General features: G+C 59.4%; 50 protein-coding genes (2 of these 50 running past the window's edge). 27 read left to right on the top strand and 23 right to left on the bottom strand.

From position 1 onward, the window contains the following. Nucleotides 1-829: the 5' portion of an aspartate ammonia-lyase gene (locus BTN45_RS18360; protein WP_246751706.1), read on the bottom strand. 599 nt of this gene lie to the left of the window's left edge; the window shows 829 of its 1,428 coding nt (coding positions 1-829); the start codon lies at nucleotides 827-829; its stop codon lies off the left edge, out of view. Between the two features lie 269 nt (nucleotides 830-1,098). Here BTN45_RS18360 and BTN45_RS18355 point away from each other — a divergent pair, with 269 nt between their 5' ends. The 9 genes from BTN45_RS18355 to BTN45_RS18315 all read left to right on the top strand — a co-directional run bounded on the left by BTN45_RS18355 (nucleotide 1,099) and on the right by BTN45_RS18315 (nucleotide 12,029). Then, nucleotides 1,099-2,550 (top strand): amino acid permease, encoded by a 1,452-nt coding sequence (locus BTN45_RS18355; RefSeq protein ID WP_004445858.1) that lies wholly within the window; start codon nucleotides 1,099-1,101, stop codon nucleotides 2,548-2,550. Next, on the top strand, nucleotides 2,547-3,494 hold the full coding sequence (locus BTN45_RS18350; protein WP_207590435.1) for an asparaginase: 948 nt from the start codon (nucleotides 2,547-2,549) through the stop codon (nucleotides 3,492-3,494). Before BTN45_RS18355 ends, BTN45_RS18350 begins: the two co-directional genes overlap by 4 nt. A gap of 319 nt (nucleotides 3,495-3,813) precedes the next feature. Continuing rightward, a complete protein-coding gene (gene kdpF, locus BTN45_RS18345; RefSeq protein ID WP_003506089.1) occupies nucleotides 3,814-3,903 on the top strand; it encodes a K(+)-transporting ATPase subunit F in 90 nt (29 codons plus the stop codon). A gap of 33 nt (nucleotides 3,904-3,936) precedes the next feature. Further along, nucleotides 3,937-5,640, top strand: a complete 1,704-nt coding sequence (gene kdpA / locus BTN45_RS18340; protein ID WP_207590434.1) for a potassium-transporting ATPase subunit KdpA — start codon at nucleotides 3,937-3,939, stop codon at nucleotides 5,638-5,640. Between the two features lie 9 nt (nucleotides 5,641-5,649). Continuing rightward, complete coding sequence (locus tag BTN45_RS18335; protein WP_004445852.1) at nucleotides 5,650-5,814, top strand: hypothetical protein; 165 nt, start codon at nucleotides 5,650-5,652, stop codon at nucleotides 5,812-5,814. A gap of 43 nt (nucleotides 5,815-5,857) precedes the next feature. Beyond that, nucleotides 5,858-7,942, top strand: coding sequence for a potassium-transporting ATPase subunit KdpB (gene kdpB, locus BTN45_RS18330; RefSeq protein ID WP_207590433.1), 2,085 nt, complete (start codon nucleotides 5,858-5,860; stop codon nucleotides 7,940-7,942). 12 nt (nucleotides 7,943-7,954) lie between these two features. Beyond that, nucleotides 7,955-8,521: a potassium-transporting ATPase subunit KdpC gene (gene kdpC, locus BTN45_RS18325; protein WP_004445848.1), complete on the top strand. Its 567-nt coding sequence runs from the start codon at nucleotides 7,955-7,957 to the stop codon at nucleotides 8,519-8,521. Nucleotides 8,522-8,575: 54 nt separating this feature from the next. After that, nucleotides 8,576-11,290, top strand: coding sequence for a sensor histidine kinase KdpD (locus tag BTN45_RS18320; RefSeq protein ID WP_207590431.1), 2,715 nt, complete (start codon nucleotides 8,576-8,578; stop codon nucleotides 11,288-11,290). A 49-nt stretch (nucleotides 11,291-11,339) separates the two neighbouring features. Then, nucleotides 11,340-12,029: a response regulator transcription factor gene (locus tag BTN45_RS18315; RefSeq protein ID WP_207590430.1), complete on the top strand. Its 690-nt coding sequence runs from the start codon at nucleotides 11,340-11,342 to the stop codon at nucleotides 12,027-12,029. Between the two features lie 30 nt (nucleotides 12,030-12,059). On the opposite strand, the gene BTN45_RS18310 is transcribed toward BTN45_RS18315, so the two are convergent. Then, nucleotides 12,060-13,112 carry a low specificity L-threonine aldolase gene (locus BTN45_RS18310; RefSeq protein ID WP_207590428.1) on the bottom strand — a complete coding sequence of 351 codons (1,053 nt, stop codon included), beginning with the start codon at nucleotides 13,110-13,112 and terminating at the stop codon, nucleotides 12,060-12,062. Between the two features lie 370 nt (nucleotides 13,113-13,482). Between BTN45_RS18310 and gltB the strand changes: the two genes are divergently transcribed. Both gltB and BTN45_RS18300 read left to right on the top strand, forming a co-directional pair. Then, the gene (gene gltB / locus BTN45_RS18305; protein ID WP_006697197.1) at nucleotides 13,483-18,228 is read left to right on the top strand and encodes a glutamate synthase large subunit; all 4,746 of its coding nucleotides are present in this window, start codon (nucleotides 13,483-13,485) and stop codon (nucleotides 18,226-18,228) included. 180 nt (nucleotides 18,229-18,408) lie between these two features. Further along, nucleotides 18,409-19,863, top strand: a complete 1,455-nt coding sequence (locus BTN45_RS18300; protein ID WP_004445843.1) for a glutamate synthase subunit beta — start codon at nucleotides 18,409-18,411, stop codon at nucleotides 19,861-19,863. Between the two features lie 81 nt (nucleotides 19,864-19,944). On the opposite strand, the gene BTN45_RS18295 is transcribed toward BTN45_RS18300, so the two are convergent. The 4 genes from BTN45_RS18295 to BTN45_RS18280 all read right to left on the bottom strand — a co-directional run bounded on the left by BTN45_RS18295 (nucleotide 19,945) and on the right by BTN45_RS18280 (nucleotide 24,741). Next, nucleotides 19,945-21,300, bottom strand: a complete 1,356-nt coding sequence (locus BTN45_RS18295) for a HAMP domain-containing sensor histidine kinase (protein WP_035208593.1) — start codon at nucleotides 21,298-21,300, stop codon at nucleotides 19,945-19,947. Continuing rightward, complete coding sequence (locus BTN45_RS18290; RefSeq protein WP_207590427.1) at nucleotides 21,297-21,971, bottom strand: response regulator transcription factor; 675 nt, start codon at nucleotides 21,969-21,971, stop codon at nucleotides 21,297-21,299. Before BTN45_RS18290 ends, BTN45_RS18295 begins: the two co-directional genes overlap by 4 nt. Nucleotides 21,972-22,216: 245 nt before the next feature. Beyond that, on the bottom strand, nucleotides 22,217-23,452 hold the full coding sequence (locus tag BTN45_RS18285) for a DUF459 domain-containing protein (RefSeq protein ID WP_207590425.1): 1,236 nt from the start codon (nucleotides 23,450-23,452) through the stop codon (nucleotides 22,217-22,219). 65 nt (nucleotides 23,453-23,517) lie between these two features. Then, the gene (locus BTN45_RS18280; RefSeq protein ID WP_034497647.1) at nucleotides 23,518-24,741 is read right to left on the bottom strand and encodes a lytic murein transglycosylase; all 1,224 of its coding nucleotides are present in this window, start codon (nucleotides 24,739-24,741) and stop codon (nucleotides 23,518-23,520) included. 195 nt (nucleotides 24,742-24,936) lie between these two features. On the opposite strand from BTN45_RS18280, the gene galU reads away from it, so the two are divergent. Next, nucleotides 24,937-25,824: a UTP--glucose-1-phosphate uridylyltransferase GalU gene (gene galU / locus BTN45_RS18275; protein ID WP_004445838.1), complete on the top strand. Its 888-nt coding sequence runs from the start codon at nucleotides 24,937-24,939 to the stop codon at nucleotides 25,822-25,824. 58 nt (nucleotides 25,825-25,882) lie between these two features. On the opposite strand, the gene uppP is transcribed toward galU, so the two are convergent. After that, nucleotides 25,883-27,376: a polysaccharide biosynthesis protein UppP gene (gene uppP, locus BTN45_RS18270; RefSeq protein WP_207590423.1), complete on the bottom strand. Its 1,494-nt coding sequence runs from the start codon at nucleotides 27,374-27,376 to the stop codon at nucleotides 25,883-25,885. Nucleotides 27,377-27,788: 412 nt separating this feature from the next. Here uppP and BTN45_RS18265 point away from each other — a divergent pair, with 412 nt between their 5' ends. Next, nucleotides 27,789-28,154: a PAS domain-containing protein gene (locus BTN45_RS18265; RefSeq protein WP_006697194.1), complete on the top strand. Its 366-nt coding sequence runs from the start codon at nucleotides 27,789-27,791 to the stop codon at nucleotides 28,152-28,154. 57 nt (nucleotides 28,155-28,211) lie between these two features. Then, nucleotides 28,212-29,207: a KpsF/GutQ family sugar-phosphate isomerase gene (locus tag BTN45_RS18260; RefSeq protein ID WP_004445833.1), complete on the top strand. Its 996-nt coding sequence runs from the start codon at nucleotides 28,212-28,214 to the stop codon at nucleotides 29,205-29,207. Between the two features lie 35 nt (nucleotides 29,208-29,242). Here the strand turns inward: BTN45_RS18260 and BTN45_RS18255 are convergent, their stop codons facing one another. From BTN45_RS18255 to BTN45_RS18230, 6 genes are all read right to left on the bottom strand, one after another. Beyond that, complete coding sequence (locus tag BTN45_RS18255; RefSeq protein ID WP_207590421.1) at nucleotides 29,243-29,707, bottom strand: NfeD family protein; 465 nt, start codon at nucleotides 29,705-29,707, stop codon at nucleotides 29,243-29,245. Nucleotides 29,708-29,709: 2 nt separating this feature from the next. Then, the gene (locus BTN45_RS18250) at nucleotides 29,710-30,759 is read right to left on the bottom strand and encodes an SPFH domain-containing protein (RefSeq protein ID WP_044459129.1); all 1,050 of its coding nucleotides are present in this window, start codon (nucleotides 30,757-30,759) and stop codon (nucleotides 29,710-29,712) included. A 58-nt stretch (nucleotides 30,760-30,817) separates the two neighbouring features. Next, the gene (hemH, locus tag BTN45_RS18245; RefSeq protein WP_207590419.1) at nucleotides 30,818-31,852 is read right to left on the bottom strand and encodes a ferrochelatase; all 1,035 of its coding nucleotides are present in this window, start codon (nucleotides 31,850-31,852) and stop codon (nucleotides 30,818-30,820) included. Between the two features lie 353 nt (nucleotides 31,853-32,205). Next, nucleotides 32,206-34,122 (bottom strand): 5'-nucleotidase C-terminal domain-containing protein, encoded by a 1,917-nt coding sequence (locus tag BTN45_RS18240; protein WP_207590417.1) that lies wholly within the window; start codon nucleotides 34,120-34,122, stop codon nucleotides 32,206-32,208. A 218-nt stretch (nucleotides 34,123-34,340) separates the two neighbouring features. Then, nucleotides 34,341-34,715, bottom strand: coding sequence for an outer membrane lipoprotein Omp10 (gene omp10, locus BTN45_RS18235; protein ID WP_003506132.1), 375 nt, complete (start codon nucleotides 34,713-34,715; stop codon nucleotides 34,341-34,343). Nucleotides 34,716-34,860: 145 nt separating this feature from the next. Then, entirely contained in the window at nucleotides 34,861-36,306 is a 1,446-nt protein-coding gene (locus BTN45_RS18230; protein ID WP_207590415.1) for a homospermidine synthase, read from the bottom strand. Nucleotides 36,307-36,557: 251 nt separating this feature from the next. On the opposite strand from BTN45_RS18230, the gene BTN45_RS18225 reads away from it, so the two are divergent. Continuing rightward, nucleotides 36,558-37,466: a GGDEF domain-containing protein gene (locus BTN45_RS18225; protein WP_006697187.1), complete on the top strand. Its 909-nt coding sequence runs from the start codon at nucleotides 36,558-36,560 to the stop codon at nucleotides 37,464-37,466. On the opposite strand, the gene BTN45_RS18220 is transcribed toward BTN45_RS18225, so the two are convergent. Together BTN45_RS18220 and BTN45_RS18215 are read right to left on the bottom strand one after the other, a co-directional pair. Next, nucleotides 37,463-38,098 (bottom strand): aminotransferase class IV family protein, encoded by a 636-nt coding sequence (locus BTN45_RS18220; protein ID WP_173615348.1) that lies wholly within the window; start codon nucleotides 38,096-38,098, stop codon nucleotides 37,463-37,465. The genes BTN45_RS18225 and BTN45_RS18220 overlap by 4 nt on opposite strands. Before the next feature lie 101 nt (nucleotides 38,099-38,199). Continuing rightward, nucleotides 38,200-40,050 carry a M3 family oligoendopeptidase gene (locus BTN45_RS18215; RefSeq protein ID WP_173615347.1) on the bottom strand — a complete coding sequence of 617 codons (1,851 nt, stop codon included), beginning with the start codon at nucleotides 40,048-40,050 and terminating at the stop codon, nucleotides 38,200-38,202. A 170-nt stretch (nucleotides 40,051-40,220) separates the two neighbouring features. Here BTN45_RS18215 and BTN45_RS18210 point away from each other — a divergent pair, with 170 nt between their 5' ends. Continuing rightward, nucleotides 40,221-41,765, top strand: coding sequence for a sigma-54 dependent transcriptional regulator (locus BTN45_RS18210; RefSeq protein ID WP_207590413.1), 1,545 nt, complete (start codon nucleotides 40,221-40,223; stop codon nucleotides 41,763-41,765). Nucleotides 41,766-41,941: 176 nt separating this feature from the next. Continuing rightward, a complete protein-coding gene (locus BTN45_RS18205; protein WP_162702194.1) occupies nucleotides 41,942-43,846 on the top strand; it encodes a DUF882 domain-containing protein in 1,905 nt (634 codons plus the stop codon). 82 nt (nucleotides 43,847-43,928) lie between these two features. On the opposite strand, the gene pyk is transcribed toward BTN45_RS18205, so the two are convergent. Further along, nucleotides 43,929-45,368, bottom strand: a complete 1,440-nt coding sequence (gene pyk, locus BTN45_RS18200; protein WP_004445813.1) for a pyruvate kinase — start codon at nucleotides 45,366-45,368, stop codon at nucleotides 43,929-43,931. After that, complete coding sequence (locus BTN45_RS18195; RefSeq protein ID WP_004445812.1) at nucleotides 45,368-45,850, bottom strand: DUF1036 domain-containing protein; 483 nt, start codon at nucleotides 45,848-45,850, stop codon at nucleotides 45,368-45,370. Before BTN45_RS18195 ends, pyk begins: the two co-directional genes overlap by 1 nt. A 196-nt stretch (nucleotides 45,851-46,046) precedes the next feature. Between BTN45_RS18195 and BTN45_RS18190 the strand changes: the two genes are divergently transcribed. The 3 genes from BTN45_RS18190 to BTN45_RS18180 all read left to right on the top strand — a co-directional run bounded on the left by BTN45_RS18190 (nucleotide 46,047) and on the right by BTN45_RS18180 (nucleotide 47,561). Next, a complete protein-coding gene (locus BTN45_RS18190) occupies nucleotides 46,047-46,835 on the top strand; it encodes an N-formylglutamate amidohydrolase (protein ID WP_004445811.1) in 789 nt (262 codons plus the stop codon). A 15-nt stretch (nucleotides 46,836-46,850) separates the two neighbouring features. Next, the gene (locus BTN45_RS18185; protein ID WP_006697181.1) at nucleotides 46,851-47,156 is read left to right on the top strand and encodes a DUF1244 domain-containing protein; all 306 of its coding nucleotides are present in this window, start codon (nucleotides 46,851-46,853) and stop codon (nucleotides 47,154-47,156) included. A gap of 147 nt (nucleotides 47,157-47,303) precedes the next feature. Then, a complete protein-coding gene (locus BTN45_RS18180; protein WP_006314683.1) occupies nucleotides 47,304-47,561 on the top strand; it encodes a DUF2312 domain-containing protein in 258 nt (85 codons plus the stop codon). Between the two features lie 68 nt (nucleotides 47,562-47,629). Here the strand turns inward: BTN45_RS18180 and BTN45_RS18175 are convergent, their stop codons facing one another. From BTN45_RS18175 to BTN45_RS18155, 5 genes are all read right to left on the bottom strand, one after another. Continuing rightward, the gene (locus BTN45_RS18175) at nucleotides 47,630-48,250 is read right to left on the bottom strand and encodes a tetratricopeptide repeat protein (protein WP_207590411.1); all 621 of its coding nucleotides are present in this window, start codon (nucleotides 48,248-48,250) and stop codon (nucleotides 47,630-47,632) included. A gap of 100 nt (nucleotides 48,251-48,350) precedes the next feature. Continuing rightward, a complete protein-coding gene (gene ykgO, locus BTN45_RS18170; protein WP_003497670.1) occupies nucleotides 48,351-48,476 on the bottom strand; it encodes a type B 50S ribosomal protein L36 in 126 nt (41 codons plus the stop codon). 146 nt (nucleotides 48,477-48,622) lie between these two features. After that, nucleotides 48,623-49,699 carry a 5-(carboxyamino)imidazole ribonucleotide synthase gene (locus BTN45_RS18165; RefSeq protein WP_207590409.1) on the bottom strand — a complete coding sequence of 359 codons (1,077 nt, stop codon included), beginning with the start codon at nucleotides 49,697-49,699 and terminating at the stop codon, nucleotides 48,623-48,625. Nucleotides 49,700-49,710: 11 nt separating this feature from the next. Beyond that, the gene (gene purE / locus BTN45_RS18160) at nucleotides 49,711-50,178 is read right to left on the bottom strand and encodes a 5-(carboxyamino)imidazole ribonucleotide mutase (protein WP_034497641.1); all 468 of its coding nucleotides are present in this window, start codon (nucleotides 50,176-50,178) and stop codon (nucleotides 49,711-49,713) included. Between the two features lie 48 nt (nucleotides 50,179-50,226). Then, nucleotides 50,227-50,430, bottom strand: coding sequence for a YdcH family protein (locus tag BTN45_RS18155; protein WP_003497661.1), 204 nt, complete (start codon nucleotides 50,428-50,430; stop codon nucleotides 50,227-50,229). A 234-nt stretch (nucleotides 50,431-50,664) separates the two neighbouring features. Between BTN45_RS18155 and BTN45_RS18150 the strand changes: the two genes are divergently transcribed. Continuing rightward, nucleotides 50,665-50,841 (top strand): DUF465 domain-containing protein, encoded by a 177-nt coding sequence (locus tag BTN45_RS18150; RefSeq protein ID WP_003506164.1) that lies wholly within the window; start codon nucleotides 50,665-50,667, stop codon nucleotides 50,839-50,841. 102 nt (nucleotides 50,842-50,943) lie between these two features. Here the strand turns inward: BTN45_RS18150 and BTN45_RS18145 are convergent, their stop codons facing one another. Further along, nucleotides 50,944-51,708 carry a sulfite exporter TauE/SafE family protein gene (locus tag BTN45_RS18145; RefSeq protein WP_004445798.1) on the bottom strand — a complete coding sequence of 255 codons (765 nt, stop codon included), beginning with the start codon at nucleotides 51,706-51,708 and terminating at the stop codon, nucleotides 50,944-50,946. 104 nt (nucleotides 51,709-51,812) lie between these two features. Between BTN45_RS18145 and BTN45_RS18140 the strand changes: the two genes are divergently transcribed. From BTN45_RS18140 to BTN45_RS18115, 6 genes are all read left to right on the top strand, one after another. After that, complete coding sequence (locus BTN45_RS18140) at nucleotides 51,813-52,466, top strand: thiamine phosphate synthase (protein WP_207590407.1); 654 nt, start codon at nucleotides 51,813-51,815, stop codon at nucleotides 52,464-52,466. Between the two features lie 8 nt (nucleotides 52,467-52,474). Further along, on the top strand, nucleotides 52,475-53,575 hold the full coding sequence (locus BTN45_RS18135; protein WP_022563054.1) for a tetratricopeptide repeat protein: 1,101 nt from the start codon (nucleotides 52,475-52,477) through the stop codon (nucleotides 53,573-53,575). Nucleotides 53,576-53,739: 164 nt separating this feature from the next. Then, a complete protein-coding gene (locus BTN45_RS18130) occupies nucleotides 53,740-54,540 on the top strand; it encodes an inositol monophosphatase family protein (RefSeq protein ID WP_004445792.1) in 801 nt (266 codons plus the stop codon). Nucleotides 54,541-54,742: 202 nt separating this feature from the next. Beyond that, nucleotides 54,743-55,759 carry a hypothetical protein gene (locus BTN45_RS18125; protein WP_004445790.1) on the top strand — a complete coding sequence of 339 codons (1,017 nt, stop codon included), beginning with the start codon at nucleotides 54,743-54,745 and terminating at the stop codon, nucleotides 55,757-55,759. A gap of 2 nt (nucleotides 55,760-55,761) precedes the next feature. After that, nucleotides 55,762-56,793, top strand: coding sequence for a peptidoglycan -binding protein (locus BTN45_RS18120; RefSeq protein WP_004445789.1), 1,032 nt, complete (start codon nucleotides 55,762-55,764; stop codon nucleotides 56,791-56,793). A gap of 89 nt (nucleotides 56,794-56,882) precedes the next feature. Further along, on the top strand, nucleotides 56,883-57,512 hold the 5' end (the start) of the coding sequence (locus tag BTN45_RS18115; protein WP_207590405.1) for an FAD-binding dehydrogenase. It continues 1,017 nt past the right edge of the window; 630 of the gene's 1,647 nt are visible here — the first part of the coding sequence; its start codon is at nucleotides 56,883-56,885; the stop codon falls past the right edge of the window.

The raw sequence follows: 57,512 nt of genomic DNA, 5'->3' as shown, positions 1-57,512 counted from the left end.
GCACGAAGGCGCCGGGGTCCTGTGTGGCTTCGATAAGGTCCGCGGCCGTCACCAGCGGCCGGCCGGTCAGTTCCGCCAGATGTCGGCAGGCAAGCTCGGCATAACCGCGCGGTGCGTTGAGCCCGGTGCCGATGGCGGTGGCGCCCAGATTGATCTCATGCAGCAGAGCGGCGGATTCGATCAGGCGCGCCTGGTCTTCGCCCAGCATCACCACGAACGTGCGGAACTCCTGGCCGAGCGTCATCGGTACCGCATCCTGCAATTGCGTGCGCCCGATCTTGATGAAGCCGGCAAATTCCTGCGACTTGCGGTCGAAGGCGTCCTTCAGAACGCCCATCGAGGCTGCCAGGTCGTCAATAGCCTCGATCAGGCCCACATTCACCGCAGTCGGATAAGCATCGTTGGTCGACTGGCTGAGATTGACGTGATCGTTCGGGTGCAGCCGGGCATAATCGCCCTTTTCGTGCCCAAGCAGTTCCAGCGCGCGGTTGGCGATGACCTCATTGGCGTTCATGTTGGTGGATGTGCCGGCTCCGCCCTGGATTTCATCCACAACGAATTGCTCATGAAGAGCGCCGGCGCGGATTTCGCGGCAGGCTTCCGCAATCGCCTCCATCCGATCCCTGTCGAGCAGGCCAAGTTCGTGATTTGCACGTGCGGCCGCCTCTTTCACATAGGCCAAACCCCTTAACAGGTAAGGGTTATGGCCAATGGTCACCCCGGTGATCTTGAAGTTTTCCACCGCGCGCGCGGTGTGCACGCCCCAATAAACATTCGTCGGAATTTCCTTCGACCCGAGCAAATCATGCTCACTGCGCGTCACGCTCACTTCTTCCTCCACTGGCTTCAAGCGTTGCAAAATCTGTAAAGCTGTCTTACAGATTAATGACCATATGCCTGCGGGGGAGGAAGGTCAATATTGGCGAACAGCTCTTGACGAATGCCATTGTCTGGACTTATGACGGCAAAAATCTGTCATGCAGCTTTACAGAATGAGCGCATTCGCTGGCCATATTTCCAGCCTTGGGGACGACGCCAGTTCCACTTTGATTTCCGGCTAATTGCCGACTACAAGCGTTTTATCGGGAGGATAAATCCATGCATTCTGGAAAAACGGCACCCGCCGAACGTGAGGTCTTCGCCGAAGAGGATCTCGGTTACCATAAAGCCCTGAAGCCGCGCCAGATTCAGATGATTGCCATCGGCGGCGCCATCGGCACGGGTCTCTTTCTGGGTGCCGGCGGGCGTCTCGCACAGGCCGGTCCGGCTCTGGTTTTCGTTTATGCACTCTGCGGCTTCTTCGCGTTTCTCGTGCTGCGTGCGCTCGGCGAGTTGATCATGCATCGCCCCAGTTCCGGTTCCTTCGTGTCCTATGCCCGTGAGTTCTACGGTGAGAAGATGGCCTTTGCGGCCGGCTGGATGTATTGGCTCAACTGGGCCATGACCTCGGTGGCCGATGTCACCGCCGTTGCGCTTTATATGAATTTCTTCAAGCAATACGTACCGTGGCTTGCGGGCATCGATCAGTGGGTATTCGCGATGACGGCGCTGGTGGTCGTGCTGGCGATGAACATGCTGTCGGTGAAGGTGTTCGGCGAACTGGAGTTCTGGTTCAGCCTGATCAAGGTGCTGGCGCTCGCGATCTTCCTCGTCGTCGGCGTTTATTTCGTCATTTTCGGTACGCCCATCGAAGGCCACGTTACCGGCTTCAGCCTCATTACTGACAATGGCGGCTTCTTCCCGAATGGCATTCTTCCAGCCTTCGTCATCATCCAGGGCGTGGTATTCGCCTATGCCTCGATCGAGTTGATCGGTACGGCGGCAGGCGAAACCGAGGACCCGCGCAAAGTCATGCCGCGCGCCATCCGCGCCGTCGTCCTGCGTCTCGTCGTGTTTTACGTCGGCTCGGTGCTGTTGTTCACGCTGCTCCTGCCCTACACGGCCTACAAGGCCGGCGAGAGCCCTTTCGTTACCTTCTTCGGCTCGATCGGCGTGCAGGGTGCCGATGTCATTATGAACCTTGTTGTTCTGACCGCCGTCCTGTCCTCGCTCAATGCCGGGCTCTATTCCACCGGCCGCATCCTTCACTCCATGGCTGTCTCCGGCTCGGCCCCGGCAGCGCTGGCGAAGATGAACAAGAATGGCGTGCCTTATGGTGGCATCGCGGTCACTGCCGTCGTTACCGTGTTCGGCGTCGCACTCAACGCCGTTGTCCCCGCCGCCGCGTTCGAAATCGCGCTCAACCTGTCAGCGCTTGGCATCATCTGCGCCTGGGCCGTCATCGTGCTCTGCCAGCTCAAACTCTGGCAGCTTTCGCAGCGCGGTGAACTGGTGCGTCCGGATTTCCGCATGTTCGGCGCGCCCTATACCGGCATCCTCACGCTCGTTTTTCTGTTCGGCGTGCTGGTGCTGATGGCCTTCGACTATCCCGTCGGCTCCTGGACCATCGCTTCGCTGCTGATTATCATCCCGGCGCTCGTCATCGGCTGGTATCTGCTGCGTGACCGCATCTATCGCCTCGCGGCTGAACGCGCGGGAGCATCGCATTGAGCGGGCAGGGCGCGATACCTCTGGTGGCGGTCATCGCCACCGGCGGCACCATCGCCAGTCGGCGCGGTGCCGATGGTGCCAGCACGCCCAGCCTTTCCGGTGAAGATCTGCTTGCGCTGGTACCGGAAATCGGCGCCCGGCTGAAGCCGGTGGACCTCATGGCGAAAGATTCGTCCAGCCTGACGCTTGCCGACATGCAGACCATCAGCGATGCCGTTCATATCGAACTCGACGATCCCGAAGTGGCGGGTATCGTGGTTCTGCACGGAACCGATGCAATGGAGGAATCCTCGCTACTCGTGCATTTGCAGCACGCCATCACGAAGCCGGTGGTCTTCACCGGCGCACAGTTTACGGCAGACCATAAGGACGCAGACGGACCGGCAAATCTGGCTCGGGCCATAGAAACAGCGCTCGATCAGGCGAATGCTGCTAAGGGTGTGCTTCTCTCCTTCGGCGGTCGCTGTCTCTCGGCCTGGGGGCTCTACAAGCTGAGCGCGGACGAGGCAGACGCATTCCGCTCGACCCGGCCACTGGCTGCCGCCCGAACACTGTTGCTTTCCGCCCCGGTGGCCGATCAGCGCGTCGATATCGTTGCCATTCATCCTGGCTGTGATGCCACCCATATCGATGCAAGCCTTCAGGCGGGCGCGAAAGGCATCGTTCTTGCCGGACTTGGTTCCGGGAATGCCAATCCGCGTATCGCCGAAGCCGTGAAGCGCTGCGCCGAACGCGGCGTTCCGGTCGTCGTCTCCAGCCGCGTGCCGGAAGGGCGGCTCGTGGCGAGTTACGGCGGCGGCGGCGGTGGACATGATCTCGTCGCAGCGGGCGCCGTGCATTCAGCCACACTTCGTCCGGGCCAGGCGCGCATTTTGCTGGCCGCGCTGCTGGCGGACAAAGTTCCAGCGGAAACCATCGTTTCCGCTTTCGGTGACAACAGCTGACTTGATTGGCGGCAGCGATGTCCGGTCAGCGGGCATCGAAATTCCTATAGGATTCCTATTTTATTGCCCCTGTGGCCGTCTCGAACCTTTATGCGGTTCGGGTGCATTCTTCTGTGCGGGAAGGGATGGTGTTTCTTCCCAGCCAGAAAGAATGAAAAGCGACGTCCCACATGACGGCGCTTTTCTTCCTGTCCGGCTCCTCGATTAAAAAGGAGTCCCATCAATGATGGATATTGTTCTGATCGGCGCAGCCACGGTGTTCTTCGCCCTCTGCTTTGCCTACACGCGCGCCTGCGACCGGCTTTAGACGGAGGCTGCGATGACGTTTGATTATATCCTGAGCGGCGCCGTCACGGTCTTTATCGCTGCCTATCTCACCTATGCTCTCATTCGCCCCGAACGTTTCTGATCGGGAAGCGGCGGCTGTTGAAAGTTTGATACCATGACCCTCAATGGATGGTTCCAGGTCCTGCTTTTCTGCGGGATCATTTTTGCGCTGGTGAAGCCGCTTGGCTTCTATATGGCGCGTGTCTTCAATGGCGAGCGCACGCTGCTGTCGCCGGTTCTTGTGCCGGTCGAGCGCGGACTTTACGCCCTTGCCGGGACAAGTGAGCGTGAGGAGCAGCACTGGACGACCTATGCGGTCTCCATGCTTCTCTTCAATCTTCTCGGTTTCGCCCTGCTCTATGCCCTGATGCGCTTTCAGGCCGTGCTACCCTATAATCCGCAGGGAATGGCGGCCGTCGGACCAGAATTGTCCTTCAATACGGCCGTCAGCTTCGTCACCAACACCAACTGGCAAAATTATGGCGGCGAAAGCACGCTTTCCTATCTGACGCAGATGGCCGGTCTCACCGTGCAGAACTTCGTTTCCGCCGCAACCGGCATGGCAATCGCCATCGGCCTGATCCGCGCATTCTCGCGCGCTTCCGGCAAGGCGATCGGTAACTTCTGGGTGGATATGGTCCGCTCCACGCTCTACGTGCTATTACCCCTCTGCATCGTGCTGACGCTCGTCTACGTCTGGCTTGGCGTGCCGCAGACGCTCGGCGCCTATGTGAACGCGCAGACGCTGGAAGGCGCGCAGCAGACAATTGCCGTCGGCCCCGTCGCATCGCAGCTCGCGATCAAGATGCTGGGCACCAATGGCGGCGGCTTCTTCAACGCCAATTCGGCGCATCCCTTCGAAAACCCCGATGCCATTTCCAACATGATCCAGATGGTATCGATCTTCGCCATCGGCGCAGCTTTCACCAATGTCTTCGGTCGCATGGTCGGCAACCAGCGCCAGGGCTGGGCTATCCTTGCGGCCATGGGCGTGCTGTTCATCGCCGGCGTTGCCGTCACGTACTGGGCGGAAGCAGCCGGAAACCCGCTGATGCACAGTTTCGGGCTTGCAGGCGGTAATATGGAAGGCAAGGAAGTCCGTTTCGGATTGGCGCTCTCGTCGCTCTTCGCGGTCATCACCACGGCTGCGTCCTGCGGCGCGGTCAATGCCATGCACGGCAGCTTCACGGCCTTGGGTGGTCTCATCCCGCTCATCAACATGCAGCTGGGCGAGGTGATCGTCGGCGGGGTCGGTGCGGGCTTTTACGGCATTCTGCTCTTCATCGTCATCGCCATCTTCGTGGCAGGGCTGATGGTCGGGCGCACGCCGGAATATCTCGGCAAGAAGATCGAGGCCAAGGAAATGAAGATGGCGGTTCTGGCCATTCTCTGCCTGCCGCTCGCCATGCTGGTCTTCACCGCCACGGCCACCATCCTGCCCTCGGCTGTGGCATCGATTGGGACGGCGGGCCCGCACGGCTTTTCCGAAATCCTCTATGCCTACACCTCGGCGGCCGCCAATAACGGCTCGGCCTTCGGCGGCCTGACCGGGAACACGACCTGGTACAACATCACGCTTGGTCTCGGCATGTTGATGGGCCGCTTTCTGGTCATCATTCCCGCACTCGCCATTGCGGGTTCGCTGGTCACCAAGAAGACCGTTCCGGCCTCTGCAGGCACCTTCCCGACGGATGGCCCGCTTTTCGTTGGCCTGCTGGTCGGCACGATCCTGATCGTCGGCGGCCTTACCTTCCTGCCTGCGCTGGCGCTCGGCCCGGTTGCCGAACATCTTGTCATGGCGGCAGGTCAGCTTTTTTGAGGTGATGTCATGAACGAAGGCAAATCCGCACGTCGCCGCATCGTTCCCGCCCGCAACGGCGCTCCCGTCAGAGGCAGCGCCACGCCCGGCGGCTGGTGCGCCTCCAATCTCATTCTCGCGATGATGGCGGCTCTGTTCGCCGCCGTTGTCGCTCTCGAAGTTATCACGGGCTGATCGACCCTCATCGGTCGCCCTGTTCAAACGCTGGAGCCTCTTCATGAGCCAGTCCAAACAAGTGAGCATCCTAGATTCTCGCATTCTCGTGCCGGCCATCGCCGCCGCATTCAAAAAGCTCAACCCGCGCACGCTTGCGCGCAATCCGGTCATGTTCGTTGTCGCGACGGTGTCAGTGCTGACCACGGTGCTGTTCATCCGCGATCTCATCACGGGCGGTGCCAATCTGGGCTTCTCCTTCCAGATCAATCTCTGGCTTTGGTTCACCGTGCTGTTCGCCAATTTCGCCGAAGCCGTCGCCGAAGGGCGCGGCAAGGCGCAGGCGGATTCGCTGCGCCGGACCCGCACAGAAACCCAGGCGAAACTGCTCACCGGCGATGACCGTAGCCAATACAGTATGGTGGCGGGCACCAGCCTGAAGGTGAACGATGTCGTTCTTGTAGAGGCAGGCGATATCATCCCTTCCGATGGTGAGGTCATCGAAGGTGTTGCTTCGGTAAACGAGGCGGCGATAACAGGCGAATCCGCCCCGGTCATCCGCGAATCCGGTGGCGACCGCTCTGCCGTGACCGGCGGCACGCAGGTGCTGTCGGACTGGATAAGGGTACGCATCACCGCTGCTGCCGGCTCCACCTTCCTCGACCGGATGATTTCCCTGGTCGAAGGTGCTGAACGCCAGAAAACGCCGAACGAGATTGCGCTCAACATTCTGCTCGCAGGCATGACACTGATTTTCGTTCTGGCCACCGCGACCATACCGAGTTTCGCGGCCTATGCCGGCGGTTCGATCCCGATCATCGTGCTGGTGGCGCTGTTCGTCACGCTCATCCCCACCACCATCGGCGCGCTTCTGTCGGCCATCGGCATCGCCGGCATGGACAGGCTGGTGCGTTTCAACGTGCTTGCCATGTCCGGCCGCGCCGTCGAGGCTGCTGGCGACGTGGACACGCTGTTGCTCGATAAGACCGGCACGATCACGCTCGGGAACCGGCAGGCGACCGAGTTCCGCCCCGTCGCCGGCGTTTCCGAGCAGGAACTGGCCGATGCGGCCCAGCTTGCGTCCCTTGCTGACGAAACACCTGAAGGTCGCTCCGTTGTGGTTCTGGCGAAGGAGAAATATGGCATCCGTGCCCGTGACATGCAGAAGCTGCATGCCAATTTCGTCCCCTTCACCGCCCAGACCCGCATGAGCGGTGTCGATTTCGAAGGCTCCTCCATTCGCAAGGGGGCGGTCGACGCCGTTCTTTCCTATGTTGACGGCGGCGCTTCGCAACAGGGCAATGTGGCGCTTGCCGTCAAAACCGAAACGGATGCCATGCGCGGCATAAGGACAATTGCCGAAGAAATTGCCAAGACCGGGGGCACGCCGCTCGCCGTTGTTCGGGATGGCAAGCTTCTCGGCGTCGTGCAGCTGAAGGATATCGTCAAGGGCGGCATTCGCGAGCGTTTTGCGGAGCTTCGCCGCATGGGCATCCGCACTGTCATGATCACTGGCGACAATCCGATGACCGCCGCCGCAATTGCTGCGGAAGCGGGTGTCGATGATTTCCTCGCCCAGGCCACACCGGAAAACAAGCTGGAGCTTATCCGCGAGGAGCAGGCGAAGGGCAAGCTCGTCGCCATGTGCGGTGACGGCACCAATGATGCTCCCGCGCTGGCGCAGGCCGATGTCGGCGTTGCCATGAACACCGGTACCGTGGCCGCCCGCGAGGCGGGCAACATGGTCGATCTCGACAGCGATCCGACCAAGCTCATCGAGATCGTCGAAATCGGCAAGCAGTTGCTGATGACGCGCGGTGCACTGACCACCTTCTCGGTTGCCAACGACATCGCCAAATATTTTGCCATCATTCCCGCAATGTTCCTGGCGCTCTATCCGCAGCTTGGCGTCCTGAATGTCATGGGACTTTCGACGCCGCAGAGCGCCATCCTCTCGGCCATCATATTCAACGCGCTTATCATCATCGCGCTGATCCCGCTCTCGCTGAAGGGCGTCAAATATCGCCCGATCGGTGCAGGTGCGCTGCTATCGCGCAATCTGGTCATCTATGGCTTCGGCGGCATCATCGTTCCCTTTATCGGCATCAAGGCCATCGACCTCGCCATCACGGCGCTCGGTCTCGCCTGAGGAGTAAAGACAATGTTTAGACAGCTTCGTCCCGCACTGGTGCTGATCCTCGCCACCACGGCCATCACCGGCCTTGCCTATCCGCTCGGCATGACGGGCCTGGCGCAGGCGCTTTTTCCCGCGCAGGCCAATGGCAGCCTGATCGAAAAAAATGGCACGGTGGTCGGATCGCAATTGATCGGGCAGGCCTTCACTGGCGAGACTTATTTTCATGGCCGTCCTTCCGCCGCCGGCGATGGCTATAATGCGGCTTCGTCCTCCGGCTCCAATCTCGGGCCGACGAGCGCCAAGCTTATCGACCGGGTGAAACAGGATTACGAGGCCGCGAGAGCTGAAAATCCGGCCTCGGCGGTGCCGGCCGATCTGGTGACGGCCTCGGGCAGCGGCCTCGATCCGCATGTTTCGCCGGAAGCCGCCTATTTCCAGGTTCCGCGTGTCGCCAAAGCGAGGGGCATGGATGAAGCGGCATTGCGCGCCATCGTTGAGCGTCACGTCGAAGCTCCGGAACTCGGCTTCATGGGCGAGCCCGTTGTAAACGTTCTTGCGCTCAACATGGCTCTTGACGCAGCCGGCTCATGAATTGAAATGGCTATGGCTTGTTCGCAAGCCATAGCCTCGACCACTGGTGGTTAAATGCCTGACGATATCAGCAACATGCCCGGCCGGCCGTCGCCCGATGCGCTTCTGGAAAACGCCAGGCGCGAGGCGCGGGGCCGGTTGAAGATTTTTTTGGGCGCCGCACCCGGTGTCGGCAAGACCTATGAAATGTTGATGTCAGGCCGGGCGAAGCTTGCGGATGGCGTCGACACCATTATCGGCGTCGTGGAAACGCATGGCCGCAGGGAGACCGAGGCATTGGTCGAGGGGCTGGAGGTCGTCCCTCGCAAACGTATCGATTATCGCGGCCAGATGCTGGAGGAGATGGATATCGACGCGATCCTCGCGCGTCGCCCCGCCCTGGTTCTGGTCGATGAACTTGCTCACACCAATGCTGCAGGCAGCCGCCACCCCAAGCGTTATATGGATGTTCAGGAAATCCTCGCGCAGGGCATCGACGTCTACACAACGCTGAACATCCAGCATGTCGAAAGCCTGAATGATGTGGTGGCGCAGATCACCCGCATCCGTGTCCGTGAAACCGTGCCCGACAGCATCATCGACCGGGCCGATGATGTCGAAATCATCGATATTACGCCTGACGACCTCATCAAGCGGCTGCAGGATGGCAAGGTTTACCTGCCCCGTACGGCACGGCGCGCCATCGAGAATTATTTTTCGCGCGGTAACCTGACGGCATTGCGCGAGCTGGCGCTCCGGCGCACCGCGCAGCGGGTGGATGAGCAATTGCTCAATCACATGCAATCCCATGCCATCTCTGGCCCCTGGGCGGCCGGAGACAGGGTTCTGGTCTGTCTTGATCATGGCGGCAACGGCCCCGGTCTTGTGCGTTATGCCCGAAGGCAGGCGGACCGGCTGCGCGCACCATGGACCGCACTGCATCTCGACACGCCGCGGTCGCAGCAATTGTCGGAGGCGGAGAAGGACCGGCTGGCCGGCACCATGCGGCTTGCCCAGCAGCTTGGCGGCGAGACGGTAACCCTGCCGGCGCTTGACCTGACGCGGGAGATCATCTCCTACGCCAATACAAACAATTTCACCCACATCATCATCGGTCGCCCGCGAAAATCCTGGTGGCAGCGAATTTTTCAGCGCTCGCTGACGCATGATCTGATCGACCATGCCGGCGATATCAGTGTGCACGTCATTTCCGGCGACAAGAATGAAGAGAAGCCGGCGCAATCCGTGAAGGCCGCACCGTCCCGCTCGCGCTGGTCGATAGGCTCCTATCTCAACAGCACGCTGTTCGTAGCGCTCGCCATCGTTGTCGGCATCGTGCTTGACCGGACGCTCGACGTTCAGAATCTGGCGCTCGTTTTTCTCATGGCCGTGCTGGCGGCCGCTGTTCGCGGAGGACTTGGACCTGCGTTATATGCCTCGCTGCTTGGTGCCGTCGCATTCAATTTTTTCTTTCTGGAACCACGATACACGCTGACGGTCAGCGCGCCGGACAGCGTTCTGGCGTTGCTTTTTTATCTCGGAGTGGCGCTTGTTGCCTCCAACCTCACGGTTGCGGTGCAACGGCAGGCGGCCTCGGCGCGGGTAAGGGCGCGCACGACGGAAGATCTCTACCTGTTTTCCAAAAAGCTTGCCGGAACGGCCACGCTGGATGATGTGTTGTGGGCCACCGCTTACCAGATGGCTTCGATGTTGAAGGTGAGGGTGGTGCTGCTTCTGCCGGAGAACAACGCCATCGCCGTCAAGGCCGGTTATCCGCCCGATGACACGCTGGTGGATGCCGATATCGCGGCCGCGCAATGGGCATGGGAACACGACAAGGCGGCTGGTCGCGGCGCAGACACGTTGCCGGGCGCCCGGCGGCTTTATCTGCCGCTCCGCACCGGCAGCGGTGCCGTCGGCGTCGTCGGGTTGGATGATGACCGAAGCGGGCCGCTTTTGACACCTGAACAACAGCGCCTGTTTGATGCGCTGGCCGACCAGGCTGCACTCGCGATCGAACGTATCCAGCTTGCCTCGGATGTCGACAAGGCAAGGCTGGCCGCGGAAACCGACCGACTGCGCACAGCACTCCTCACCTCCATTTCCCACGACCTCAAAACCCCGCTCGCGGCTATTCTGGGTTCGGCCGGAACGCTGAAGGACTTTGCCGAGGACATCCCGCCCGATGCGCGCGCCGATCTGCTTTCGACGATCGTTGAGGAATCCGAACGGCTGAACCGCTTCATCTCCAATCTTCTCGATATGACGCGGATCGGATCGGGTGCAATGGAGCCGAATTACGGGCTGCATTTCCTTGGCGACATGGTCGGGACAGCGCTTTCGCGTGCCGCGAAAATCATTGTGCGGCATGAGGTTGTTCTGGATATTCCGCCTGATCTGCCGATGCTTAGGGTCGATCCCGTGCTATTCGAACAGGTCCTGTTCAACCTCATAGACAACGCGGCCAAATATGCTCCCGAACACACGGTCATCGAACTCCGGGGCTGGCAGCAGGGAAGGCACGTCTTCCTGTCCGTGGCCGATGAGGGGCCGGGCTTTCCTCCCGAAGATGCGGAGCGGGTGTTCGACAGCTTCTACCGGGTGCGCAAGACCGATCAGGTGCAGGCGGGAACCGGACTGGGGCTATCCATCTGCAAGGGTTTCATCGAGGCCATGGGGGGTTCGATTCGTGCGGAGAACAGGCAGGGTCGGGGAGGTGCGCAATTCACGGTAACTTTGCCCGTTCCCGCCAACGCGCCTGTGCTAAATCATGAACAGGGCGCCGCCTGAGCCGAAATGGCGACCCCGCTCCCACTACGCCGCCAAAGGAGACCCTGGAATGACCAATTCCGCCGTTAACATTCTGATCGTTGACGATGAACCGCCGATCCGCAAGCTTTTGCGGGTGGGGCTGTCGACGCAGGATTATACGGTAAGCGAGGCGATGAATGCGAAGGTGGCGATGGAGCTGGTCGAGCAGGACAAGCCCGATCTCGTCATTCTCGATCTCGGCCTGCCGGATATGTCGGGACACGATCTTCTGGCGAAATGGCGCAGCGAGGGGGTGGCGTTGCCGGTCATCATCCTGTCCAGCCGAACCGATGAAGCAGGTATCGTCAAGGCACTGGAACTGGGAGCCGACGACTACATTACAAAGCCCTTCGGCATGAACGAACTCGTCGCCCGCATCCGTGTCGCGCTGCGCCACCGGCTCCAGAGCCAGGGTGAAAGGCCTGTCTTTCAGACCGGCGATCTTTCGGTCGATCTTGTCCGGCGTATCGTCAGGGTGGAGGGCCGGGAGGTGAAGCTCTCCCCGAAGGAATACGATATTCTGCGGGTGCTGGTTCAGCACGCAGGCAAGGTGCTGACGCACCGCTTCCTGCTGGAGCACGTATGGGATGAACTGACCGACGTGCAATATTTGCGGGTCTATGTGCGCCAACTGCGCCAGAAGATCGAAAAAATCCCCGATCAGCCCCGTTACATCCTGACAGAAACCGGGGTAGGTTACCGGTTGCAGGAGGTTTGAGGGCGCCGCAAGGCAACGCCCTCCGATATCTCACACGGCAGCGCAGATGGACAGGAATTCATCTACATCGGCCTCGGTCGTCGCAAAGCTGGTGACCATGCGGATCAGTACTTCTTCCTTGCCGACTTTTTCCGGCATGTCGCGCGGTTCCAGCCAGTCATAGAACCTTGCGCCTTTTTCCGTCGCTGCTTGCGCGGCTGCCTTTGGCAAAATGGCGAAAACTTCGTTGGCCTGGGTCGGCCAGGCGAGGCGCGCGCTGTTCAGCGAGCCGAAGCCCGCGCGCAGCCGGTTCGCCATGGCATTGGCATGGCTGGCGAGACCGAGCCAAAGATCATCCTGCAGATAGGCTTCAAACTGCGCTGCGATGAAACGTGACTTCGAAAACAGTTGCGCTGTGCGTTTGCGCAGGAACGAGAAATCCCGAGCGAGCGAAGGATTGAAGAAAACGATCGCTTCCGCGCACCAGCAGCCATTTTTCGTGCCGCCGAAAGACAGCACGTCAACGCCGCGTTTCCAGGTCATTTCAGCCGGCGTGGTGTCAAGGGCGGCCAGCGCATTGGCAAAACGCGCGCCGTCCATATGCAGAGGCAGGCCGTTTTCCTTGGCGATTTTGGAGATGGCTTCAATTTCGTCGAGTGTGTAGACGGTGCCGGCTTCGGTCGCCTGCGTCATGGTGATGGCGGCGGCACGGCCGTGGTGAACGGCATCCTGCGGATAGCGGGCAATGCGCTCGATCAGGTTTTCCGGCAGCATCTTGCCGTTCGGCCCTTCGACTGCGACCATGCGCATGCCGGAAAAGAAATCCGGCGCGCCGCATTCGTCCTCGATCACATGGGCTTCCGAATGGCAGAAGGTCAGGCCGCCGGCGCGCGCGATGCTGGCCAGCGAAAGCGAATTGGCCGCCGTGCCGGTGGCGACGAAAAACACCGCAACCTCGCGCTCGAATATCTCGTTGAAGCGCTTTTCGATGGAGAGATCGAGTTCGCTGGTGCCATAGGCGGAGGCAAACCGGGTGGATTCCCGCGAAAGCCGTTCATTGACGGCCGGATGGGCGCCAGCCCAATTGTCTGAAGCAAAAAACATCTCTGAAGGCTTTCCGATAGCTGGGGTTCTGATTGGGGAATGCATGGAACGACGACTGGCAAAGTTCTAGGACCTAACTCCTCGATTGGCAAATCCGGCAATGAAAGCAATGGGGAGGCGGGATTTGCGACAGAAAGTTTCGCGCAATAGGTCAGTATCGAAACTTCGCTATAAAACGACGGTCTCACTAATTGGATTCGCGCCCTTGCCAATTCCGCCGGTTTCTGCCAAAATCCTCGGGAATTGAGACAGTCTTACTGTCCTAAATTTGATCCAGCCGGCTAGAATGCGGATTTTGCCAAAGGGCGAAATTTGCGTCGCGCCGGACCTTCGCATGAAACCGTGCAAGTAATTTGCAGGAGGGACAAAAATGACGAACAAGCCGCAGGCGGACATCGCCGCCGCAACCCTGACCACTGACTGTCCCACCGCGGCTGCGGCTGCACCCGTTTCTGCGAAAGCGCGTTTCGCGGGCGGCTTGCCGGAAAGGCAGGGTCTTTACGATCCCGCCAATGAACATGATGCCTGCGGCGTCGGCTTTGTCGCCCATATGAAAGGCGTCAAGTCGCACCAGATCGTCAAGGACGGCCTGTTCATCCTTGAAAACCTGACCCATCGTGGCGCCGTCGGCGCAGATCCGCTGATGGGCGATGGTGCGGGCATTCTCGTGCAGATTCCCGACCGCTTCTTCCGCGAGGAAATGGCCGCGCAGGGCGTGACATTGCCGAAGGCTGGCGAATACGCCGTCGGTCATATCTTCATGCCGCGCGATCCTTCCCGCATCGAGCACTACAAGAAGGTCATCGTCGACGTCATCGGCGAAGAGGGCCAGCAGTTCCTTGGCTTCCGTGATGTCCCGGTCGACAACTCCTCGCTTTCCAAGGCGCCGGATATCGCAGCGACCGAGCCGCACCATGTGCAGGTCTTCATCGGCGCCGGCCGCGATGCCGCGAGCAATGCCGATTTCGAGCGCAAGCTGTTCCTCATCCGCAAGGTTCTCTCCAACCGCATCTATGACGAAGGCGGCGGCAAGGAAACACAGGATTTCTATCCCGTTTCCCTTTCTTCCTCGACCATCGTCTATAAGGGCATGTTCCTCGCCTATCAGGTGGGCGCATATTACAAGGACCTTTCGGACCCGCGTTTCGAATCGGCTGTCGCGCTCGTGCATCAGCGTTTCTCCACCAACACCTTCCCGTCGTGGAAGCTGGCGCACCCCTATCGCATGGTCGCCCATAACGGCGAAATCAACACGCTGCGCGGTAATGTCAACTGGATGGCGGCGCGTCAGGCATCGGTTTCGTCCGCGCTGTTCGGTGACGACATCTCCAAGCTCTGGCCGATTTCCTATGAAGGCCAGTCGGACACGGCCTGCTTCGACAACGCGCTCGAGTTCCTCGTCCGCGGTGGCTATTCCATGGCCCACGCGGTGATGATGCTGATCCCGGAAGCCTGGGCCGGTAACCAGTCCATGTCTGCCGAACGCAAGGCATTCTACGAATATCACGCAGCCCTGATGGAGCCGTGGGACGGTCCCGCCGCCGTTGCCTTCACCGACGGCAAGCAGATTGGCGCGACGCTCGACCGCAACGGCCTGCGCCCGGCCCGTTACCTCGTCACTGATGACGACCGCATCATCATGGCTTCCGAGGCCGGCACGCTGCCGGTGCCGGAAGAGCGCATCGTCAAGAAGTGGCGTCTGCAGCCCGGCAAGATGCTGCTGATCGACATGGAAAAGGGCGCGATCATTTCCGACGAGGAAGTGAAGCACGAGCTTGCCGCCAAGCATCCCTATCGCAGCTGGCTTGATCGCACGCAGCTCATCCTCGAAGAGCTGAAGCCTGTCGAACCACGCGCGCTGCGCCGCGACGTGTCGCTGCTCGACCGCCAGCAGGCCTTCGGTTACACCAGCGAAGACACCAAGCTCCTGATGTCGCCGATGGCGACGACGGGCCAGGAAGCCATCGGCTCCATGGGCACGGATACGCCGATTTCGGCCATGTCGGACAAGTCGAAGCTGCTCTACACCTATTTCAAGCAGAATTTCGCGCAGGTCACGAACCCGCCGATCGATCCGATCCGCGAAGAGCTCGTCATGAGCCTCGTGTCGTTCATCGGCCCGCGTCCGAATATTCTCGACCATGAAGGTGCCGCCCGCGCCAAGCGTCTGGAAGTGCGTCAGCCGATCCTGACCAATGGCGATCTGGAGAAGATTCGCTCCATCGGTCACACGGAAGACCGTTTCGACACCAAGACGCTCGACTTCACCTATGATGTGGAGCGCGGTGCCGAAGGCATGCCGGAAATGCTGGACCGCCTCTGCGAGCGGGCCGAATCCGCCGTCCGCGGCGGTTACAACATCATCGTTCTTTCCGACCGCCAGCTTGGCCCGGACCGCATCGCGATCCCCGCCCTTCTGGCGACCGCCGCCGTGCACCATCACTTGATCCGCAAGGGTCTGCGCACCTCCGTCGGTCTCGTCGTCGAAACCGGTGAGCCGCGCGAAATCCACCATTTCTGTCTGCTGGCCGGTTATGGTGCCGAAGCGATCAACCCCTATCTCGCCTTCGATACGCTGCTCGACATGCACAAGCACGGCGCCTTCCCGAAGGAAGTCTCCGACGACGAAGTGGTCTATCGCTACATCAAGGCGGTGGGTAAGGGCATCCTCAAGGTCATGTCCAAGATGGGCATCTCCACCTACCAGTCCTATTGCGGCGCGCAGATTTTCGACGCCATCGGCCTGTCTTCGGAATTCGTCGAGAAATATTTCTTCGGCACCGCCACCTCCATCGAAGGTGTCGGCCTGACCGAAATCGCCGAAGAAACCGTGGCGCGCCATACAGCGGCTTTTGGCAAGGACCCGATCCTTGCCAACACGCTCGATATCGGCGGCGAATACGCCTATCGCATGCGCGGCGAAAGCCATGCCTGGACGCCGGACGCCGTCGCCTCGCTGCAACACGCCGTGCGTGGCAACAGCCAGGATCGCTACCGCGAATTCGCCGGCATGGTGAACGAAACGGCGCTGCGCATGAACACCATTCGCGGCCTGTTTAAGGTCAAGTCGGCGGAAGCACTCGGTCGCAAGCCGGTCTCCATCGATGAGGTCGAACCGGCAGCCGATATCGTCAAGCGGTTCTCGACCGGGGCGATGTCCTTCGGCTCGATCAGCCGCGAGGCGCATACGACGCTCGCGATTGCTATGAACCGCATCGGCGGCAAGTCCAACACGGGTGAGGGCGGGGAAGAATCCGACCGTTACATGCCGCTGTTGAACGGCCAGCCGAACCCGGAACGCTCCGCCATCAAGCAGATCGCATCCGGTCGCTTCGGTGTGACGACGGAATACCTGGTCAATGCCGACATGCTGCAGATCAAGGTGGCGCAGGGCGCAAAGCCCGGCGAGGGCGGCCAGCTGCCCGGCCACAAGGTGGATGCGACGGTTGCAAAGACCCGTCACTCCACCCCGGGCGTCGGCCTCATTTCGCCGCCGCCGCATCATGATATCTATTCCATCGAAGATCTGGCGCAGCTGATCTACGACCTGAAAAACGTCAATCCGGAAGCCGATGTGTCGGTGAAGCTGGTGTCGGAAGTCGGCGTCGGCACGGTTGCGGCCGGTGTCGCCAAGGCGCGCGCCGACCATATCACCGTCGCCGGTTTCGATGGCGGCACGGGCGCGTCACCACTCACGTCGCTCAAGCACGCGGGTTCGCCCTGGGAAATCGGCCTTGCCGAAACCCAGCAGACGCTGGTGCTGAACGGACTCCGCTCGCGCGTTGCCCTGCAGGTGGATGGTGGTCTGAAGACCGGCCGCGACGTCATCATCGGCGCGCTGCTCGGCGCGGATGAATTCGGCTTTGCCACCGCGCCGCTGATTGCGGCCGGCTGTATCATGATGCGCAAGTGCCATCTCAACACCTGCCCTGTCGGCGTTGCCACGCAGGACCCGGTTCTGCGCAAGCGTTTCAAGGGTACACCGGAACACGTCATCAACTACTTCTTCTTCGTGGCCGAAGAAGTGCGCGAAATCCTTGCCTCGCTTGGCGTGACCAGGCTGGACGAGATCATCGGCGCTTCCGAACTGCTCGAGAAGGACGAGATGCTGGCGCATTGGAAGGCGAAGGGTCTGGATTTCAGCCGCATCTTCCATAAGGTTGAGGCACCCAAGGAAGCGACGTTCTGGACGGAACGCCAGAAACATCCGATCGACGACATTCTCGACCGCAAGCTGATCGAAAAGTCCCTGCCGTCGCTGGAAAACCGCGAACCCGTGGTCTTCGAAGTGCCGATCAGAAACGTCGACCGCTCCGCCGGCGCGATGCTCTCCGGCGCGCTTGCCAAGCGCTGGGGCCATAAGGGTCTGAAGGATGACACGATCCATGTGACGCTGCGCGGCACGGCGGGCCAGTCCTTCGGTGCGTTCCTCGCTCGAGGCATCACCTTCGATCTGGTGGGTGACGGTAACGACTATGTCGGCAAGGGTCTTTCGGGTGGCCGCATCATTGTGCGCCCGCCGGAAAACGCCCGTATCGTCGCGGAAAACTCGATCATCGTCGGCAATACCGTGCTGTACGGCGCCATAACCGGCGAGTGCTATTTCCGTGGCGTAGCTGGCGAGCGGTTCGCGGTGCGTAACTCCGGCGCGGTTGCGGTTGTCGAAGGTGTCGGCGACCACGGTTGCGAATATATGACCGGCGGCATCGTGGTCGTTCTTGGCGAGACAGGCCGCAACTTCGCGGCCGGCATGTCCGGCGGTGTGGCTTATGTTCTTGACGAGAAGGGCGATTTCGCCACGCGTTGCAACATGGCCATGGTTGAGCTGGAGCCAGTTCCGGAAGAAGACGACATGCTGGAAAAGCTGCACCATCACGGTGGAGACCTCATGCACAAGGGACGTGTCGACGTTTCCGAAGACATGACGCGCCACGACGAGGAGCGTCTTTATCAGCTGATCTCCAACCACTTCCATTACACGAACTCGTCGCGTGCCAAGGATATACTCGATCGCTGGAGCGAGTTCCGTCCGAAGTTCCGCAAGGTCATGCCGGTGGAATACCGTCGTGCGCTTGAGGAAATGGAGCGCATGCGCATGGGCGTGGCGGCGGAGTAATCCGCCGCGTGAGGACACTACACCACCTGATCTCGCTGATAACAGCGGTCGCCATTCGTGGCGACCACCTGGACGGGCGGCGAGAGCGGATTTGAGTTCATCGTGCTGGGGGCGGCTTTGGGTTTCGCCACCTGGTACTGGGGCCCGACAGGCGCTCCGCTTTGATGTGAGGACATAAACGTGGGCAAGGTTACAGGTTTTCTGGAGATCGACCGGCAGGTGGGCAAGTATCAGCCCGCATCGGATCGTATCCGCCACTTCCGCGAATTCACCATTCCGATGTCGGATGCCGAGGTGCAGAAGCAGGCGGCGCGCTGCATGGATTGCGGCATTCCCTATTGCCACGGCCCGACAGGCTGTCCCGTGCACAACCAGATCCCCGACTGGAACGATCTGGTCTACAATAACAACTGGGAGGAGGCGATCCGCAACCTCCATTCCACCAACAACTTCCCGGAATTCACCGGTCGCGTCTGTCCCGCCCCTTGCGAGGAGGCCTGCACGCTGAATCTTGAGGATGCGCCGGTCGCGATCAAGACCGTCGAACAGGCGATTGCCGACAAGGCCTATGAGCTGGGCTTCATCGTGCCGAAGCCGGCGACGATCCACACCGGCAAGAAGGTCGCCATCATCGGTTCCGGTCCCTCGGGCATGGCGGCGGCGCAACAGCTTGGCCGCGCCGGCCACGAGGTTCACGTCTATGAGCGCGAATCCAAGCCCGGCGGCCTGCTGCGTTACGGCATCCCCGATTTCAAGATGGAGAAGAACTTCATCGACCGCCGTGTCGAGCAGATCAAGGGCGAAGGTGTTACCTTCCATTGTGGCGTCAATGTCGGCGTCGATGTGACGGTGGAGGCGCTTCTCGCCGACCACGATGCCGTGCTTTATTGCGGCGGCTCGGAAACCCCGCGCCCGGCCGGCATCGGCGGGGCGGATCTGCATGGCGTTTATGATGCCATGCCCTATCTAGTGCAGCAGAACCGGCGCGTCGGTCGTGAAAACATTGACAGCGTTGGCTGGCCGGCCGATCCGATCCTCGCCGGCGGCAAGCATGTCGTCGTTGTGGGCGGTGGCGATACTGCATCCGACTGCGTTGGCACGGCCTTCCGCCAGGGTGCTGTTAAAGTCACCCAGCTCGACATACGCCCGATGCCGCCGGAAAAGGAAGACAAGCTGGCGGTTTGGCCTTTCTGGGCAACCAAAATGCGCACGTCGTCTTCGCAGGCCGAAGGCGCCATCCGCGAGTTCCAGGTGGCGACCCTCGAGTTCGTTGGCGAAGACGGCGTGCTGACAGGTGTGAAGTGCTGCCAGGTGGATGACCGACGCAAGCCCATTGCCGGCACGGAGTTCATCATCAAGGCCGATCTCGCCTTCATCGCCATCGGCTTTTCCGGTCCCTTCACGGACAGCGTTCTGAAGGAAATGGACGGCAAGCTGACACTCAACACGGACCGCCGTGGCTCCACAAATGTCGTCGCCAACGAGACGGATTACAGAACCTCTGTCGACAAACTCTGGGCGGCGGGCGATGTGCGCCGTGGCCAGTCGCTGGTGGTCTGGGCGATCCGCGAAGGCCGTCAGGCGGCGCGTGCGATTGACGAAGCGCTGATGGGCGCGACCGTTCTTCCGCGCTAAGCCGGCAAATGGATAAAAATGGAAAGGCCTGTCGCACCCGCAACAGGCCTTTTTTGATGTCAGAAAACGAGCGCTTCTTTTTCAGCAATAGGGAAGCGTAATCCGGAAGCAGGCCCCACCGCTGGATGAATCGCCGATAGTAATATCTCCGCCGTGATACCGCACGATTTCCTGCACGAGATTAAGCCCGAGGCCCGTGCCCCGGTCTCTGGGTTGCAGGCGATGAAAGGCATCAAAGACGAGTTCCCGCTCCTTTTCAGGAATGCCGTTGCCTTCGTCGGCGATCTCTATCACCCGATTGGCTGCCACTGTCATCGTTATGGTTCCGCGGTTGCCGCCGTGTTCTATGGCGTTTTGCACGATATTCATCAGGGCTCGCCGGAGGGAAGGGTCGTCCGCAAGTGCAAGGATCGGTTCTTCCTCCGGTTCAAATGAGAGCTCATAACCCTGCGAGATGGCAAGCGGTGCCATATCGGCAACAACCGATCTGCAGAGATTGACCAGATCGAGCGGCACCAATGGCGCCTTCTGGCCGCCGAGACGCTGCAGATCGAGCAATTGTTCGGCCAGCACGCCGATACGGTTGGCATCCGCCAAAATCCGGCTGCGTGCGGGCCCTTCCAGCAGAGTTTCGACACGCGTCTGTAGAATGGCGACCGGCGTGCGCAATTCGTGCGCGGCGTCGAGAATGAAGCGCTTGTGCCGTTCATAGCCATCGTCCAGGCGCTTGAGTGCACCATTGACGGCATGCACCAGCGGCTGCACTTCCCGTGGAATATCATTGTCGGGCAAGCGATATCCGCGTCTGTCGATATCGATCGCTTCCGCGGTTTTGGCAATCGTCGAGAGTGCCCGAAATTCCCTGCGGATGATCAAGGGAATTGCTATCGTGGTCGCAATGGAGATGAGGACGAGGACCGGGAAAATCATGATGTTGGAAAACAGCAGAACAGGGAGCGTCATGCTGAAAAGATCGCCTTTTCCGACCATCACGAACTCTCCGGCTGGCCCGGATGCACGGCGAACGACCGCAAGGTAAAGAACGGCAAAATAGGAGTAGGACATCCCGGCTTCGCGAATGTTCGAAATCTTGATGTCGTTTAACTCCTTCTCCATGTTGCTGTAGGCCTCGGGCACAGGGCCACCCTGGATGAGCTCATCCTTGTCGCTCAGCGCAACAAACCAGAAATCGGGCATTTTTTCCCGGAGTTTGGCATATTCGGCCGTCTCTTTCAGCGTAAGCTTCCCATCCGTATCGCGGATCAAAGCGTTTGCAGTTATCTGCGCCGCCTCCGAGCTAAGAAGAGCGCTGCCGACGCCGTCGCTCAACAGATAGGCAAAGAATGCGACGCTGACGATCAACAGACTGCCGATCTGGAAGAGGAGCAGTTGAATGGTCAATCGCCGCTTCAGTGACTTTCTCTTTGACAATCTCATCCCGTCGCCCTCAAAAGATATCCCACGCCGCGAATGCCATGCACCTCCACGGCGGCGTCCGCGGCCTGCAATTTGCGCCGCAAGCGGGAAATGTGGGAATCGAGCGCATTGGACTGGATTTCATCGTCAAAGTTATAGACGGCCTCTTCGAGCAGCGAGCGCAGCACTGTTCTGCCCTGTCGTCGCAGCAGGGCTTCGAGAATCAGCAACTCCCGCCTCGTCAGCGGAAGAAACGCGCCGTTGATACGCACTTCGCGCGTCTCGAAACAAAACTCCAGCCTGCCGAGTTTCGCCGTCATCGCCACGGTTCCGGCGGGTCGGCGCATCAGGGCGCGAATGCGGGCAAGTAGCTCCTCGACAGCGAAAGGCTTGGCCATATAGTCATCTGCACCGAGGTTCAGGCCCTTCACCCGATCCACGAGTCCGCCCTGGGCCGTCAACACTATGACGGGTGGGGTGACCGGCAGCAGACGCAGATTTTCTATCAGTTCGATGCCGTCACCATCGGGCAGTTGCCGGTCCAGCACAACGAGATCGTGGACACTATCCATGATGGCGTGTCGGGCGAGATCCAGTGTTCCGACCGTATCCACGATAATATCGAACCGATGGAGCGCGGCAGACAGGGCCGCTGCCATCTCACGTTCGTCTTCAACAAGCAGCAGGCGCATGAATTCGTCTCGGCATTGTCGGCACGCTTAGGGTGAAGCGTACACATGGAGTCAAAAACGACGGTGCCGTTGACGCTCATGGCAAGCGACGCGTCGCCGTCGAATACATTCGCCGTGCGAAATCGGTGGAGCGGCGGAGGTTTGTGACCGATCTCCGCATTCCTGCAAAGCTGCAGCTATCCTGTCATCGTGGGATTGCCTGAACATTACGCCGACCGACTGGGCGGCAGACGGCGGGCAAGCTTCTATTGCTTTGCCTGTGTGGTATCGGGCGTCATCCGATAGTCATCGATGCGGCCTGCCGGCGCATCGGCCATTTCGCCACGCTTGGTCAGCCTTTCGCGCGGGGATTCCACGACGGAGACGCGTGTTGGCGCGGCCGAAAGAGGGACATCCCCGAGCAGTTTGTCGCCGCCATCGAGAGCGGGATCGGTAAGGCTGATCGGCTGGGTGCGCACCTGTCCCGCATCGATGCCAAGTGCCGGCAGGGAGGTGAGTGCCGGCAGATTGCTGCCGTCCAGTTTCACAAGGTCCGGTCCGGCGCCGTCGAGGTGCCGGCGGACGAATTTCTCGACGTAAAAGGCAAGCTTGCGCTTTCCGGCCTGCGTCATGCCGATACCGTCGGCCTCACGCAGGCGGGCCTGCTGACCGTTCATGTCGTAACCGGTGATGACGAATTTGCCGGCTTCGTCGACAAAACCGTCCCAGACATCCACGAACTCGCCGCCGAATTTTTCCACATGGCTGCGGTAAAGCCGGTTGAACCCAACGAGATCCGCAGAAAGCGAGGGAGACTGGAAGGCGGGCAGACCCACCCATAATAGCGGCACTTTCGGGCGGCCGGCGAGGGTGAGAAGCTCATCGATCCGTCTCTCATATTCCTTGAGCCAGACCTCCGTGCCAAATTTTTCCTTGATATCGCCGATCTGCATCTGCTGGCGATCGTTCGAGCCCATCATGATGACGATGGTGGCGGGGTTGGTCTCGCTTATGAATTGCGGCAGGTTTTTGAACCAGTCGTAATAATCGGTGCGCACCAGGCCGGAAGAGCCGTTGGCACGCACATCGACCGCAATTGCCGGCGAGCTGGCAAATGCATTGACCAGCTCTTCCCCCATGCCGCCGGCGAGGAAATCACCGATAACGAGGACGCGCCTGGCATTTTCAAGCTTGGCGGCAGGCTCCGGCTTAGCGGTTCGCATCTGGACCACCGAAGGCGCTTTCCTTGCAGGTTGCGGGCGGGTAACCGATCTTTCGCGCGGCGCGGATGGGAAATCGCGCCGGTTGCGGGGCTGGTATTCGCGGCCTGATCCGCCATCGCGGCCTACCGGCCTGCCGAACAGCATTTCAAACAGGGTACGCCGCTGTTCCTGTGCCAAGCTCTCGGAGGGAGCGAGAGGCATGGCAAGAACAGCGGAAAGAAGGACAGCGCAGAAACGCCAGCCGGTTCTTCCAGTCTTTTCCGCAGGTTTCGTACTCATGACATCGGCCCTTCCGGATATTTCGGCGGCGTTTCGTAACTGCCGCCGAACTCGCCGGCACATTATCAGTTGCGAAGGGCTCTCAGCAACCGCTGCGACGGCTGGCCGTCCGCGTCCATCCCCATGCGTGACTGGATGGCACTGATGGCGGCCTTGGAACCGGAGCCGAAGTTGCCGTCGACTTCACCGTCATAATAGCCGAGTTCCTTCATGCGGGTCTGAAGTTCGAATTTTTCGCGAATATCCAGCGTACCGTCCGGACGCGGCCACTTCTGCTGCATGCCGCCGTAACCGGCGATTTCATCCGCGAGCAGTCCGACGGCGAGCGCATAGCTGTCGGAGGCGTTGTATTTCTTGATGGTGAAGAAGTTCTTCATCATCAGGAAACCCGGGCCATTTGCCCCACCCTGCAGTTTCAGCATCGCGCGGTCGGAACCACGGGTGAAATTCTTGCCGTTTGGACGGGTGAAGCCAAGCTTTGCCCATTCCGCGATGGTCTTCGTCTGGCCTTCATACCGCGCGCCGCCACGCGGAACGGCGGTTTCGTAACCCCATGTCCGGCCGGGCTCCCAGCCGTTTTTCGCGAGAAGATTGGCGGCAGTTGCGAGAGCGTCCGGGACGGAATGCCAGATGTCCCGTTTGCCATTGCCATCCGCATCTACCGCGTAAAGCAGGTAGCTTGTCGGGATGAACTGGGTATGGCCCATCGCGCCGGCCCAGGAGCCCGTCAGCTGTTTGGGGGTAACGTCACCCGCCTGAAGGATCTTGAGCGCGGCAATCAATTGCGTACGCGCGAATTTGGCGCGCTTGGGATCGGAATAGGCGAGCGTTGCCAGCGCCTGCGGGATGTTGTGCAGCCGCTCCGGCTTTTCGAGAACCGCGCCGTAATTCGATTCCATCGACCAGATGGCGAGAATGATGTGCTTGTCGACGTTGAAGTTGCGCTCGATCCAGTTGAGGGTCGTCGCGTGTTTCATCTTCATTTCGCGGCCAATCCGCACCGTGTACGGATTGACGCGGGAGTCTAGATAATCCCAGATTTGCGTTGTGAATTCCGGTTGGAAAGTGGCCTTGCGCAACGCGTCGGGATCCGGCTCGCTAACGCCGGCAAAGGCTTTCTGATAGGTCGCCTTGCTAATGCCTTCTTTCGCGGCTGTTGCATAGAACTGGTTGATCCACTGACGGAATCCGGCATCGGCGCGGGCCGAAACCGGCGCCAGCGAGATTACCAGGCCAGCAGCCACCATGCAGCCGAATTTGCGGACATCTGAAAGGATCATCTTTGTCATCGTCTGTCTTTCGTTCTCTCGAATGTCATTTCGATTGCGAAAACGCATCGGGCGTCATCATGGATAACAAAAGAACGTCAACAAATTCTTTACCATTAATAGATGGTAGCGTCACCCTTTACAAAACGTTGTTGTTTTTGAAATAACAACAGCGTGCGGGGATTGTGATCAAGTGTTATCTCTCAGGAGGAATATGTGGTAGAACATAAGAAAATTCGGAAGGCCGTATTTCCCGTCGCAGGTCTCGGCACGCGCTTTCTGCCCGCAACCAAGGCAGTTCCGAAGGAAATGCTCACCGTCGTAGATAAGCCGGTTATTCAGTACGTCGTTGATGAAGCGGCAGAAGCGGGTATCGAGCATTTTGTATTTGTCACCGGCCGTGGCAAGGCGGTGATCGAAGATTATTTTGATATTCAATTTGAACTTGAACAGATGCTGCGCGAGCGCAACAAGAATGCCGAGCTGACACTGCTGGCCGGCCTCCTGCCCAAGGCAGGTACCGCAAGCTTCACGCGCCAGCAGGTGCCGCTCGGCCTGGGCCATGCGGTCTGGTGCGCCCGTGATATCGTCGGCGACGAGCCCTTCGCCGTGCTTTTGCCTGACATGATCATGCATTCACAGAAAAGCTGCCTGAAGGGCATGGTCGAACTTTACGACCAGACCCAGGGCAACGTCATCGCCGTGCAGGAATGCGCTCCCGACCAGACGCATAAATATGGCATCGTCGGCGTGGGCGAGACCGTGGGTGAGGGCTTTAAGATCACCGAAATGGTTGAAAAGCCTGCAAAGGGTACAGCGCCTTCGAATTTCTACATTAACGGCCGCTATATTCTTCAGCCCGAGATTTTCGATATTCTTGAAAATCAGGAGCGTGGCGCCGGTAATGAAATCCAGTTGACAGACGGCATGCTGACGCTTGCCAAGTCGCAGGAGTTCGCAGGCTATCATTTCCGCGGTCAGACCTTCGATTGCGGTGCCAAGGATGGCTTCATTCTGGCCAACGTCGCTTTCGCTCTCGAGCGCGGCGATATCCGTCCGGCAATCGAAGAGCCGATCAAGGCCCTGATCGACGGGCTGAAGTGAGAGACCAGAGAATAGATGACAAAATCCCGGCCTTCGCGCCGGGATTTTTATTTGGCGCTTATCGCTTCAGGACAAGCCCTGCACCGACGCGAAGTTCGCTGCTGTCATAAACCGGTGTCCACTGGTAGCTGACATCGGCGGTCAGATCGAGATAACGGTTGAGACCCCAGGTCAGGCCGGCACCCGCCGTATATTCCACGGCGTCCTCCGTGTCGGAGGAGGGGAATGTGCGATGCACGATTTGCCCGGTCAATCGCGCTACCAGATTGCTGCGCAATTCGTGGGTCAGCCCGGCATCCAGGCGATAGGAAACCCATCCGCCCTGCGGACCGCCGGCGAAATCCTCTATTGTCGTGCGCAGGCCAAGATTGACATTCGTGCCGCGCTGGGGCGACCAGTTAAGTTCGCCGTCAAGCGTCAACGCGCCGATCGACGCAAGGCGATCATCGTCATATTGTTTACGCAGATAACCGATGGCGGCTTCGCCACGGGTCTTTTCACCGAGATCGACCTCTGCCCCAATCTTCGCCCCATAGGCATTGGATGAACGGGCATAACCGGAATTGTCGAGGCGGCTATCATATTTCGTTGTGCCGGCGTTCAGTTCGAGGAAGGGGATCAGCGCTGGTGACAGCTCATAGCCGAGGCGTCCGCGCAGATTCGCACCATTCTGGTCACGGTCACTGAGGCTGATCGGCCGGCCATCGAGACCCTTCGCGTCGGTATACACCGTACGGGACAGGTCAAGCGCGGCCAGACCTCGCAGCTTGCCGAAATCCCGCTCTATCGATGCCCCGGCGCTGAAACGGTGTTCGCCACCCTGCACGGCGGCGCCGGTCAAGGCATTGGGATCGGTCGTGTCTTCACGGCTGAATTCGTAACCGACCTTGAGGTTGGCGGTTGTTTCTGATCCGAGGTCAAGACGCAGATCGGCCTCTATCCGCGCCCTTGGTTCTTCTCCGTCCTTATCACCGAAGTTTTTCTCCCACGCGCCGTCTCCCGTGACGGTCAAAGCATGGCGGGACCAGTCGCTGGTGAGCGTTCCGCGTATGCCCGTCGTCAGATAGTTTCGTCGCGAGGGACCACCCGTATTCCTCTGTTTTTCCGTGTTAATGGTCTGACTGATCGAAGGCCGGAGCAGAAGGGTGCCCAGCCGAATTCCCGGAGTCTGTCCGGGTTCGGTAACAACGCGTGGGTTTTCGCCCCCGTCCACGGTCGGCTCATAGGGGTTGTCTGCGTCGGCATAGGGCTGCCCCGCTTCGTCCTGCTGCTCGGAAATCGCGTCACCGGGATTATTTGAGGGACGCCAGAGTTGGGGCGTGGGGACAGGTGCCGTTGTGGCCTGGGCCGTACCCGCCATTGTCCCGGGGGTCGGTGCGGGAGCGGCGGAGCCAATGCCATCGGCCGTGGCAGCGACGCCCGGCATTGCCGGGGCGGCAGTCGCCGTCTGTGCGGAAGCATCTTCGTGGGGGTAAAAAAGCGTGCAGGCGAGCAGCAGGGTTGCTGCTTTCCGCGACGTCGGCAGACGTGTGGCGGTGCCCTTCACAGTCATTCCTTTTCACCCGGCGAATGGGCCGAATGCCGGACCGACAGTCCGCCAATACATTGCCGCAGGCCCCAGTCAGAAAGGCCGACGAAACGACATTGACAAACCAGGGACCGAACAGTCGACGCAAGTTTTAACATCGCTTTAACAATAGGTTTTTTATGGTTAACAGTTGATAAAGATCGCCGGAATTTCCTGATGTCACGGGGAGGCGTCCTGGAGTGCCGTCCACTCCCGTTACCTGCGCGCACCGGTCAGAGCTGGCGGCAGCGGGGCTGTTCGTAAATGCAAATATTCCTAATATGAAAAGATTAAAACGTTTCAATTTGGCACGGAATCGCCCTATGATTAACGAAAGTTGACCTTCCATTGCCCGGCAAATCGTATTGAATTTTATTTTGTGTGACAGTGTCGTTTCATGAAAGCCGTTTTGAATATCAAACAGGTCGGTTTCTATTGTTGGGATATTACCAATGACCGCTTCTATTTGGATGAAGTGTGCGCTGAACTATTCGGAATTCCACTTAGACAGGCAATGCAGGGCATCAGTATTTTCCAGATACTCGAAAAAGTGGATCTGGATCATCGGAATCGGGTGATAGAGACCGCCTTGAACACACTGAAGGATGCGAGCTTCTACAGTCAGGAATATGCCGTGCGCCGCACCGACGGTTCGGTTTCCTGGGTGAGGACCGCTGGCCGATATCTCGTCGATGAAGAAAACATTCCCTTTAAGCGGCTGGGAACCATGGAGGAAATTTCTCCGCCGGATTTGCGCCACTGAAGCAGGCGGCTCCGGCAGGGAGTGGACTTATTCCGGCTGAAAGAGTAACAGTCCCCCATGATTACGCGCGCCGTCAACTTGGTCGAAGACAATGCCATCGAATCCGCCGTACGGACGATTTCGATGGAGCGGGCGGGCCTTGCCGCCCTCGAGACGGCTCTGCGAGACGGTCTCTCGGTCCCCTTCTGCAAGGCGATCGAAACAATCGGCCAGTCGAACGGCCGTCTCATCATAACCGGCGTGGGCAAAAGCGGGCATATAGGTGCGAAGCTGGCGGCCACCTTTGCGTCCACTGGAACGCCGGCATTTTTTGTCCATGCGGCGGAGGCCAATCACGGCGATCTGGGCATGATCGGCGGTGACGACGTGGTTCTGGCCATCTCCAAGGGTGGGGAAAGTGCCGAATTGCGCAGCATTATCAATTATTCGCGCCGCTTTTCCATTCCGCTGATCGCGCTCACCTGTTCCGAGACATCATCGCTGGCGAAGGCTTCCGATATCGTATTGCTGGTTCCCAATGAGCAGGAAGCCTGCCCGCTTGGCCTTGCGCCCACAACCTCCACATTGATGCAGCTTGCACTTGGTGATGCCCTTGCTGTTGCGCTGCTGGAAGCGCGCAATTTTACGGCGGGCGATTTCAAGGTATTTCACCCCGGCGGCAAGCTGGGCGCCAGTCTCACGCTGGTCAGCGACATAATGCATACCGGCGATCGTGTGCCGCTGGTCAACAGGGGAACGGCCATGCCGGAAGCCGTGGGTGTTCTCTCCCGCAAGCATTTCGGCTGCGTCGGCGTTCTCGATGAGGACGGGCGTCTGTGCGGCATCGTCACCGAGGGGGACATGGCGCGCAACCTGTCGCGCAATCTTGCTGAATTGACCGTGGACGATATCATGACCCGGACGCCCAAGACGGTCAAAAAATCGGTCCTGGCAACGGGTGCGCTGGCAACGCTCGAAAAATTCCACATCGGCGCATTGATTGTGGTTGATGACGATAACCGGCCGATAGGGCTGGTGCATTTCCACGATCTGCTGAGAATCGGCGTGGCCTGAGGCCCACCGATCCTGAGAAGGCTGATCCTGAAAACCTATCGCTCTAACGGCTCGACTGTCAGCGTTCGTCCCCGGGCGGAAGCGATCTTCACCCGGGTTCCCGCCGGCAGGTCTTCACCGTTGACCGGCCACCAGGTATCGTCCAGCCTGATACGGCCCCGCCCTTCGACAATCGGTTCCTGAAGCGTCGCCGTGCGGCCGACAAGGCTTGCCTCTCGCTGGTTGAGGAAGGGCTCGTCGCTTGTCGCCCGGTTTCTGCCGAAGTATTTCCGGCCGAGCAGAGCGAAAACGACGGAGAGCGCGGCAAATATAACTAACTGCAATTCCCACGCCCAAAAAGCTGTTTGCCAAAGGAGCAAGGAGAGCGCACCGATGACCAGTGCGGCAAGGCCGATCCAGATCAGAAAGACGCCGGGGGCGATGAGTTCGGCGGCGAGCAGCACGAAAGCGACGATCCACCAGCTCCATGGTCCAAGTTCCGTGGCAAGCCCTTGCAGCATTGTCACTTCTCCGAGGAAGAACCGAAGGGATTGCCGGGAGCCGTGACGTTAATCGTCTGGGCCGAAGCCCGTGTCGGCGGCACGGAGCGGGAGGATGCGGGGGCGGCGGGAGCAGTGGGCGCGTCTCCGCCGTTGCCGAAGACCTCTTTCGCAATCGTGCCGATACCGCCGAGAGAGCCGATCAGCGCCGAGGCCTCCATCGGCATCAGCACGATCTTGGCGTTCTTGGCTGTGCCGATCTCGGCAAGTGCTTCGGTGTATTTCTGAGCAACGAAATAGTTGATGGCATGGACATTGCCGGCCGCAATGGCTTCCGACACCATACGGGTGGCGTTGGCTTCGGCCTCGGCGAGACGTTCGCGCGCTTCGGCGTCGCGGAACGCTGCTTCGCGCTGGCCTTCCGCTTCCAGAATAGCGGATTGTTTTGCGCCTTCCGCGCGCAAAATCTGGGCATTGCGGGCGCCTTCCGCCTCCAGCACCTGCGCGCGTTTTTCGCGCTCCGCCTTCATCTGCCGCGCCATGGAATCGACGAGATCCTTCGGCGGCGCGATATCCTTGATTTCAATGCGGGTGACCTTGATGCCCCAAGGTCCCACGGCCTCATCCACCACGCGCAGAAGGCGGTCGTTGATGGCGTCGCGGTTCGATAGCAATTCATCGAGGTCCATCGAACCCATGACCGAGCGGATATTGGTCATGGTAAGGTTCTGGATGGCGTTTTCCAGATTGGCGATCTGGTAGGCAGCCTGCGCCGCATTCAGAACCTGATAAAACGCCACCGCATCGGCGGAAACGCTGGCATTGTCGCGGGTGATGACTTCCTGGGTGGCGATGTCGAGCACCTGCTCCATCACGTTCATGCGGGCGCCGATGCGCTCGAAGAAGGGTACGATGAGGTTCAGGCCAGGCTCGAGCGTGCGCGTATAGCGCCCGAAACGTTCCACCGTATAGCGGTATCCCTGCGGCACGGTCTTGATGCCGGCAAACAGCACCAGAATGACCAGAACCACGGCTGCCAAGACGACGATGTCGAAACCGCCCAATGCGATCATCACTTTACCCTCCAGCACATCATGATCAGGGTTTTACCCCCGTATCGTTATGGCAAGATTACACCCAGCCTTGCAACTCCCGCCGCACAACCTTTTCGAGAACGGTCATGCCCTCGGCACTGTCATTCAGGCATGGGATGTGGGTGAATTTCTCGCCGCCATTATGCAGGAAGATTTCTCCGGCTTCACCGGCAATTTCCTCCAGGGTCTCAAGACAATCCGATACGAAGCCGGGATTCATCACGGCTATACGTTTGATGCCTTCCGAGGCGAGTTTTTCCACGGTCTTGTCGGTATAGGGCTGGAGCCACTCTTCCGGTCCGAAACGGGACTGGAACGTGATCATGAAGTTCTTTTCGGTCAAGCCCAGAGCCTCGCGCAGCAGACGGGCGGTTTTCTGGCAATGGCAATAATAGGGGTCGCCCTTTTTGAAATAGGATTGCGGAATGCCGTGGAAAGAGGTGATCAGCATCTCCGGCTCCCAGTCCAGCGTCGCCAGATGGTTTTTGACGGAGGCGGCGAGCGCCTCGATATAGGCGGGATCGTCATGATAGGGCGGCACGGTGCGGATCGCCGGCTGCCAGCGCAGTTTCATCAGATGTTCAAACGCCTTGTCGTTCACGGTCGCCGTGGTGGACGCGGCATATTGCGGATAAAGCGGAAAAAGCAGGATTTTTTCGCAGCCCTGTTCTTTAAGCGCGTCGATCTTCGAGGCGATGGCAGGCTGCCCGTAACGCATTGCCCAGTCCACAACCACGTTGGGCAAATCCTTCAATGCCTGCGCCATCAACTCGCCCTGGCTGCGCGTATATGTTCGCAGGTAGCTTTCGTTGCGCTCGTGGTTCCAGATTTCCTCGTAGGCCTTGCCAACCTTCTGCGGGCGCTTGTTGAGGACGATGCCGTAAAGGATCGGGTACCAGTAGAGGCGCGACCATTCGATCACGCGCTTGTCGCTCAGGAACTCCGCCAGATAACGGCGCATCGGCCAATAATCCGTACCATCGGGCGTGCCGAGATTGACGAGCAGCACGCCCACCTTGCCAAATGCGACACGGGGATGGTTCGCGGGGAGTGCGGATAATTCTGTCACCATGAATGATACCCTGAAACTCGAACTGGTTGTGCGAGGGACGCTCCGCCTCGGATATAGGCTGGAAACGCTCCATCGTCTGTTTATTGACCCCAACGCAAACAGCAATGAAGTTTGGCTGGACGTGCCCGAGCTATACGCCCGTGGCGTTACTTTGTTCATCGTGTTCTAGACGAAATTCTTCAGGATTAAACCACCGCCACCGGCTATTTCCGCCATTCCGGCAGGCACATGCCTTCAGGCGGCAAAATTATTCTCGTAAGTATCTGTTTTTCATTAGAAAAAAGAAGCCGGCCCAGAAATCCGAGGGCCGGCTTCGTGTCTGCGGCATATTGCCCTGTCTGCTGTAGCCCCGCTTATTGAGCCGGCAGTTCCAGCTCCTCGCCGATTTCGATGTGGTTCGGATGCTTCAGCGTGTTTGCCTTGGCAATTCTCTGCCAGAGCGCGCCGTCGCCATATTTCTCCGCAGCAATTTTCCAGAGCGAATCGCCTTTTTCCACCACATATTTGCTGGCGGCTGCAGCAGCTGCAGCAGGCGTCGTTGTGGGCGGTGCGGGGGTGGCAGGGGCTGCCGGCGCGGGTGCCGGTGTGGCGGCCGGAGCGGCTGTCGTCACTGCCGGCGCGGGTGCTGCGGGCTTCGCCGGGGCGACGTAACCTGCGGGCGTCACTTCGGCGATGCGGCCATCCGTATAGGGCTTATAGGGGCTGTTGGCGGTAATATAGGCCGCAACGGCCTCCTCGAGATTGGGGCCGAAATCATAAGCGTTGATGGCTTTGGTCGCAAAAACCTTGAAGCCGTCACCCCCGGTCCGCACGTAGTTATTGGCCGCAACGATATAGGTCTTGGCGGGATCGAGAGGCACGAAGGCATCGCCTTCCTTGACTTCGACGGAAACGACGCGGCTGCCGGCCGGCTTCGAGCGGTCGAAGGAATATTTCATGCCGGAAACCTGCATGAAGCGGCCCGCACCGTCATCAATCTGGCTGACGCCGTTTTCGAGGGCGGCACGAATATCCTCGCCCTTGAGCTGGAAGGTTGCGACGGTGTTCTGGAACGGCAGAACCGTCAGCACTTCGCCCATGGAGACATCGCCGCCATCGATGGAGGAACGCAGGCCGCCGCTATTTGCAAAAGCGATGGTGACGCCCTGATCCTTGACGCGGGCCAGCGTTGCGTCGGCCACCAGATTGCCCATCGAGCATTCCTTCACGCGGCAAATCTTGCGGTCGCCCTCGATCGGGCCCTCAGAAGTGCCGACCACCTTGGCTTTCAGGGCTTCGATCGGCGCCTTCAGTTCATCGATACGCTTCAGCGTGGCTTCATCGGGCTTGAAGGAGGAATCGACGAGGATCGGGTCTCCCTTGCTTTCCTTCACCACGCCGTTGTCGTCGAAGACGATTTTGAGGTCGCCAAGATATTTGCTGTACTGGCCGGCCTGCACGACAGGAACCTTGTAGCCGCCGGGATTGTCAACGAGCGTCGGATAAGGGCCTTCGGCTTTCTGGTCGGTGTTCGACAGCAGCGTATGCGAATGGCCGCCAACCACAACATCGACATCGGGAATTTTGGCGATGAATTCCAGATCGCGCGGGTAGCCGACATGGGTGAGCGCGATGATCTTATCGACGCCGTCCCGCTTCAGCTTCTGTACCTGTTCGCTAATTTTCGCGACATCTTCGGCAATGGTGATGTTGGGACCAGGTGTTGCCAGTTCGGCCGTATCGTTGGCAACGGCGCCGACGATACCGATTTTCTGTCCGCCGACCTCGAGCACGATGGACGGCTTTACCCGGTCGCCGATTTTAGAGGCGGCGGTGGCCACCACGTTGGCGGTTACGACGGGGAATTGAACCTTGTCGAGGAAGCCGGCGAGCCCGTCCTCGCTATCGTCGAATTCATGGTTGCCGACGGTCATCGCGTCGAACTTCATGGCATTCAGCATTTCCGCTTCCACCGTGCCCTTGTAGGTGGTGTAGAACAGCGAGCCCTGGAAATTATCGCCGGCATTGAGCAGCAGGACGTTTTTCCCCCCGGTCTTCAGGGCATCCCTTGTCTGGTTGATCGCTGTCAGCAGGCGCGCGGCACCGCCGAAGCATTCATTTTTTCCTTCCTCTTCCGCAGAGCAGGTCGAGTCGAATTTGTTGATCGATTCGATACGGGAGTGAAAATCGTTGATGTGAAGAATGTTGAGCTCGTAATCGGCCAGAGCCGCGCCGGCGGAAAGCGTTATCGCCGAAACGCTCAGCATGCCCAGTCCCAAAATTTTCTTCATGGTCCCTCTCTCCTGTTCAAAGCGGAAGCCCTGGCCGGTTGATCATTCTCCGACCGCGCTCATTCTTTAGTCCGAAAACATGTCAGTCTTTCGAAAACCGGATGTTTCCATTTAGCGGCAGTCGCCGCAAGCGAAATTATGACAGGTAGGCAATAAAGAAAAACGCACGCCAAAGGGCGTGCGTCTGAAGGGGTTATCTTATTGAATAGGTGATATTATCAGCCCTGACGCGTGAGCGAGAACTGGCTGTTTGTGTCCGTCGTGCAGTTCAATTGTGACGGGGAGACGAGGGCGCAGTTGACGCGCGACTGCGTGTTGCGCACCAGCGACGTCATATTGATTTCGTAAAGCGTCGGCGAAATGGTGACATAGGTGCCGGAGGCCAGCAGCGTGTTGGTGTCGGTCGACCGGGTGGAGAAGGCGCCGTTCTGGAAGGTCGATACGATGCCGTTGCGGTCGATCCAGCGGCCGTCGACAGCCGGCCCGCGGGACAGGGACGGCGCCATCGAGGTTTGCTGCGATGGACCCGGCGCGACGCATGAAGACACCGCGATGGCGGCTGAAAGCAAAGCCGCGCTTGTCTTGAAGTTCATGAGCCTGTTCTCCTGCGATTCGATAAAAGCTTCTTGCTTCGACCATGCCGTGAAGCGTTCTTTATTTCAAGGCAACGTTGTTCGCTCTCCCCGGTTCCTGAGGTCGTTCAGAAAATCCCGGCGTGGCAAATATGAGACTCTTCCATCAGCGCACGAGGATGTTGCGGAACTGCCAGGGATCGGACTTGTCGAGATTTTCGGGGAACAGGCCGGGACGACCGTCAAGCGGTGTCCAGTCGGTATAATGGCCCTCGACCGGGCCGAGATAGGGGCGCTGCACTTCAAGGCAGCGGCGATAGTCCATCTCGTCGGCTTCGACGATGCCGACCTGAGGATTTTCGAGCGCCCAGACCATGCCGGCCAGCACCGCCGAACTGACCTGCAGTCCGGTCGCGTTCTGGTTCGGGGCAAGCGACCGCGCCTCTTGCAGGCTGAGCCGGGAGCCATACCAATAGGCGTTTTTTTCGTGACCATAGAGCAGGACGCCCAGCTCGTCGGCGCCATCGACAAGCTCGTCTTCGCCCAGCACATGCTGAACCGGCTGGGGAATGCCGCCATTGCCGAAGAGTTCATGCAGGGAGAGAATCGCGTCGTTGCAGGGATGGTAGGCATAATGACAGGTGGGTCGGTATGTCACGTCGCCACCTTCGTTGCGGACGGTGAAATAATCCGAAATCGAAATCGCCTCATTGTGCGTGACGAGAAATCCATATTGCGGCCCAAGGCCCGGGCACCATGTGCGTACTCTTGTGTTGGCGCCCGGCTGATCGAGATAGATCGCTGCCTTGCTGCCCTTCTTCTGTTTTTTTGCGTTTTTCGGCATCCAGTTCTCATGCGTTCCCCAGCCGAGCTCGGCCGGCTGAAAACCTTCCGCGATAAAACCTTCGACGGACCACGTGTTCCAGAAAGCGCCGAAGGGCTTGGGTTCTTTCGCCCGCTGGGTGTCGCGTTCAGCCACGTGAACACCCTTGACGCCAAGCCGCTCCATCAGTTTCGCCCAGCCTTCCCGGTCATGGGACTGCGGCTCCTCGATGTCGACGCCGATATCCTTTGCGAGATTGACGAGTGCCTGTTTCACGAACCACGAGACCATGCCCGGATTGGCGCCGCAGGTCGAAACGGCCGTCGTGCCGCCGGGTCTGCGCGCCTTTTCCTTGAGCATGGTCTCGCGCAGCGAATAATTCGTTCTCGCGGCATTGTCGGCATCGGCATCGAAATAAAAGCCGGGCCATGGCTCCACGACGGTGTCGATGTAGAGCATGCCGTGTTTACGACAGATCCGCATGAGGTCGACGGATGCGGCGTCCACGGAAAGGTTGACGCAAAAACCTTGACCCCGCACGCCTTTAAGAAGCGGCTTGAGAACCTCCTTATAGTTCTCCTTTGTCAGGTGTGTCTGGATATGACGGATGCCCTTCTCGGCCAGAAATGGGGCGATGTCTGCGCGCGGATCGATGACCACGAGGCGGGTCCGGTCGAAATTGAAATGACGATCGATCAACGGAAGAGTGCCGCGCCCGATGGAGCCGAAGCCGATCATGATGATTAGGCCATCGATATCGCCATAAATCGGGTGGTTTGCGTCCGTCATTCGTCAATTTTCCTTTTTCAGCCAATAAGTAAGCTAGATCACAAAAGCGTGCCACAATAAAGGGCAGGCAGATGACGGACATATGACGGTGCTGCCCGCAAGGTCGGTTCAGCTTCTCTTCCCTTCATTCTGCCTCTTCGCATTTTGGAGGGCGCGTTTATAATTGAACTCTTCTTTTCGCCATCGACCAAGGCTCGGGGGGGCTTGACGGGATGATGGGGGAGGGATTTCTCCATCACAGGAGTTGCCTGTTGAGTGATCTTTTCGCGCGTGTAACAGCGCTTCAGAGTGCCACCCCCGTTTTGATCGCCCTCTATGATTCCGACGATCGGTTGCGGCATGCCAATCCGTCGTTTCGGGAGAGCTTCAGGCTTGCCGAAGATGATTTTCCGACCTGGGCGGATATCATGCGGCTGAACCACCGGCTGCGGACCGGTGTCGTCATTCGCAACAATGATTTCGAAGGATGGCTGCTGTCGGCGCAGTCCCGTCGCGGCAAGCTGCCTTACCGCGCCTTTGAGATGGACATGTATGACGGTCGCTGGTTCTGGATGACGGAAACGGTGCAACAGGATGGCTGGATGCTGTGCGTTGCAAGCGATGTCACCGAATTGCGCCAGGGTTACAGAACGCTGAGGCAGGACAGGGATCTGGCCGTACGCGCCTCCCAGACGGACGAACTCACGGGAACGGCGAACCGCCGCTTCGTCTTCGCCAAGCTGGCGTTGCAGGTAGAGCAGGTCTCAAAGGGGCTGGAGGCCTCTTTTTGCCTTTGCACGCTCGACATCGATTTTTTCAAGCAGATCAATGATCGTTTCGGTCATAAGTGCGGTGACGCGGTGCTGCGCGATTTTGTCGGCGTCGCCCATTCCGTCATCCGCAGGGTCGATTGCTTCGGAAGGATCGGTGGTGAAGAATTCATGCTCGTCCTGCCGAGAACGTCTCTTGCCGAGGGGCGGGACATTGTCGAGCGGCTGCTGCAGCGAGTTCGGCTTTCGCGACCTCTCGCGGATTTTCCGGATTTCTCCTACAGCTGCTCGGCCGGCATGACGGCCTATCGGACGGCGGAAAGCGCGGACGATATTTTCACGCGTGCCGATCAGGCCCTTTATGCGGCTAAGGAGAAGGGCCGCGACCGGCTTCTGGCGGTAACGGTTTAGATGAGTTCCGCCGCAACCAGCCCATGCAGCGAATTGCCGACGAAGAGCCTGCGGCCGGCAATGTCTTCCGGCTTCAGCGCCTGTCCACGCGCCTTGCGTTCGCGGATCAGATCGGCGCGCAGCACGCCCGGCAGAATGCCGCTGTCGAGCGGTGGCGTCAGCAATTGCCCATCTGGCATTTCCACGAAAATGCTGGTCGATGATCCCTCGCACAATTCACCGCGTTCGTTGAGCAGCAGCACCTCGTCGGCCTCTCCGGCTGAAAATTCAGCACGGGCGGCGTCATAGGGTTCGCGGCGCGAGGACTTGTGGCGATAGAAGGTATCAGTGGAATCGAGTGTGACGTTCCGGGCGATACGAACCCGCCAGACCGTATCCTGTCGCAGGGGCTCGAACTCGGTGGTCTCGATGTGCAGTTCCCCCTTGTAGTTCATCACCAGCCTGACGCAGAGCGGCTTGTCGCCGCCCACCGCCTTTTCCAGCGCCTGAACCGCATTGGCCGGGGCACGGAAACCGAGCGCGTCGGCAGAGCGCAGCAGCCGGCGGATATGCTGGTCAATGCGCTGAAAGCCGGTCTGTGGCTCCCAGCGCAGCGTTTCCCTCAAGGTCAGATCGGCGGGTTTGCGTTTCATGGCCTGTGCTCGTCGCCCTAAATTGATGACCGGCATCCTGTGCCGGCACCATCAACCGGCAAAGCTTGCCCGAAACAGGATAGCTCTGCCGGTGGATGAGATTAAGCCTGCCTGTTATCCAGCGCTTCCAGCTCGTCGATCAGCCTCTCGATCATCGAAAGCCCCTTGTCCCAAAAGGAGGGATCGGTCGCATCAAGGCCGAAGGGCTTCAGGAGTTCCGAATGGTGCTTGGTGCCGCCCGCCCTCAGAAGCTCGAAATACTTCTCCTGAAAGCCTGACTCGGCCTTCTGGTAAACCGCATAAAGCGAGTTTACCAGGCAGTCGCCAAAGGCATAGGCGTACACATAAAAGGGCGAGTGGATGAAATGGGGGATGTAGGTCCACCACGTCTCATAGCCTTCGGAAATCCGTATCGCCGGACCCAGGCTCTCTGCCTGAACGGAAAGCCACAGGTCGCCGATCTGCTCGGAGGTCAGTTCACCCTGCTTGCGCGCAGTGTGCAGCTTGCGCTCGAATTCATAAAAAGCAATCTGGCGCACGACCGTGTTGATCATGTCCTCGACCTTGCGGGCGAGCATGGCCTTGCGTTCCCGAACATCCTTCGTGTCATCGAGCAGTTTGCGGAAGGTCAGCATTTCCCCGAACACCGAGGCCGTTTCAGCCAGAGTGAGAGGCGTCGCGCACATCAGGGCGCCCTGTTCGCCGGCCAGAACCTGATGCACACCATGGCCAAGCTCATGGGCAAGCGTCATCACGTCGCGTGGTTTGCCGAGATAGTTGACCAGCACATAGGGATGGGCCGAGGGCACGGTGGGATGTGCAAAGGCACCCGGCGCCTTGCCGGGGCGGGCAGGGGCGTCGATCCATTCTTCATCGAAGAAGCGGCGGGCAATATCGGCCATTTCCGGCGCGAAGTCGCCATAGGCGGAAAGTACGGTATCCTTTGCCTCATCCCACGAAATGATCGTGTTCGACGTATCGGGAAGGGGCGCGTTACGGTCCCAATAATTCATCTGCTCCATGCCCAGCCACTTCGCCTTCATGGCGTAATAGCGATGTGAAAGGCGCGGATAGGCTTTTTTGACTGCCGCCGCCAGCGCATCGACAACCTCGCGCTCGACGCGGTTCGCCAGGTGGCGGCTATCGGCAATATCCTCGAATTTGCGCCAGCGGTCGGAAATATCCTTGTCCTTGGCGAGCGTGTTGGTGATGAGCGTGAAGACCCGCAGATTGGCCTTGAAGGTGGCGCTCAGCGCTTCCGCCGCCTTCTTTCGGGTTTCCGGTTCCGGCTCCTGAAGCATGTTGAGCGTCACTTCCAGCGGCAGGCTTGCGCCGTCTATGTCGAAACGCAGATCTGCCATCGTCTCGTCGAAGAGGCGGTTGAACGCCGCCGCGCTGGTCATCGATTTTTCAAGGAAAAGCTGTTCGAGCTGATCATCGAGCTGGTGCGGCTTGTCCTTGCGCAAATCCACGAGCCAGGGGCGGTAATGCCCTGCAGCTGCATCATTCGCCATGCAGGCGTCCATCGTGGCGTCGTCGATGCGGTTGAGTTCGAGCGTGAAGAACAGGAGGTGGGAGGAAATATCCGTCAGTTCCGCCTGGGCGTCGCCGTAGAGTTTGCCGTTTGCCGGATTGGATGTGTCGGAAAAATAGGTGAGCCCGGCAAAAGAGCCGATGCGGCCGATAAGATCGTCCAGCGCTTCATATTCCTTCAGCGCCGCGCCAATGCCCTTTTCGCCTGTCGCCTTTGCGGCGGCCTCAAGCTTGCCCTTCCATTTCTGCTCGAAAGCAGCCGCCATCGACGCCGCTTTCTCCAGGTCACCCCTGTATTCGGCCGAATCTCCCGACGGATAGAGGTCCGAAAGCTTCCAGCCGGGCAGGTCGCCGAGCAGTGGGGCGGCTGTTTCGGCGAGGGCGAAGACAGGCTGCGGAACGGGTTGGTTGAGGGTCATCGGATATGTCCTTCTGATTATGCTTTGCGCAGCATATGGGGCCTTTGTTTCCCGCGGCAATGGATAAAATGCAAGCAATTCTCAAAACTGGATGTTCAAGTCTCCCGTGCCAGAGTGCGGCACAAGGGACCGCATGACGCAGGTCCATAAACCGGAAACCGGAGCTAAAAATGACCGCGCATGTTCTTGTGATAGACGACGATCCCGTCCAGCGCCGCCTGCTCAAAAATGCGGTGGAACGTTATGGGCACTTGGCCCTGCTTGCCGAGAACGGCAAGGCCGGCCTGGAGCTCCTCAAGCAATATAGCGGTGAAATAAATGTCGTCGTCCTCGATCTCATGATGCCGGAGATGGATGGTCTCGGTTTTCTGAAAGCCGTCGGTGAACTGGGCGTCGACGTTCCGGTCATCGTCCAGACGGGGCAGGGCGGCATCGACACGGTGGTGCAGGCAATGCGCGCCGGCGCCTTCGATTTCGTCGTCAAGCCGGTCTCACCGGAAAGGATCGGCGCCGCCATCTCCAATGCGCTCAAGCTCGACAGAAGAGAGGCAAAGGCCCGCACGGGCAGGCGCGGACGGAGCAATGCAGTGAATTTTACCGATATCGTTTCCGCAAGCCCCGCAATGCTGAGGGTGATCGAACTGGCGCAGCGCGCCGCGCAGTCCAGCATTCCCGTGGTGCTTGAGGGTGAGTCGGGCGTGGGCAAGGAAATGGTCGCCCGGGCCATCCAGTCCGCCGGCGACCGGGCGAACAAGCCCTTTATTACAGTCAATTGCGGCGCTATTCCCCATAATCTGGTGGAAAGCATTCTGTTCGGTCACGAGAAGGGCGCCTTCACCGGCGCGACGGAAAAGCACGTCGGCAAATTCATGGAAGCGGATGGTGGCACGCTGTTCCTGGACGAGATCGGCGATCTGCCGCTGGACGTGCAGGTCAAGCTGCTGCGCGCCGTCCAGCAAGGCGAAATAGAAACCGTCGGTTCCGCTCGGGTGCAGAAAGTAAATGTGCGGCTGATCTCGGCCACCAACAAGAATCTCATCGAGGAGGTTAAGGAAGGCCGCTTCCGCGAGGATCTTTATTATCGCCTCAACGTCTTTCCGATTACCATTCCCGCCTTGCGTCGCCGGAAGGAAGATATCCCCCACCTCGCACGGGTGTTTGCCGAACGTTTTTCCGCGGAGCAGAAGCTGCCCAATCCCGTCGGCCTGGATGCCAGCGCGCTGGCGCTGCTGACCGCTTATGACTGGCCCGGCAATATTCGCCAGCTTGAAAATGCCGTCTTCCGCGCCGTCGTGCTGTCGCAGGGCGGGGAACTGTCGGATGCCGATTTTCCGCAGATCGCGCTGCAACTGCCGGAATTCTCGGCAGGTGATGACGCAGAGGATGTCATCCGCTCGCCATCCGGATCGTCACTGAAGCTCGCAGCCTATTCGCCACCGGCACCAGCCGTCGAAAACCATGTCGTCACGGATGAACCGGCAGATGTTTCCACCACCATTTACAGGGGAGGAAGCCTGATCTCCAGCACGGATGAGACAGGCAACATCCGAAAGCTGGCGGAGATCGAAGAGGAGCTTATTCGTTTCGCCCTGCGTTTCTATCGCGGGCAGATGAGTCAGGTCGCCAGAAAGCTCGGCATCGGCCGCTCGACACTTTATCGCAAGCTGAAGGATTACGGCATCGATCCCGATGATCCGCTTCGAGACGTCGCATGATCGCGCAAGGCACTTATTCGAGGGCAGATCGCAAAATTCGTTAACTTCTGAGCAAGGATATCCGCTTACCGTCTATAAACCTCTTGTTAGTGGCTGATTCACTATATAGAGGAAGGTTGTATGTGTGTGGCAATTTTGCCATCGTGTCACCGTATTTGACGTTCATTTGAGGCAATGTGACAGAAATTGTCTTCCAGGCGGGGATCGAATTGCCATATCTGCATCGGAATAACGCGCTTTCAGGCAAGATGGCGCGCGGCTTGATCAAGGATATATGCACGAAGCTGTCGGCACGCGCTGTCACCTTTGCCTGCCTGATGCTCGCCGCAATGCCTTTCGTTGGTGTTTCGGCGACGGAAGCCGCCGCCGAAACGCGCAGTCTCAAGCTGTATTATATCCACACACGCGAAAAGGCGGTCATCACCTTCAAGCGCAATGGAAAATATGACCAGAAGGGTCTGCAGGAGCTGAACCGATTCCTACGCGACTGGCGTCGCAACCAGCCGACACGCATGGACCCGCGCCTTTTCGATCTCGTCTGGGAAGTCTATCGCCGCAGCGGCGCCACCGATTATATCAACGTCGTGTCGGCTTTCCGCTCGCCTGAAACCAATGGTCTTCTGCGCACGCGCACCAAGGGTGTCGCAGAAAAGAGCCAGCACATGCTGGGCAAGGCCATGGACTTTTATATCCCAGGCGTGAAACTTTCCCGTCTTCGCGAGATCGGCATGCAGATGCAGATCGGCGGCGTCGGTTTCTATCCGACATCGGGATCTCCTTTCGTGCATATGGATGTCGGCGGCGTTCGTGCCTGGCCGCGCATGAGCCGCCAGGAACTCGTCCGCATCTTCCCGAATGGCAATACGCTGCATCTTCCTTCCGATGGTAAGCCGCTTCCCGGTTATGAGCAGGCGCTTGCCGATTACAAGAAGCGCGTCAGTTCCTCTTCCATTCAAGTTGCTTCCAGTGCCGGTGCCGGTCCGGCCTCTTCGGGCGGCGGCAAGCGCAAGACCCTGTTGCAGGCCCTGTTTGGCGGCGGTGACGAGGATGAAGATCCCGATAGCATCGCAGCGCCCGAGCCCGCCGAACGTCCGGCGGTTGCTCGCCCGGCAGCTCCGCAGCAGGCGGCTCCTGAGCCCGAACCGACGATCGCCGTTGCTTCGGCCCAGGCACTTCCGGGTGTGACCGATGCTCCGTTGCCCACGGCCCGTCCCGCATTCGGCAACCAGCCGCCTGCCAATACCGGCCTTGCGACCGCGCTTTATTCGCCGGCGCGTAACGCAGCCCAGGATGCGCTGCAGGCTGCGACCACACCGACGCCCACATCCGCGCCTGCCGAGCGTCAGCAATTTGCCGATCTCGCCGAGGTTTCAGTTCCGGTGCCGACGCTTCTCGGGCCGCGTGGCATGAAGGGGGATGCCGAGGGTTCTGTTCTCACCGCTTCCGCTGACGGCGCAACGCCCGCAGCAACGGGCGAACTGGCCTCTGTTCCGGTCCCCGCCAACCGTCCGGCTGTTGCGGAAGCCCTGCTGGCGGCCGCGAATGCCGATCCGGAGGGGGAAGACGACCTCGCCGAGACGCAGCAGGATACACTTTCACCAACAGTGGTCGCAGCTCTGGAACAGAGCGGTCAGGCTGCCCGGTCGCAGGTTCAGTCAGCCGTCACGCCGACAGCCGCTCCTTTCCCGGCCGCCGTCAATCACAAGGTCACGGTCGCACCTGCTGAAACGGCCAAGGCAGAACCACAGCCCGGCTTCGGTGACGCTTTTGATCTGAAACCTGCCATCAATAGTGGTCTCACTGCCGGCCTGCCGACCAAGGGCGCACGCCCGAGCAAGCAGGATGCTGCGGTTTCCCACCAGGCCATGGTCGGCGGCGGGCGTCTGACACAGGACCTGATTTCGGATTGGGCGCTCAATCAGAACAAGGGCACGACCGGGCGTTCGGTCAAGGCGCCGCGGGTTGTCGCCAACCGCATGCTGAGCCACGATATGTCGGCTTCCGCGACGTCGGCAAGCTTCAAGCCGGGCGCGGTCGCCATCGAATCGAGCCGCTTCAGCACGCCGGTCAAGATGCACTGAGCCTTCATTGCCAATGCGGCCCGAGAGGCCAATAAAAAACCCGCCGGTAACGGCGGGTTTTTTTGTTCCTGACATCTGTCCGTCAGACGCCGCTCTGGCCGTCCGAGCCGATATAGGCAATACGCACCATGTTGGTCGCGCCGGGTGTGCCGAGCGGAACGCCGGCGGAGATGATGATACGGTCACCCGGTTTGCCGAAGCCTTCGGAAACGACGATGCGACAAGCGCGGTTCACCATGTCGTCCAGATCGCTGGCGTCGCCGGTGACGACGCAGTGCAGACCCCAGACAACCGACAGTCGGCGTGCGGTCTGGATGATCGGCGAGAGGGCGATGATCGGAACCTGCGGCCGCTCACGCGACGCGCGCAGACCTGTCGTGCCCGACGATGTGTAAGTGACGATCGCCGCAAGCTTCAGGGTTTCGGCAATCTGGCGGGCGGCCAGCGAAATCGCATCGGCGCCTGTCGGTTCCGGCTGGGCGCGCTGCGCGTAGATGATGTTGGAATAATGCGGATCCTGTTCCACGGTGCTTGCGATAGAGGCCATGGTGGAAACGGCTTCGACCGGATAATCGCCAGAGGCAGACTCGGCAGAGAGCATGATCGCGTCAGCGCCTTCGAAGACGGCGGTGGCGACGTCGGACACTTCAGCGCGGGTTGGTACAGGCGCTGTTATCATCGATTCGAGCATCTGCGTGGCAACCACGACCGGCTTGCCTGCGCGGCGGCAGGCGCGGGTCAGCTGCTTCTGAATGCCGGGAACGGCTTCCAGTGGCATTTCGACGCCAAGGTCGCCACGGGCAACCATCAGGGCGTCAGAAAGCTCGATGATTTCTTCGATGCGCTCGACCGCCTGCGGCTTTTCAATCTTGGACATAAGGCCGACGCGGCCGCGTGCGATCTTGCGCACTTCAGCTAGGTCCTCAGGACGCTGGACGAAGGAAAGCGCGACCCAGTCTACCTCGTTGGTTTCCAGCACGGCATCGAGGTCGACGCGGTCCTTGTCGGTAAGAACGCCGACGCCGAGCAGAGTGTCGGGCAGGCTGATACCCTTGCGGTCGGAAATGCGCGTGCCGGAAATGACCGTGGTGACGATGCTCTTGCCGTCGCTCTTTTCAGCGCGCAGATGCAGCTTGCCGTCATCGATCAGCAGGCGATGGCCCGGTTTGACCGCCTCGAGAATTTCGGGGTGCGGCAGGAAAACGCGGGTGTTGTCGCCAGGTGCGTCGTTGTTATCAAGGGTGAAGGTCTGGCCAGGTACGAGCTCGACCTTGCCTTCCGCAAATTTTCCGACGCGCAGCTTGGGACCTTGCAGGTCGGCCAGAATGCCGATGGGGCGGCCGTTGCGGCTCTCGACCGAACGGATGCGCTGAATGAGCGTCCGCATCAGGTCGTGGCTCGCATGGCTCATGTTGATCCGGAAAAGATCCGCGCCGGCGAGATGCAGCTTTTCGATCATGGCCTCATCAGAGGAGGCAGGGCCGAGAGTTGCAAGAATTTTGACTTTGCGGTTACGCTTCATCAGTTTTGATTTCCCTGTGTGCCTGGCGTATCGGAAAGCTGGACCATCCAGCTGCCCTGTCTGCCCGTGTCATATTCCTTGAAACCCATTCTCTGGAAGCTGCGGGCATAACAATCATCCACACCGGTGATCTTGAACTCGTTTTCCGCCACGCACATGTTGACGTCACCGGTCCAGCGGCCGCCATGAGCGGCATCCTCGGCATAGAGATAATAATAACGTGACTGCAGTTCACCTTCGATCAGCGTCGCGCAGGTCGAGGCGGGGACCTGCCACCAGCCTTCGCTGACCCAGCCCTCCTGTGCCCGATAGCCAATTGCGACCCCCACGAGATTCTGCGTGCTATTGCAGACGCGAAAATCCGCATACGCGGGCGCCGCGATCATGAAAGGGGTCAGAAACAATGCCGCTATGGAAAAAAGACGGGCGAGGTGCCTGATGTGGCGGGGACGAGCGAGAGATGACTGAGTCACGGCTTCCATCCGGATTCCATGGTTATAATGAACACACTTCTTGGCGTGGCCGCCCAAGAAAGTCAACGCGAGTTTAATCGATTATATTGTTCGTGGGATCGTGAGTGCGATAAGGTAGATGGCTGTTCTTCCGCCGTAACTTGCGCCCGGCCTCAAGCCATGCCATCAAGTTTCTCTCCTCAATGCTGCCCCAGAAAAATCATCGATGAACGACTTCATACCCTATGAAATCATAGAAGGCGATTATGACAAAGGCATGGTTCTGCTGGCAGACCACGCCATGAACCTTCTGCCGGCACACTACGGCAATCTTGGTCTTCCGCAAACCGCTTTTCATCGCCACATCGCATTTGATATCGGTATAGAGGGGCTAACGCGCTCGCTGGCTGCGCGCCTTGGCGTGCCGGCGGTGCTCGGGCGTTTCTCGCGGCTGCTGATCGATCCGAATCGTGGTGAGGATGATCCAACTCTCATCATGAAAATCTCGGACGGAGCGATCATCCCCGGAAACCATCCGATTTCTGACGAGGAATGGCAAAAGCGGATCGAGACTTTTCACCGGCCTTATCACAATGCCGTGGACAGCGTGCTGACCCGTGTGGCCGAGGCCTCGGAAGAAGCGCCGCTCGTCCTGTCACTGCATTCCTATACACCGTTCTGGAAGGAAACGCCGAGGCCATGGCATGCGGCGGTTCTGTGGGATACGGATCATCGCGCGGTCGATCCGCTGCTGGCGCATCTGCGCGCTACCGGCGACATTCTCGTCGGCGACAACGAACCCTATGACGGAGCACTCAAGGGCGATACCATGTATCGTCATTGTATGGCGAAGGGTATACCGCACGCACTTCTGGAGGTCAGGCAGGATCTGATCGGCAACGAGGAGGGGATCGCCGAATGGTCAGACCGCCTCGCTCCCATTTTTGCCGCAATGAATGACGATCCGGTTCTGCATGAATATCAGCTGTTCGCTTCCCGCACCGGCCCCTATTGAGCCTGGAGTTTCGCCATGACAAATGAGAACGACAACGGGCAGATCGAGTTTGAGGCGGCCGCATTCCGGCGTCTCGTCAAACATCTTCGTGAACGCCACGATGTGCAGAACATCGACCTGATGAATCTCGCGGGCTTCTGCCGCAACTGCCTTTCCAACTGGTACCGTGAAGCGGCCGAGGAAGCGGGTGTTCCGCTCAGCAAGGAAAAATCCCGGGAAATCGTCTACGGCATGCCCTATGAGGACTGGAAAGAGAAATACCAGGGCGAAGCGAGTGGCGACCAGAAAGCCGCTTTCGAGCAGAACCGGCCCAAGGAATAAGTCTTCACCGACGGAATCGACTTGACGGGACGCCTTTCAGTGGGCAGTTCACAGGCCTGAATTTTGCTGCCTGCTGGCAGCGACCGGCGAACGCCTTGCCAGTTTGAATGAACAAGGCCCACATGCGGGCCGCCAATGAAGGATGATATGATGGACGAAACCAGCACCACCGAAACCGTCGCCGCCGCCGAACTGCGTCAGTTCATCGAGCGCGTCGAGCGCCTCGAAGAAGAAAAGGCTGCTATTCAGGGTGATATCAAGGATGTCATGGGCGAAGCGAAGGGGCGTGGGTACGATACCAAGGCAATCCGCACCATCATCCGCCTGCGCAAGAAGGATGCCAACGAGCGCATCGAGGAAGAAACGATTCTTCAGACTTATATGGCCGCGCTCGGCATGGAATGATCGGCTGAAAATGCCTTAATGAAAAATCGCCGCTTCTGCGGCGATTTTTGTTTAAACTGCCCTCGACATCAGCCGCGCGTGCCAGCCAGCTTTTCTGAAAGGTCGATGGCTTCCTTGCGGGCGTCCTTGTCTGCAGGATAAAGCGCCAGATAACGCTCCCAGGCTTTCAGCGCCAGCTCGTCGCGGCCGGAGGCTTCGAGGATGTTGGCCAGGCTTGCGAGGGCCGGGAAATAGCGCGGCTCTTTTTCCAGCGTCAGGTTGATATCCGCCATTGCCTTGCGGGTGTCGCCATCGGCGAAATGGACCATCGCGCGGCGATAGGGCGCCTGCACATAGTCGGGATCGAGCAAAACAACCTGGTCGAGAAAATCATAAGCGGCGGCGTTGCGCTTTTCGTCGGCAGCTTCGCCTGCCCATTGCATCAGGAGATTGATCGTTGCGCTGCCGGAATCATTCCATTCGGAGGCGATCTGGTTGGCGATGCTGCGCGCCTTGACCGCATTCCGTTCCTTTTTCAGCGAAGCGAAAAGCGTGTCGATTGTCTTGGCGGGTGATGGCGCCGATTCGACAGCTACAGCTGGCTTTCCGTCTGCCGCTTGGGCAACAGCAGCCGTTCCCGCAAACGCGAGGCTTGAGGCCATGAAGCCCTGAGCAATAATGAGAGCGGTGCAAAAACGATTTGGGCGCATGGGTTAAAGCTTAACCCGACTGCGCCCAATATCAAATGCAAACTTCTGGTCTGTCAACAAAGTGATCCGCGATCTGATCGCGAAACGCAGTCGCAGTCAATCAGCCCTGACGAGCCTTGAAGCGCGGGTTCTGCTTGTTGATGATGTAGACGCGGCCCTTGCGGCGAACCAGGCGGTTATCGCGATGACGGGCCTTAAGCGCTTTAAGCGAATTCTTGATCTTCATTTTACTGGTCCGCAGTTTTGCACGGTTTGTGCCGTGCTATTCAAACAATCAAAAGCGCGCAACGGGGCGCGCTCTTTTCGGTTGGCAGGCAGATACCTGTTTGAGCCCTGCCTGTCAACACTTGCCCGCGTCTTTGCCTTAAAAGACTAGGCTTTTCCTGTGTGCAGAAGCTGCGTCACGTGGCCCATCTTGCGGCCCGGCCGTGCTTCCGTCTTGCCGTAGAGGTGGACGAGACAGTCTTTTTTCGACAGCCATGCCGGTACGTCGTTGATGTCGTCGCCGATCAGATTGGTCATGATGCAGTCGGAATGGCGATCAGTGTTGCCGGGGTTAAGGCCCGATACGGCTCGGATATGCTGTTCGAATTGCGAGATTACACAGGCCGCCTCCGTCCAGTGGCCAGTATTGTGCACGCGGGGCGCCATTTCATTGGCGACCAGCGATCCATCCGGCAGGACGAAAAACTCAATGCCGATAACGCCGACGTAATCCAGAGCGGCCAGCAGCTTTTCCGCCGATTTCACGGCAATATCCCTTGCGGCATCCGAAAGTGCGGCCGGCACGGTGGATGTGTGCAGGATGCCGTTCAGATGAACGTTCTCGGCCGGATCGTAACAGGTCACGGTCCCGTCCCGGAAACGGGCGGCGATGATCGAAATTTCGCGTTCGAAGGCGATGAAGCTTTCAAGAATCAGCGGCACGCCACCAAGCGCTGCAAACGCGCCCGCGAGGTCTTCGCCTCCCCGGAAGAGGCGCTGTCCCTTGCCGTCATAACCCATGCGACGGGTTTTCAGCACACCTTTGCCGCCAAAGGCGGCCAGCGCGGCTTCCAGCTCTTCCTGGCTATCCACGGCGCGGAAATCGGCGGTTGGAATGCCGCAATCGTTGAGGAAGCGTTTTTCCGTCAAGCGATCCTGTGAGGCGCTGAGCGCCTGTGCCGGCGGGTAAACGGGAACCGAGGCGCTGAGCTTTTCTGCCGCGGCAACGGGCACGTTCTCGAATTCGTAGGTCACGACATCACAGCGGGTTGCGAGTTGCGCAAGTGCGTTTTCGTCATCATATGCTGCCACGATCTGGTCGTTGCAGGCCTGTGCCGCGGGACAATCCGCCTGCGGCTCCAGCACGATGGTACGGTGGTTGAGACGCGCCGCGGCCATCGCCAGCATGCGGCCGAGTTGCCCGCCACCGATGATGCCGATGGTGAGGTTGGTTGTCTTTGCCATGTCGTGTGTCGTCACTGGGCGCTGTCCATGGGGTATTCCGCGACAGCCGCCGACTGGCGCGCACGCCAGGCGTCCAGACGATCGGCAAGGTCTTCATCGCCAAGCGCCAGCACCGCGGCCGCGAGAAGGGCCGCATTGATCGCGCCGGCCTTGCCGATGGCGAGCGTGCCGACGGGGATGCCGGCGGGCATCTGCACGATGGAATAGAGGCTGTCCTGACCGGACATGGTCTTCGATTGGACCGGAACGCCGAAGACCGGAAGCGGCGTCATGGCAGCTGTCATGCCCGGCAGATGGGCAGCGCCGCCGGCCCCCGCAATAATGACCTTGAAGCCTTCGTCTTTCGCGCCGTTGGCGAAATCGTAAAGCCGGTCGGGGGTGCGATGGGCGGAAATGATGCGGGCTTCGTATTCGATGTCGAGCGCATCCAGCGTGTCGGCGGCGTTCTTCATGGTCTCCCAGTCGGACTGGCTGCCCATGATGATGGCGACGGGGGGCGTTTCTGCTGTCACGTAATGTCTCCGGGCTCAGGCGATGATATCGGGAATGACCTGATCTTCCAGCTGGGTCATCTTGTCCTTGACGGCCAGCTTCTTCTTTTTCATGCGTTGTATCCGCAGCGCGTCGCAGCTGGTCTGGATCATCGCATTGATCGCCGCGTCATAATCCTCATGCTCCTGGCGCAGCCGCGCCAGCGTGAGCCTGATGTCCGCCTGGTCCTGATCGGGCATCTTGTCATCCCCATTTTATGCCAGCCGGATAGCCTCCGGCGCGTATGTGATCGTTCACGAGCCTCTATCATCAAATCGCGGTAACGGGAAGTTATCCCTTGCGACCAAATTGCCCACTTATTGCCTTCATTTCGCCTTCGACAAGCCGATCGATCCGTGTCACATTGTCGTCGCAAACCTGAAACTCCAGCGATGGAGAGCTGGAGGTAGGTTCAAAAAGGAAGGACGTGCCGCATGACCATTCAGGCTCATATTGCATCGCTCGAAAAGAAACACGGTGCTCTGGAGGAGGAGCTCGAAAGTATTCTTGCTTCCCCGTCGTCTGACGATAGAGAGATCGCGGACCTTAAACGTCGTAAACTGCGCCTGAAGGATGAACTCCAGAGGCTCAAAGCCTCCACAAGACATTGATTTATGGCAGATCGCTGGCCCTCGATGAATGAGGGGTCGGCGGTCTGACCCTTTCGAGCTCTGGCGGCGAAAACCTGCTGCCAGAGCTTTTCTATTGCCGTATTAGAACGGCAGTCCGTCCCACAGCAGTTTCAGTGCCGCAATCAACGCCATGGCATACATCAGCGGGTAAAACACGGATGGTTTAAGGTATTTCACCACTCTTGCACCGGCCAGCGTCGCCAGCATCGCGACGGGCAGCAGACTTGCCGATGTCTTGAGGTTGGTGGCGTCGAGCGCGCCAAGTGCGAAATAGGGTATGAGCTTGATCGCATTCATGATGGCGAAGAAGCGCACGCTCATGCCGGTATAGGTCTTCGGGTCGAGTTTCAGCGGCAGAACGTAGATCTGGAAGGGCGGTCCACCCGCATGGGCCACGAAACTCGCATAACCGGACAGGCTGGACCAGAGCGTGGCGGCGGCCGGCCTTTGCGGTTTTGCCGGAATTTCCTGACCGTTGCGGCTTTTGAAACTCTCATAAAAGTAACGCAACACGAACAGGATCGTGACCGAGGCGACGACGAGACGCATGGCATCTGCGGAGATCATGCTCGAAGTTGCCCAGCCGAGCGCAATGCCGGCGATTGCCCCCGGCAGCATGACAAGGAGCGTCTGGCGATGGTTGTAGTGCCGCCAGGCGAAGAGCGCGACAATATCCATGACGATCAGGATCGGCAGGAATATCGCCGCCGCCTGCACGGGCGATACGGCAAGCGCCATCAGTGGCACGCCCATCAGCGCCAGCGCGCCGCCCAGTCCCCCTTTGGAAAGGCCGACAAGAACCACTGCGGGAATGGCGACGAGATAAAAATGAAAATCGGTCAGCATGGATGTATGGTTGATCCTTTCGCCGGTCCGGTTTATCGGATTTGTCATATGAAAACGAGTGCAGATCGCGTCGGAAGCGTCGTCTGCCTGAAATGGACGAAACGATGAGCATTGTTGAAGACCGTTGCCGCCTTGTCCTGATCGTCCCGCAATCGGACGATGCGCAAAAGCAGGCGGCAGATGTGGAAGTCGCGCTGCGGGGAGGCGATGTCGCTTCGGTCATCATTCCGCAATACGGTCTGGATGACGCCGCTTTCCAGAAACGCGCCGAACTGATCGTACCCCTCGTCCAGGCGTCGGGTGCCGCAGCGCTCATTGCCGGTGACAGCCGTGTCGCCGGCCGGGTGAAGGCGGACGGGCTGCATGTGGTCGGTAACGCCGAGGCGCTTTCGGAGGCTGTGGAAAAATTCACCCCGAAACTGATCGTCGGCGGCGGAAATGCCGATGACCGCCACAAGGCGCTGGAGCAGGGCGAGGCCAATCCGGATTACGTGTTTTTCGGGAAGCTCGAAGGCGACATCAAGCCCGAGGCGCATCCCAAGAACCTGGTGCTCGGTGAGTGGTGGGCGTCGATGATCGAAATCCCCGCCATCGTCATGGGCGGCACGGACCTCTCGTCCGTGGTTGCCGTGGCGGAGACGGGCGTGGAGTTCGTGGCTATGCGCAGCGGTGTTTTCGATAATGTCGGTGGCGCCGCCCAGGCCGTTTCTGAAATCAACGCTTTGCTTGACGAAAAAGCGCCACGGTTTGACGGTTGATACAGGCGATGATCATGCGCTCGCTTCATTTCTGCCTCTCTGTTTCGCTGCTGGCGTTTGCTTTCGCCGCGCCAGCGGGTGTCGCTCTTGCTCAATCCGGGCCGCAGAGTGAAAACAATGCGCTTTCCCGACAGCTGGAAAATGAGGCTCAGCCGACCCGTCAGGGCAGGGTGCAATCTGAAGAGCAGAAGGACTTGCAGCCCTCAGCCGGCGTGAACGTCTATCAGCGCATGGGTGCGGATCTGCCGGCACTGCCGCCTGAGAAGGAATTCAAGGGCCGGGTGGATGAGGCCTATGGCCATTTCCAGCGCGGCGAATATGTGCAGGCGCTTGATAAGGCACTGAACCGCGCGCAGAACGGTGACGCACCCGCCCAGACGCTGGTGGCGGAAATGATGTCGCGCGGACTTGGCATTGCACGTGACGAGAAAACAGCCGCGTTCTGGTATCAGCAGGCCGCACAGGGCGGCGATCCCGTCGCCATGTTCAAATTTGCCCTTATCCTGATGGAAGGAAAGTTCGTTACGCGCGACAAGGCGAAGGCCGATGATTTCATGCGTCGTGCAGCGGAAGCCGGCAACGCCTCTGCCCAGTTCAACTGGGGCCAGATATTGGTTTCGGAAAATCCGGGCGCCAAGGGTCTGCTGATGGCTTTGCCCTTCTATGAAAAATCCGCCGAACAGGGCATTGCCGATGCGCAATATGCGGTATCGCAAATTTACTGGTCCGTGAAGGATGTGCCGGCCGAGAAAAAGGCAAAGGCGCGCGACTGGTTGATGCGCGCCGCAAAGGCCGGCTATGACACTGCACAGGTCGATCTCGGTATCTGGCTGGTCAACGGATTTGGTGGCGAGCGTAATCTCGACGAAGGCTTCCGCTGGCTCTATGGCGCAGCACAGCGCGGTAATGTCGTGGCGCAGAACAAGGTTGCGCATCTCTATATTCAGGCACTCGGTACCCGGCCTGATCCGGTTGAGGCAGCCAAATGGTACGTGCTTTCCCGCCGCGCCGGATTGAAGGATCCGTCTCTCGAGGACTTCTATCTCGGCATCAATGATGAGCAGCAGAAGAAGGCGATCGAGGCCGCAAATCGTTTCCGTCCGACCTGATGGAAGGGTTGCGTTCCCTGGCCGCGGTTGACCCATGGGCTTTTTACCTTGAATTTCCGCGCGTTTTGTGGTCTTGAACCGCAAACTTTCAATTCAAGAAAATAATGACGTGCCTGCCCGGTGAGCTTCCGGGCGGTTCGCAAGCTTTCCAGGAAAAAACATCGATGGCCCGTTCAGCCCTTCTCAATGTCATGGTTCAGGCCGCCATCAAGGCGGGTAAGTCTTTGTCGCGTGACTTCGGTGAAGTGCAGAACCTGCAGGTCTCGGTCAAGGGACCGAGCGACTTCGTTTCGCAGGCGGATCTGAAGGCCGAGAAGATCGTGCGCGAGGAGCTGATGAAGGCGCGCCCGACCTATGATTTCCTGGGTGAAGAAGGCGGCGAGGAAAAGGGAACCGATGGTGCACATCGCTGGATCGTCGATCCGCTCGATGGCACAACCAACTTCCTGCACGGCATTCCGCATTTTGCGGTTTCCATCGCACTGGAGCGTAACGGCGAAGTTGTCGCCGGCGTAATCTTCAATCCGGCCACCGATGAACTCTACACCGCCGAGCGCGGCGGCGGCGCATTCCTCAACGATCGCCGCATCCGCGTTGCCGCGCGCAAGGCGCTGACGGATTGCGTCATCGGCTGCGGCGTGCCGCATCTCGGCCGCGGCAACCACGGCAAGTTCCTGGTCGAGCTTCGTCACGTTATGGGGGAGGCTGCAGGCATCCGTCGCATGGGTGCGGCGTCGCTCGATCTCGCCTACGTTGCCGCTGGCCGTCTCGACGGTTACTGGGAAGCCGATCTTTCGCCGTGGGACATGGCGGCCGGCCTCGTGCTGATTCGGGAAGCCGGTGGTTTCGCCTCCGACATCAAGGGCGGCACGGATATCTTCGGCAGCAGTTCCGTTGCTGCAGGCAACGAATATATCCACAAGGCGCTCGTTGAGGTGGCCAACCGCCCTATTCCGGGCCGCTGATTGGTTTTCAGCAGAAAACCTGCCGTTTTCTGCAAGTTTTCGATGCCCGGCGAATGTTCGCCGGGCGTTTTTGTTTTCCCTCGCTCGGCTCCATGCCTTCTTTCGTGAAAAGCCTGTGACGAAAGACCGGCTTTTCGCTTCAAATCGTCGCAATTTTCAAATAGCTTCCGCTGGATAGCTGACCAAAGGGAATGCGAACGTTATGGCGGATTCGGAGCTGCTCGATCTTGGCGTCGAGAAACCGGTGACCACACGGGAATACAGCCACAAGCTGTCCAGCCCCACACCGTTTCTCTGGACGATGGTTCTGTTTCTGATCCTCGTCGGTTTTCTGGCAGCGATTCTCTATCGGCAGGCGCACACCGCCTTCATGACCAATCCGGGGCTCAACGGCTTCATTCTCGGTGTGCTCGCCATCGGCATCATTCTGGTGTTTACGCAGACGATGAGCCTGCGTTCGGAAGTCCGCTGGTTCAACGCCTTTCGTGCCGCCGGCAGCGTCGAAAAGGTCGGTCGCGCGCCCAAACTGCTTGCGCCGATGAGCACGCTGATCGGCAAGCGTGGTGAAGTCCGCCTTTCTGCCGTTACGCAACGCACGATCCTCGATTCCATCGCAACGCGCCTCGACGAGACGCGTGATACTTCGCGTTATCTCGTCGGCTTGCTGGTATTTCTCGGCCTGCTCGGCACCTTCTGGGGTCTTATCGGCACCATTGGCGCCATCAGCAACGTCATCCAGTCTCTCGACCCAAGCGCCGGTGACAGCAATGATATTCTCGGTTCGCTCAAGGCCGGTCTCACCGCGCCGCTGGCGGGTATGGGAACGGCCTTTTCCTCGTCACTGCTTGGTCTCTCCGGTTCGCTTATTCTCGGTTTTCTCGATCTTCAGGCCGGCCGCGCCCAGAACCGTTTCTACACCCAACTCGAAAACTGGCTTTCCTCGGTGACGGATACGACGGACGCCCCAAGGGAGTCCCGGGGCGACGCAGGGGCCGTGGTGAGCACCGAGCGTTCGCTGGCGGCCATGACCAGTCTTGCCGAAGGCATTCAGGGTCTGGTCAAGAACATGCGCAGCGAACAGCAGATGTTGCGCGACTGGATCGAGGCGCAACAGGAGGAATCCAAATCGCTCCGCCGCACGCTCGACCGGCTTTCGGCGCGGATTGACAGCGATACGAAGTCTTCCGGACGCACCCGGCACGATAACGGGAGCGAATAGCCATGGCGCTTGCGCGCAACCGCCGCCGCGACAGGGGTGTGGATTATTGGCCGGGCTTCGTCGATGCGCTGTCGACGCTGCTGATGGCCATCATGTTTCTGCTGACGGTGTTCGTGCTCGCGCAATTCGTGCTGTCGCGTGAGATTACCGGCAAGGACGAGGTGCTGACGCGTCTCAACAGCCAGATTGCCGAATTGACCGAACTTCTGGCCATGGAAAAGGGCAACAAGCAGGATGTAGAGGACGCCTTGGCGAGCCTGCAATCCACTCTTGCCGCGTCTGAGAATGAACGGTCGCGGCTGCAGGCACTGCTCGACGCCGGCTCCGGCAACAATGCCAGCGCCAACGCCCGTATCGGCAGTCTCACCGGTGAACTGGACGAGCAGCGGCAGGCCAATTCCCGCGCCTCCGCGCAGATCGAGTTGCTCAACCAGCAGATTGCGGCGCTGAGGGCGCAGATTGCCTCGGTCGAAGCCGCGCTGCAGGCTTCGGAAGCCAAGGATGCCTCTTCTCAGGTCAAGATCGCCGATCTCGGCCGCCGCCTCAATGTCGCGCTGGCGCAGCGGGTGCAGGAACTGAACCGCTATCGGTCCGACTTTTTCGGGCGGTTGCGCGAAATTCTGTCCGATCGTGAAAACATCCGCATCGTCGGCGACCGATTTGTCTTCCAATCCGAAGTGCTCTTCCCTTCCGGCGGCAATGAACTCAATCCGGAAGGGCAAGCGGAAATGGCGAAGCTCGCAACCGCGCTGCTTGATCTCGCAAAGGAAATCCCGGCGGAGATCAACTGGGTCCTGCGCGTCGATGGCCATACGGATAATGTCCAGCTGTCCGGCTCCGGCCGCTACCGCGACAATTGGGAACTCTCCTCGGCCCGTGCCACTTCGGTTGTGAAGTTCCTGATCTCCAAGGGCGTGCCGGCAAACCGTCTGGTCGCTGCCGGCTTTGGAGAATATCAGCCGATTGCAGAAGGTGACTCACCGGAGGCACGGCAGCAGAACCGCCGTATCGAACTCAAGCTGACCGAGCGCTGAAATCGCGGACCGCATCTGGGCGGTTGCCTTCCGACGAAAGTAAACTTACGTTCGCGTAAAAGTAATTCCGTCATATCTGGGAGGGGCTGATGGAACGCTATGATGTGATCGTTGTCGGGGCGGGGCTTGCCGGGCTGGTTGCGGCAACGGAGGCTGCCGCGCGAGGTCTCAGCGTCTGCGTGGTTGATCAGGAGGGTGAGCGGAACCTGGGCGGACAGGCCTTCTGGTCGCTTGGCGGCCTGTTTTTCATCGATAGCCCAGAACAACGTCGGATGCGCGTGAGAGACAGTCTCGACCTTGCGAGGCAGGACTGGTTCGGTTCGGCCGGTTTTGATCGCCCGGAAGATCACTGGCCGCGTCGCTGGGCGGAGGCCTATCTCGATTTTGCTGCCGGTGAGAAGCGGGAATGGCTGCACCGCATGGGTATGCGCTGGTTTCCCGTTGTCGGCTGGGCCGAGCGTGGCGGCGGTTTGGCCGATGGCCATGGCAATTCTGTTCCACGCTTCCATGTCACCTGGGGCACAGGCCCCGGGGTGCTTGCTCCCTTCGTTAAAAAGGCAAAGCTTATCGCGGCGGATGGGCGGCTATCCTTCCGCTTCCGCCACCGGGTTGATCGGCTGGATATCGCCGATGGCGGGGTGACCGGCGTTTCCGGCGCGGTTCTTGCGAGCGATCCCGTGCAACGCGGAGAGGAGAGCAGCCGGGAAGAGCAGGGCGAA

The sequence above is a fragment of the Rhizobium sp. ZX09 genome (assembly GCF_017357485.1).
GTDB classification, from domain to species: Bacteria; Pseudomonadota; Alphaproteobacteria; order Rhizobiales; family Rhizobiaceae; genus Agrobacterium; species Agrobacterium pusense.
This window is presented reverse-complemented; position numbering and strand designations above follow the sequence as displayed.

Coding starts and splice junctions, on each gene's coding strand:
- BTN45_RS18355 (WP_004445858.1), top strand. CDS start 1,099: ATGCATTCTGGAAAAACGGCACCCGCCGAACGTGAGGTCTTCGCCGAA.
- kdpF (WP_003506089.1), top strand. CDS start 3,814: ATGACGTTTGATTATATCCTGAGCGGCGCCGTCACGGTCTTTATCGCT.
- kdpA (WP_207590434.1), top strand. CDS start 3,937: ATGACCCTCAATGGATGGTTCCAGGTCCTGCTTTTCTGCGGGATCATT.
- BTN45_RS18335 (WP_004445852.1), top strand. CDS start 5,650: ATGAACGAAGGCAAATCCGCACGTCGCCGCATCGTTCCCGCCCGCAAC.
- kdpB (WP_207590433.1), top strand. CDS start 5,858: ATGAGCCAGTCCAAACAAGTGAGCATCCTAGATTCTCGCATTCTCGTG.
- kdpC (WP_004445848.1), top strand. CDS start 7,955: ATGTTTAGACAGCTTCGTCCCGCACTGGTGCTGATCCTCGCCACCACG.
- BTN45_RS18320 (WP_207590431.1), top strand. CDS start 8,576: ATGCCTGACGATATCAGCAACATGCCCGGCCGGCCGTCGCCCGATGCG.
- BTN45_RS18315 (WP_207590430.1), top strand. CDS start 11,340: ATGACCAATTCCGCCGTTAACATTCTGATCGTTGACGATGAACCGCCG.
- BTN45_RS18310 (WP_207590428.1), bottom strand. CDS start 13,112: ATGTTTTTTGCTTCAGACAATTGGGCTGGCGCCCATCCGGCCGTCAAT.
- gltB (WP_006697197.1), top strand. CDS start 13,483: ATGACGAACAAGCCGCAGGCGGACATCGCCGCCGCAACCCTGACCACT.
- BTN45_RS18295 (WP_035208593.1), bottom strand. CDS start 21,300: ATGAGATTGTCAAAGAGAAAGTCACTGAAGCGGCGATTGACCATTCAA.
- BTN45_RS18290 (WP_207590427.1), bottom strand. CDS start 21,971: ATGCGCCTGCTGCTTGTTGAAGACGAACGTGAGATGGCAGCGGCCCTG.
- BTN45_RS18285 (WP_207590425.1), bottom strand. CDS start 23,452: ATGAGTACGAAACCTGCGGAAAAGACTGGAAGAACCGGCTGGCGTTTC.
- BTN45_RS18280 (WP_034497647.1), bottom strand. CDS start 24,741: ATGACAAAGATGATCCTTTCAGATGTCCGCAAATTCGGCTGCATGGTG.
- uppP (WP_207590423.1), bottom strand. CDS start 27,376: ATGACTGTGAAGGGCACCGCCACACGTCTGCCGACGTCGCGGAAAGCA.
- BTN45_RS18265 (WP_006697194.1), top strand. CDS start 27,789: ATGAAAGCCGTTTTGAATATCAAACAGGTCGGTTTCTATTGTTGGGAT.
- BTN45_RS18260 (WP_004445833.1), top strand. CDS start 28,212: ATGATTACGCGCGCCGTCAACTTGGTCGAAGACAATGCCATCGAATCC.
- BTN45_RS18255 (WP_207590421.1), bottom strand. CDS start 29,707: ATGCTGCAAGGGCTTGCCACGGAACTTGGACCATGGAGCTGGTGGATC.
- BTN45_RS18250 (WP_044459129.1), bottom strand. CDS start 30,759: ATGATCGCATTGGGCGGTTTCGACATCGTCGTCTTGGCAGCCGTGGTT.
- hemH (WP_207590419.1), bottom strand. CDS start 31,852: ATGGTGACAGAATTATCCGCACTCCCCGCGAACCATCCCCGTGTCGCA.
- BTN45_RS18240 (WP_207590417.1), bottom strand. CDS start 34,122: ATGAAGAAAATTTTGGGACTGGGCATGCTGAGCGTTTCGGCGATAACG.
- omp10 (WP_003506132.1), bottom strand. CDS start 34,715: ATGAACTTCAAGACAAGCGCGGCTTTGCTTTCAGCCGCCATCGCGGTG.
- BTN45_RS18230 (WP_207590415.1), bottom strand. CDS start 36,306: ATGACGGACGCAAACCACCCGATTTATGGCGATATCGATGGCCTAATC.
- BTN45_RS18220 (WP_173615348.1), bottom strand. CDS start 38,098: ATGAAACGCAAACCCGCCGATCTGACCTTGAGGGAAACGCTGCGCTGG.
- BTN45_RS18215 (WP_173615347.1), bottom strand. CDS start 40,050: ATGACCCTCAACCAACCCGTTCCGCAGCCTGTCTTCGCCCTCGCCGAA.
- BTN45_RS18210 (WP_207590413.1), top strand. CDS start 40,221: ATGACCGCGCATGTTCTTGTGATAGACGACGATCCCGTCCAGCGCCGC.
- pyk (WP_004445813.1), bottom strand. CDS start 45,368: ATGAAGCGTAACCGCAAAGTCAAAATTCTTGCAACTCTCGGCCCTGCC.
- BTN45_RS18195 (WP_004445812.1), bottom strand. CDS start 45,850: ATGGAAGCCGTGACTCAGTCATCTCTCGCTCGTCCCCGCCACATCAGG.
- BTN45_RS18190 (WP_004445811.1), top strand. CDS start 46,047: ATGAACGACTTCATACCCTATGAAATCATAGAAGGCGATTATGACAAA.
- BTN45_RS18185 (WP_006697181.1), top strand. CDS start 46,851: ATGACAAATGAGAACGACAACGGGCAGATCGAGTTTGAGGCGGCCGCA.
- BTN45_RS18180 (WP_006314683.1), top strand. CDS start 47,304: ATGATGGACGAAACCAGCACCACCGAAACCGTCGCCGCCGCCGAACTG.
- BTN45_RS18175 (WP_207590411.1), bottom strand. CDS start 48,250: ATGCGCCCAAATCGTTTTTGCACCGCTCTCATTATTGCTCAGGGCTTC.
- ykgO (WP_003497670.1), bottom strand. CDS start 48,476: ATGAAGATCAAGAATTCGCTTAAAGCGCTTAAGGCCCGTCATCGCGAT.
- BTN45_RS18165 (WP_207590409.1), bottom strand. CDS start 49,699: ATGGCAAAGACAACCAACCTCACCATCGGCATCATCGGTGGCGGGCAA.
- purE (WP_034497641.1), bottom strand. CDS start 50,178: ATGGGCAGCCAGTCCGACTGGGAGACCATGAAGAACGCCGCCGACACG.
- BTN45_RS18155 (WP_003497661.1), bottom strand. CDS start 50,430: ATGCCCGATCAGGACCAGGCGGACATCAGGCTCACGCTGGCGCGGCTG.
- BTN45_RS18150 (WP_003506164.1), top strand. CDS start 50,665: ATGACCATTCAGGCTCATATTGCATCGCTCGAAAAGAAACACGGTGCT.
- BTN45_RS18145 (WP_004445798.1), bottom strand. CDS start 51,708: ATGCTGACCGATTTTCATTTTTATCTCGTCGCCATTCCCGCAGTGGTT.
- BTN45_RS18140 (WP_207590407.1), top strand. CDS start 51,813: ATGAGCATTGTTGAAGACCGTTGCCGCCTTGTCCTGATCGTCCCGCAA.
- BTN45_RS18135 (WP_022563054.1), top strand. CDS start 52,475: ATGATCATGCGCTCGCTTCATTTCTGCCTCTCTGTTTCGCTGCTGGCG.
- BTN45_RS18130 (WP_004445792.1), top strand. CDS start 53,740: ATGGCCCGTTCAGCCCTTCTCAATGTCATGGTTCAGGCCGCCATCAAG.
- BTN45_RS18125 (WP_004445790.1), top strand. CDS start 54,743: ATGGCGGATTCGGAGCTGCTCGATCTTGGCGTCGAGAAACCGGTGACC.
- BTN45_RS18120 (WP_004445789.1), top strand. CDS start 55,762: ATGGCGCTTGCGCGCAACCGCCGCCGCGACAGGGGTGTGGATTATTGG.